Annotated in this window: 39 protein-coding genes and 1 pseudogene; 18 read left to right on the forward strand and 22 right to left on the reverse strand. The window is 61.1% G+C overall.

The window, feature by feature from the left end; translation table 11 throughout:
• Window positions 1–146: 146 nt before the first annotated feature.
• The 6 genes from L901_RS15780 (at window position 147) to L901_RS15805 (ending at window position 8,140) form a co-directional block, all read left to right on the forward strand.
• Window positions 147–962 (forward strand): MurR/RpiR family transcriptional regulator, encoded by an 816-nt coding sequence (locus L901_RS15780; RefSeq protein ID WP_003519830.1) that lies wholly within the window; start codon window positions 147–149, stop codon window positions 960–962.
• Between the two features lie 208 nt (window positions 963–1,170).
• Window positions 1,171–3,087, forward strand: coding sequence for a 5-dehydro-2-deoxygluconokinase (gene iolC, locus L901_RS15785; RefSeq protein ID WP_059758468.1), 1,917 nt, complete (start codon window positions 1,171–1,173; stop codon window positions 3,085–3,087).
• Complete coding sequence (gene iolD, locus L901_RS15790; RefSeq protein ID WP_059758471.1) at window positions 3,084–4,910, forward strand: 3D-(3,5/4)-trihydroxycyclohexane-1,2-dione acylhydrolase (decyclizing); 1,827 nt, start codon at window positions 3,084–3,086, stop codon at window positions 4,908–4,910. The genes iolC and iolD overlap by 4 nt, the downstream gene beginning before the upstream one ends.
• Window position 4,911: 1 nt before the next feature.
• Window positions 4,912–5,820: a myo-inosose-2 dehydratase gene (iolE, locus tag L901_RS15795; protein WP_059758474.1), complete on the forward strand. Its 909-nt coding sequence runs from the start codon at window positions 4,912–4,914 to the stop codon at window positions 5,818–5,820.
• Between the two features lie 190 nt (window positions 5,821–6,010).
• Window positions 6,011–6,823, forward strand: coding sequence for a 5-deoxy-glucuronate isomerase (iolB, locus tag L901_RS15800; protein WP_059758477.1), 813 nt, complete (start codon window positions 6,011–6,013; stop codon window positions 6,821–6,823).
• A gap of 189 nt (window positions 6,824–7,012) precedes the next feature.
• Complete coding sequence (locus tag L901_RS15805; protein ID WP_059758479.1) at window positions 7,013–8,140, forward strand: Gfo/Idh/MocA family protein; 1,128 nt, start codon at window positions 7,013–7,015, stop codon at window positions 8,138–8,140.
• 280 nt (window positions 8,141–8,420) lie between these two features.
• On the opposite strand, the gene L901_RS15810 is transcribed toward L901_RS15805, so the two are convergent.
• From L901_RS15810 to L901_RS15820, 3 genes are all read right to left on the reverse strand, one after another.
• Window positions 8,421–9,383, reverse strand: a complete 963-nt coding sequence (locus L901_RS15810; protein WP_059758482.1) for a 2-hydroxyacid dehydrogenase — start codon at window positions 9,381–9,383, stop codon at window positions 8,421–8,423.
• Window positions 9,384–9,883: 500 nt separating this feature from the next.
• Window positions 9,884–10,906, reverse strand: a complete 1,023-nt coding sequence (locus tag L901_RS15815) for a LacI family DNA-binding transcriptional regulator (protein WP_003505469.1) — start codon at window positions 10,904–10,906, stop codon at window positions 9,884–9,886.
• A 134-nt stretch (window positions 10,907–11,040) separates the two neighbouring features.
• Window positions 11,041–11,550, reverse strand: a complete 510-nt coding sequence (locus L901_RS15820; RefSeq protein WP_035263256.1) for a MarR family winged helix-turn-helix transcriptional regulator — start codon at window positions 11,548–11,550, stop codon at window positions 11,041–11,043.
• 79 nt (window positions 11,551–11,629) lie between these two features.
• Between L901_RS15820 and L901_RS15825 the strand changes: the two genes are divergently transcribed.
• The 3 genes from L901_RS15825 to L901_RS15835 all read left to right on the forward strand — a co-directional run bounded on the left by L901_RS15825 (window position 11,630) and on the right by L901_RS15835 (window position 14,934).
• On the forward strand, window positions 11,630–12,430 hold the full coding sequence (locus L901_RS15825) for a creatininase family protein (RefSeq protein WP_059758484.1): 801 nt from the start codon (window positions 11,630–11,632) through the stop codon (window positions 12,428–12,430).
• Window positions 12,431–12,543: 113 nt separating this feature from the next.
• A complete protein-coding gene (locus L901_RS15830; protein ID WP_059758487.1) occupies window positions 12,544–13,662 on the forward strand; it encodes a GTP-binding protein in 1,119 nt (372 codons plus the stop codon).
• Window positions 13,663–13,941: 279 nt separating this feature from the next.
• Complete coding sequence (locus L901_RS15835) at window positions 13,942–14,934, forward strand: WD40 repeat domain-containing protein (protein WP_004433450.1); 993 nt, start codon at window positions 13,942–13,944, stop codon at window positions 14,932–14,934.
• A 60-nt stretch (window positions 14,935–14,994) separates the two neighbouring features.
• On the opposite strand, the gene L901_RS15840 is transcribed toward L901_RS15835, so the two are convergent.
• Together L901_RS15840 and L901_RS15845 are read right to left on the reverse strand one after the other, a co-directional pair.
• Window positions 14,995–15,420 carry a hypothetical protein gene (locus L901_RS15840; protein ID WP_059758490.1) on the reverse strand — a complete coding sequence of 142 codons (426 nt, stop codon included), beginning with the start codon at window positions 15,418–15,420 and terminating at the stop codon, window positions 14,995–14,997.
• A gap of 149 nt (window positions 15,421–15,569) precedes the next feature.
• The gene (locus tag L901_RS15845) at window positions 15,570–16,751 is read right to left on the reverse strand and encodes an MFS transporter (protein ID WP_059758492.1); all 1,182 of its coding nucleotides are present in this window, start codon (window positions 16,749–16,751) and stop codon (window positions 15,570–15,572) included.
• Window positions 16,752–16,784: 33 nt separating this feature from the next.
• Between L901_RS15845 and L901_RS27115 the strand changes: the two genes are divergently transcribed.
• On the forward strand, window positions 16,785–16,952 hold the full coding sequence (locus L901_RS27115) for a hypothetical protein (protein WP_156430056.1): 168 nt from the start codon (window positions 16,785–16,787) through the stop codon (window positions 16,950–16,952).
• Between the two features lie 3 nt (window positions 16,953–16,955).
• Here L901_RS27115 and L901_RS15850 read toward each other — a convergent pair whose 3' ends face one another.
• Together L901_RS15850 and L901_RS15855 are read right to left on the reverse strand one after the other, a co-directional pair.
• Window positions 16,956–17,603 (reverse strand): outer membrane protein, encoded by a 648-nt coding sequence (locus L901_RS15850; protein WP_059758498.1) that lies wholly within the window; start codon window positions 17,601–17,603, stop codon window positions 16,956–16,958.
• Between the two features lie 545 nt (window positions 17,604–18,148).
• On the reverse strand, window positions 18,149–18,436 hold the full coding sequence (locus L901_RS15855) for a hypothetical protein (protein ID WP_004433441.1): 288 nt from the start codon (window positions 18,434–18,436) through the stop codon (window positions 18,149–18,151).
• Window positions 18,437–18,706: 270 nt separating this feature from the next.
• On the opposite strand from L901_RS15855, the gene L901_RS15860 reads away from it, so the two are divergent.
• The 3 genes from L901_RS15860 to L901_RS15870 all read left to right on the forward strand — a co-directional run bounded on the left by L901_RS15860 (window position 18,707) and on the right by L901_RS15870 (window position 21,677).
• Complete coding sequence (locus tag L901_RS15860) at window positions 18,707–19,885, forward strand: hypothetical protein (RefSeq protein ID WP_059758500.1); 1,179 nt, start codon at window positions 18,707–18,709, stop codon at window positions 19,883–19,885.
• A gap of 107 nt (window positions 19,886–19,992) precedes the next feature.
• Entirely contained in the window at window positions 19,993–20,634 is a 642-nt protein-coding gene (locus L901_RS15865) for a DUF1007 family protein (protein WP_059758503.1), read from the forward strand.
• Window positions 20,628–21,677 carry a nickel/cobalt transporter gene (locus tag L901_RS15870; protein WP_059758505.1) on the forward strand — a complete coding sequence of 350 codons (1,050 nt, stop codon included), beginning with the start codon at window positions 20,628–20,630 and terminating at the stop codon, window positions 21,675–21,677. Before L901_RS15865 ends, L901_RS15870 begins: the two co-directional genes overlap by 7 nt.
• Here the strand turns inward: L901_RS15870 and L901_RS15875 are convergent.
• From L901_RS15875 to L901_RS15890, 4 genes are all read right to left on the reverse strand, one after another.
• Window positions 21,674–21,934, reverse strand: coding sequence for a hypothetical protein (locus tag L901_RS15875; protein ID WP_020812153.1), 261 nt, complete (start codon window positions 21,932–21,934; stop codon window positions 21,674–21,676). The two genes, L901_RS15870 and L901_RS15875, sit on opposite strands and share 4 nt — an antisense overlap.
• Window positions 21,921–22,613 carry a GNAT family N-acetyltransferase gene (locus tag L901_RS15880; RefSeq protein ID WP_059758508.1) on the reverse strand — a complete coding sequence of 231 codons (693 nt, stop codon included), beginning with the start codon at window positions 22,611–22,613 and terminating at the stop codon, window positions 21,921–21,923. The genes L901_RS15875 and L901_RS15880 overlap by 14 nt, the downstream gene beginning before the upstream one ends.
• A gap of 266 nt (window positions 22,614–22,879) precedes the next feature.
• Complete coding sequence (locus L901_RS15885) at window positions 22,880–23,575, reverse strand: tellurite resistance TerB family protein (RefSeq protein ID WP_059758510.1); 696 nt, start codon at window positions 23,573–23,575, stop codon at window positions 22,880–22,882.
• A gap of 108 nt (window positions 23,576–23,683) precedes the next feature.
• Window positions 23,684–24,322 carry a 2-dehydro-3-deoxy-phosphogluconate aldolase gene (locus L901_RS15890; RefSeq protein WP_004433419.1) on the reverse strand — a complete coding sequence of 213 codons (639 nt, stop codon included), beginning with the start codon at window positions 24,320–24,322 and terminating at the stop codon, window positions 23,684–23,686.
• 171 nt (window positions 24,323–24,493) lie between these two features.
• On the opposite strand from L901_RS15890, the gene L901_RS15895 reads away from it, so the two are divergent.
• The 3 genes from L901_RS15895 to L901_RS15905 all read left to right on the forward strand — a co-directional run bounded on the left by L901_RS15895 (window position 24,494) and on the right by L901_RS15905 (window position 27,094).
• Entirely contained in the window at window positions 24,494–24,982 is a 489-nt protein-coding gene (locus tag L901_RS15895) for a CYTH domain-containing protein (protein WP_004433417.1), read from the forward strand.
• Complete coding sequence (locus L901_RS15900) at window positions 24,966–25,874, forward strand: CHAD domain-containing protein (protein WP_059758513.1); 909 nt, start codon at window positions 24,966–24,968, stop codon at window positions 25,872–25,874. Before L901_RS15895 ends, L901_RS15900 begins: the two co-directional genes overlap by 17 nt.
• Window positions 25,875–26,149: 275 nt before the next feature.
• Window positions 26,150–27,094 (forward strand): rhodanese-related sulfurtransferase, encoded by a 945-nt coding sequence (locus tag L901_RS15905; protein WP_059758515.1) that lies wholly within the window; start codon window positions 26,150–26,152, stop codon window positions 27,092–27,094.
• 228 nt (window positions 27,095–27,322) lie between these two features.
• On the opposite strand, the gene L901_RS15910 is transcribed toward L901_RS15905, so the two are convergent.
• From L901_RS15910 to L901_RS15960, 11 genes and pseudogenes are all read right to left on the reverse strand, one after another.
• Window positions 27,323–29,566 carry a bifunctional diguanylate cyclase/phosphodiesterase gene (locus L901_RS15910; RefSeq protein WP_059758517.1) on the reverse strand — a complete coding sequence of 748 codons (2,244 nt, stop codon included), beginning with the start codon at window positions 29,564–29,566 and terminating at the stop codon, window positions 27,323–27,325.
• A gap of 252 nt (window positions 29,567–29,818) precedes the next feature.
• Window positions 29,819–30,598 (reverse strand): MetQ/NlpA family ABC transporter substrate-binding protein, encoded by a 780-nt coding sequence (locus L901_RS15915; protein WP_004433407.1) that lies wholly within the window; start codon window positions 30,596–30,598, stop codon window positions 29,819–29,821.
• Window positions 30,599–30,631: 33 nt separating this feature from the next.
• Window positions 30,632–31,300, reverse strand: coding sequence for a methionine ABC transporter permease (locus tag L901_RS15920; protein WP_004433403.1), 669 nt, complete (start codon window positions 31,298–31,300; stop codon window positions 30,632–30,634).
• Window positions 31,290–32,330 carry a methionine ABC transporter ATP-binding protein gene (locus L901_RS15925; RefSeq protein WP_059758520.1) on the reverse strand — a complete coding sequence of 347 codons (1,041 nt, stop codon included), beginning with the start codon at window positions 32,328–32,330 and terminating at the stop codon, window positions 31,290–31,292. Before L901_RS15925 ends, L901_RS15920 begins: the two co-directional genes overlap by 11 nt.
• A gap of 367 nt (window positions 32,331–32,697) precedes the next feature.
• Window positions 32,698–33,326, reverse strand: a pseudogene (locus L901_RS15930) (NAD(P)H-dependent oxidoreductase).
• 367 nt (window positions 33,327–33,693) lie between these two features.
• Window positions 33,694–35,073 (reverse strand): GH1 family beta-glucosidase, encoded by a 1,380-nt coding sequence (locus L901_RS15935; protein ID WP_059758522.1) that lies wholly within the window; start codon window positions 35,071–35,073, stop codon window positions 33,694–33,696.
• Window positions 35,074–35,820: 747 nt separating this feature from the next.
• On the reverse strand, window positions 35,821–37,131 hold the full coding sequence (gene xylA, locus L901_RS15940) for a xylose isomerase (protein WP_059758525.1): 1,311 nt from the start codon (window positions 37,129–37,131) through the stop codon (window positions 35,821–35,823).
• Between the two features lie 241 nt (window positions 37,132–37,372).
• A complete protein-coding gene (xylB, locus tag L901_RS15945) occupies window positions 37,373–38,827 on the reverse strand; it encodes a xylulokinase (protein WP_059758528.1) in 1,455 nt (484 codons plus the stop codon).
• A 104-nt stretch (window positions 38,828–38,931) separates the two neighbouring features.
• Window positions 38,932–39,954 carry a LacI family DNA-binding transcriptional regulator gene (locus L901_RS15950; RefSeq protein ID WP_020812145.1) on the reverse strand — a complete coding sequence of 341 codons (1,023 nt, stop codon included), beginning with the start codon at window positions 39,952–39,954 and terminating at the stop codon, window positions 38,932–38,934.
• A 345-nt stretch (window positions 39,955–40,299) separates the two neighbouring features.
• Entirely contained in the window at window positions 40,300–41,883 is a 1,584-nt protein-coding gene (locus L901_RS15955; protein WP_059758530.1) for a DHA2 family efflux MFS transporter permease subunit, read from the reverse strand.
• 34 nt (window positions 41,884–41,917) lie between these two features.
• A complete protein-coding gene (locus tag L901_RS15960; RefSeq protein ID WP_059758533.1) occupies window positions 41,918–43,132 on the reverse strand; it encodes an HlyD family secretion protein in 1,215 nt (404 codons plus the stop codon).
• Between the two features lie 160 nt (window positions 43,133–43,292).
• Here L901_RS15960 and L901_RS15965 point away from each other — a divergent pair, with 160 nt between their 5' ends.
• Entirely contained in the window at window positions 43,293–43,979 is a 687-nt protein-coding gene (locus tag L901_RS15965) for a TetR/AcrR family transcriptional regulator (protein WP_059758536.1), read from the forward strand.
• Window positions 43,980–44,244: 265 nt separating this feature from the next.
• On the forward strand, window positions 44,245–45,006 hold the full coding sequence (locus L901_RS15970) for a TerC family protein (RefSeq protein WP_059758539.1): 762 nt from the start codon (window positions 44,245–44,247) through the stop codon (window positions 45,004–45,006).
• The last annotated feature ends 40 nt before the right edge of the window (window positions 45,007–45,046 follow it).

Below are 45,046 nucleotides of genomic sequence, written 5' to 3' on the forward strand. Positions count from 1 at the left end.
TTCCGGCTCAAGGCCGGAATGACGGAGGGTTACCGATCACACAAAGCCCCCGTCGTCTCATTTGCCCTTCCTTAAAAAACCCAATGGAATAAAAATTCCACTGCAGTTAAAGTGCACACGATTTCAGTCTGCACAAAGGAAAGACAATGACGGCAATCGAGGCGCCAGAATCCGTAAAGGCTTTTGAGGAGCGGCTGCTCCAGGTCGCGGAGGGTTTGCCGAAACGATTGCGGCAATGCGCCGATTATGTCGCTTCCAATCAGGATCGCATCGCCGTTTCGACCGTCGCCGAAATGGCGGAAGGGGCTGGCGTACAGCCCTCGGCCTTCATGCGTTTTTGCCAGATCATGGGCTTTTCCGGCTTTTCGGAAATGCAGCGGCTGTTCCGTGATTCCTATGTCGGCGGCTGGCCGGATTATGCCACACGACTCGACCATTTGCGGGAGAAGGGCGATGAAAGCGCATCCGGCCTGCTTGCCGAATTCGTGGAGGCCGGCCGTTCCTCGCTGGAAATGCTGCTCAAATCGGTCGATACCCGCCAGCTTGACGAGGCGGTTTCGGCACTGGCGAAGGCGCGCACCGTGCATATCATCGGTCTGCGGCGCTCTTTCCCCATTGCCAGCTATCTCGCTTACGCCTTCGAGAAGATGAAGGTGCCGGCGGTTCTGCACAGTGCGGTCGGCGGGCTCGGCAATATCAGCGCCATTTCCCGTGACGATGCGCTGATCGCGATCACCTTTTCTCCCTATTCCGCAGAAACGCTGGAGCTGGCGGAAAACGCCCGCGCCAACGGTATTCCGGTCGTGGCGCTCTCCGATTCCGCCGTCAATCCGCTGCGGAAATCCGGTGCGACGCTGCTGACCGTCACCGAGATCGATTTCGGCGCATTCCGCTCGCTTTCCGCCACGCTCTGTCTGGCCATTACGCTGGCCGTGGCTGTGGGAACGCGCAAAACAGCCTGAATATTTTTATTGAAAACGGAAAAAATAGAATTTATGATCCAAATCCATGAAACGGGCATTCCATAATCGTCCGTCTCGTGACGAACGAAAATGAGCGGAGGAGGCTCATCGGAGCGGGATGGCGAAAGATGCGGGCGATCGTCGCCTGAATGCTGCTCCAGACATGTGAGGCAGACCGTACCGAGGTGCGGTGCTAAGGAGGAACCTTTTGAAAAAACTTGATCTCATCACGATCGGGCGCTCGTCTGTCGATCTGTACGGTTCGCAGGTCGGCGGCCGTCTGGAGGACATGGCCTCCTTTGCCAAATATATCGGCGGCTCTCCCACCAATATCGCAGCCGGCGCTGCCCGCCTCGGGCTCAACAGCGCCGTCATCACCCGCGTTGGCGATGAGCATATGGGCCGCTTCATCCGCGAACAGCTGGTGCGCGAAGGCGTCGACGTGCGCGGCGTAAAGACCGATCCGGAGCGGTTGACCGCGCTGGTGCTGCTTGGCATTCGCGACCAAAACCAGTTCCCGCTGATCTTCTATCGCGAAAACTGCGCCGACATGGCGCTCAGCGAAGACGACATCGATCCCGCCTTCATTGCCGAGGCAGGCTGCGTCTGCGCCACCGGCACGCATCTGTCGCACCCGAAGACGGAAGCAGCCGTGCTGAAGGCGCTGAAACTCGCCCGCGAAAATGGCGCGAAGACCGCACTCGATATCGATTACCGCCCCAATCTCTGGGGTGTGGCCGGCCATGGCGATGGCGAAAGCCGTTTCGTCGAATCGCAGAAGGTCACCGCCAAGCTGCAATCCACCCTGCATCTCTTCGACCTGATCGTCGGCACGGAAGAGGAATTCCACATTGCCGGCGGCTCCACCGATACGCTGACCGCGCTGAACGCCGTACGCAAGGTCTCGAATGCGACGCTGGTGTGCAAACGCGGGCCGATGGGTGCTTCGGTTTTCGCCGGTGAAATTCCTTCCAGCCTCGATGATGGCGAAACTGGCGAGGGTTTCCCGATTGAGGTCTTCAACGTTCTGGGTGCGGGCGATGGCTTCATGGCCGGGCTGTTTCGCGGCTGGCTGCGCGGCGAAGACTGGCCGACGACGCTGAAATACGCCAATGCCTGCGGCGCCTTCGCCGTCTCCCGCCATGGCTGCACGCCGGCCTATCCAAGCTGGGAGGAGCTGCAATATTTCTTCAAGGCCGGCATTCGCAACAAGGCGCTGCGCAAGGACGAGGCGCTGGAGCAGGTGCACTGGTCGACCAACCGCAAGGGCGACTGGGACACGATGCGCGTCTTCGCCTTCGACCACCGCATGCAGCTGGAAGCCATCGCCGACGAGCTTGGCGTGAAGCACGAGCAGATCGGCGCTTTCAAGAAACTCTGCCTTCAGGCCGCACAGCATGTTGCCGGCGACAGGCCGGGTTACGGCATTCTCTGCGACGGCCGCCTTGGCCGTGACGCCCTGTTTGCCGCCAGCGGCTCGGGCCTCTGGATCGGCCGACCGGTGGAATGGCCGGGCTCGCGCCCGCTGACGCTGGAGCCCGATCTCGGCAAGGATTTTGGCGGTCTTTCCGAATGGCCGCTTGAAAATGTCGTCAAGGTTCTGTGTTTCTATCATCCCGACGATACGGATGAGATGCGCGCCACGCAGGAAGAGACGGTCATGCGCCTGTTCCAGGCGACACGCCGCAACCGGCTGGAAATGCTGCTGGAGGTCATTCCCTCCAAGGTCGGCCCGACTGACGATTTGACCGCCGCCCGCATCATCGAGCGCTTTTACGAAATCGGGGTCTATCCCGACTGGTGGAAGCTGGAGCCGATGAAGACCCGTGCTGCGTGGAAAAACGCCTGCGACGCCGTGCATCGCAACGATCCTTACGTGCGGGGCATCGTCGTGCTCGGTCTCGACGCGCCGCAAAGCGAGCTGGAAGAGAGCTTCCGCCTTGCCGCCGGTTTCGATCTGGTCAAAGGTTTCGCCGTTGGCCGCACGATTTTCGCGGATGCCGCCCGCAGCTGGCTCGGTGGCAAAATGACCGATGAGGAAGCGGTCAGGGATATGGCGCAGCGCTATACCAGCCTGTGCCGCATTTGGGATGAGGCGCGCGCCAAAAAGGGAGAGGCAGCGTGAAGACAATCAGATTGACGGCTGCGCAGGCCATGGTTCGTTACCTGGCAGCGCAGATGAATGAACACGGCGAAACCTATATCGCCGGCATGTGGGCCATTTTCGGCCATGGCAATGTCGCCGGCATCGGCGAAGCGCTTTATGGTATCCGCGACGAACTGCCGACCTATCGCGGCCAGAACGAGCAATCCATGGCCCATGCGGCCATCGCCTATGCCAAGCAGTTGCGCCGCCGCCGCGCCATGGCGGTCACCTCCTCCATCGGCCCCGGTGCCGCCAATATGGTAACGGCGGCCGCCCTTGCCCATGTCAACCGCCTGCCGGTGCTGTTGATCCCCGGCGACGTCTTCGCCAATCGCGGCCCCGATCCGGTCTTGCAGCAGCTCGAAGATTTCGGCGATGGCACGATGACGGTGAATGACTGCTTCCGCCCCGTCAGCCGTTATTTCGACCGCATCATGCGGCCGGAACAATTGCTCACCGCACTTCCCCGCGCCATGCGCACCATGACGGACCCGGCCGATTGCGGCCCCGTCACGCTCGCCTTCTGCCAGGATGTGCAGGCGGAAGCCTATGATTACCCCGAGAGCTTCTTCGAAAAGCGTGTCTGGCGCCAGCGCCGTCCGGAACCCGACGTGGTGGAATTCGAAGAGGCCGTCGCTGCGCTGAAGGCGGCGAAGAACCCGATCATCGTTGCCGGCGGCGGTGTGCATTTTGCCGGCGCAACCGAAACGCTGAAGCGCTTTGCCGAAACCCATTCCATTCCCGTCGTCGAAACGCAGGCCGGTAAATCGGCTCTGGCGTGGGATCACGATCTCAATTTCGGTCCTGTCGGCGTCACCGGTGCGGAAAGCGCCAACATCATCAGCGAGAAGGCCGATCTGGTCTTCGGCGTCGGCACCCGTTTTCAGGATTTCACCACCGGCTCCTGGGCACTGTTCAAGAACCCGAACCGCAAAATCCTGGCGCTCAACGTTCAGCCCTATGACAGCGCCAAGCACGATGCGATCAGCCTGACGGCGGATGCAAAGATCGGGCTTGAGAAACTCTCCGCAGCGCTTGGCAGCCACCGTTTTGCGGCGCCGGATGCCGGTCTCAAGGCTGCATGGTTTAAAAAGGCCGATGCCGATACGGCAGCGCCGGGCGAGGACAATGCCAACAGCCTGCCCACCGACATGCAGGTCATCGGCGCGGTGCAGCGCCAGTCGCGTGACAATACCGTCGTCATGTGCGCGGCAGGCACCATGCCGGGCGAGCTTCACCAGTTGTGGAAATCCAAGCTGCCGCTCTCCTATCACATGGAATACGGCTTCTCCTGCATGGGTTATGAAGTGGCGGGCGGCCTCGGCATCAAGATGGCGGAGCCGGACCGCGACGTGATCGTCATGGTCGGCGACGGCTCCTACATGATGATGAATTCCGAGCTTGCGACATCGGTTGCCATGGGCGTGAAGATCACGCTCGTCATCACCGACAACAGGGGTTACGGCTGCATCAACCGGCTGCAGATGGAAACCGGCGGCGCGGAGTTCAACAATCTCTACGCCCACACCAACGTCAACCCGATCGCCATCGATTTCGTGGCCCATGCGGGCTCGATGGGGGCGGATGCGCGCAAGGTTTCCACCATAAGCGAGCTGGAAGAGGCGCTTGCCGCAGCCCGCGCATCCAGCCGCACCACCGTCATCGTCATTGATACCGACCCATATCCGACCCCGCAGGCCGGCGGTCACTGGTGGGATGTCGCGGTGCCTGAAGTTTCCGACCGCGCCGAAATCGGCCCGGCCCGCGCCCGTTATGAAAACCATGTCAAGGAAAGACAGTAAGATGATCCGTTACGGAACCAACCCGATTGCCTGGTCCAACGACGACGACCGCACGCTGGGCGCGCATATCAGCCTCGAACAATGCCTCGATGAAACCGCCAAGATCGGTTTCGACGGCATCGAGAAGGGCCACAAGTTCCCGACTGAGCCGGAAGGCTTGAAGAGCGTGCTTTCGCCGCGCGGCCTCTCCTTCGTCTCCGGCTGGCATTCGCTGAACCTTCTGACCGACGACATCGAATCCGAAAAGAAGGCGATGCAGCCGGCGCTTGACCTGCTGAAAGCCATGGGCTCGAAGGTCATCATCGTCTGCGAGACCTCCAATGCCATCCACGGCGATGACAACAAGGCGCTGGTCGACCGTCCGCGCCTTGCGGCCGAGGACTGGGCCAAATTCGGCGCGGGCGTCGAGGCGCTGGCCGCCTTTGCCGCAGAACAGGGTATCACCCTCGTTTATCACCACCACATGGGAACGGTGGTCGAGAGCGAAGAGGAAATCGACCTTCTGATGAAGCATACCGGTCCGAAGACCCATCTGCTGCTCGATACCGGCCATTGCCTGTTCGGCGGCGGCGATCCCGTGCGCGTCGCGCAGAAATACATGGGTCGTGTCGGCCATATCCATGCCAAGAATGTGCGCCCTGCCATTGCCGATCAGGTTCGGGGTGAGCGGCTCTCCTTCCTCGAAGGCGTTCGCCGCGGCGTGTTCACCGTGCCGGGCGACAGCGAAGGCGGCGTGAACTTCCCGCCGGTGCTGAAGGTCGCGGCCGAGCATGGTTACAGCGGCTGGCTGGTGATCGAGGCCGAACAGGACCCGGATGTCCGCAACCCGTTCGAATATCAGAGCCTCGGGCTGAAATCGCTGAAGGCTTTTGCGCGCGAAGCAGGGCTGGACAAGGCTCAGGCTGCTTGAGCTGAACCGACAGCGGGCGGCACACCCCGCCCGTCATACCGGCCTTGAGCCGGTATCCAGCCAGCCCAAGTCCTTGGGCTGAAAAGAGTTGTCCCCGCCGCGCGGACGCGCGTCGGCTGGACCCCGGCTCAAGGCCGGGGTGACGAGACGGCAAGAACCGACGAACGACTGACCAAAAAGGAACACCACCATGACCTCACTTCTGCGCAAGCCGGTCGCGACCAGCGGCAAGGTGCACGACATCACGCCCCAAAGCGCGGATTGGGGTTATGTCGGTTTCGGCCTTTACCGCCTGAAGCCGGGCGAGACGGCGGCAGAAAACACCGGCGATACGGAAGTCATCCTCGTGCTGGTCGAAGGCAAGGCGACAATTTCCGCAGGCGGGAAGGATTTCGGTGAACTCGGCGACCGCATGAATGTGTTCGAGCGCAAGCCGCCGCATTGCGTCTACGTGCCCGCCGGCTCCGAATGGTCGCTGACCGCCACGACCGACTGCACCGTCGGCGTCTGCACCGCACCCGGCGAAAAAGGCAGCCGCGAGGCGCAGCAGATCGGCCCCAATGGCGTGCAGCTGACCGAACGCGGCAAGGGCGCCAATACGCGTTATATCTTCCCCATCGCCATGGAAGAGCGCGATGTGGCCGACAGCCTGCTGGTAACGGAAGTCTTCACGCCGTCGGGCAACTGGTCGTCCTATCCGCCGCACCGGCATGATGAGGATAACTACCCCAATATGACCTATCTGGAGGAGACCTATTATCATCGCCTCAACCCGGCGCAGGGTTTCGGTTTCCAGCGCGTCTTCACCGAGGACGGTTCGCTGGATGAGACCATGGCGGTGTCGGACGGCGATGTCGTGCTGGTGCCCAAGGGCCACCACCCCTGCGGCGCGCCCTATGGTTATGAGATGTATTATCTGAACGTGATGGCGGGGCCGATGCGCAAATGGCGCTTCAAGAACCACCCGGATCACGACTGGATTTTCAAGCGGGATAATCCTTAAGCCGCCAACGTACACAGCGCACGCCTCATCCCTGTGCTTGTCACAGGGATCCAGCCAGCCCAAGTCTTTGGGCTGAAAGGACTCTTCCCGCCACGCAGACGCGTGTCGGCTGGATTCCTGTGACAAGCACAGGAATGAGGAGAGGAAAACGCAAGCCATTTGAATCTAAACTCTCGGGAGGAGAATACCATGGCCGCTCTTGGCGTGGGCCTTATCGGCACCGGTTACATGGGCAAATGCCACGCGCTGGCGTGGAACAATGTCACCAGCGTCTTCGGCGATGTGGAACGCCCCCGCCTTGTGACGCTCGCGGAAGTCAATCCCGAGCTTGCCGCGAAGAAAGCCGCCGAATTCGGCTTTGCCCGCTCGACAGGCAACTGGCGCGACCTGCTTTCCGACCCCGAGATCGATGTGATCTCGGTCACCACGCCCAACGCCTTCCATCCAGAAATGGCGATTGCCGCCCTTGAGGCCGGCAAGCATGTCTGGTGCGAAAAGCCGATGGCGCCCGCCTTTGCTGACGCGGTGAAGATGCGCGATGCCGCCCGCCGATCCGGCAAGGCCGCGGCGATGGGCTACAACTACATCCAGAACCCCGTCATCCGCCACATCCGCCGCCTGATCGACGAAGGCGCGATTGGCAACGTCTATCACGTCCGCGCCGAAATGGACGAGGACTTCATGGCCGATGCCACCCAGCCCTTCTACTGGAAGAGCGAAGCCTCCTCCGGTTACGGCGCGCTGGATGATTTTGCCGTGCACCCGCTGTCGCTGCTCTTCGCCCTTTTCGGTCATGCCGAAAGCGCCATCACCGACATGGTGAAGCCTTACGAAACCCGCCCGCTTGCCAGCGGTGGCGACCGCGCCGTCGAGACGCATGACCTCGCCAGCGTGCTGCTGAAACTCGAAGGCGGCATTTCCGCCGTGCTCATCGCCAACCGCTCCGCCTGGGGCCGCAAGGGCCGCATCGCCATCCAGATTTATGGCTCCACCGGCTCGATCCTGTTCGATCAGGAACGGATGAACGAGTTCCAGCTTTACACCACGGATGGACGCCCGGAGGAGCAGGGTTTCAGAACCATCCTCACCGCGCCGCACCACAAGCCCTACGACCGCTTCATCCCCGCCCCCGGCCACGGCCTCGGCTTCAACGATCTGAAGGTGATCGAATGCCGGGAACTGATCGCGGCAATCGAGGGGAAAAAGGCCCATATCATCGATTTCGAGGAAGGGCTGAAGATCGAGCGCAGCATCCACGCCATGGCCCGGTCGTTTGCCGAAGGGCGCTGGGTGGGAAGCGCGGAGATTGCGGAATAAGTGAAAGCATTTGTGGTGTGGCGGCAAGGCCTCCCCACTCGATGTCATCTACCGAGGGGTTGGGGGTACTTTACCGCTCACTTGGGGCCATCTCCGGGACAACCCTGGAACTTTGCCGCCCCCGCGACGTCATCCTCGGGCTTGACCCGAGGATCCATGGTTGGGCTGGGTTGTGGATCCTCGGGTCAAGCCCGAGGATGACGAAAGAGAGGGTAGAGCCTTCGCCCTAGTCTACACGTCGAAGGCTGCTCTTCGCAGCCCTCGCCCCTTCCCCAAAGCCTCATCCCTTGACCGGCGTTTCCGGCACCGGCGTCAGCACCTTGCCGTCCTTGAACCAGCCGAGAATATTGTCAGCCACCAGATCGGCCATGGCGTTGCGCGTCGGAACCGAGGCGGAGGCGACATGCGGCAGCAGGGAGACATTCGGCAGCGACAGGAAGGCTTCCGGCACCTTCGGCTCGGCATAGAACACATCGAGGCCGGCAGCCCCCACAACACCGCTCTTGAGCGCCTGCAAAAGCGCATCCTCATCGACGCTGGAACCACGCCCGACATTGATGAACACGCCCTCAGGCCCAAGCGCCGTCAGGATTTCGGCGTTGATCGCCTTATGTGTTTCCGGCGTGCCGGGCACGATGCAGATCAATATATCGACGGCTTCCGCCATCTCCTTCAGCGAGCCGTAATAGGTGTAGGAGAGGCCATCCCGCTTGCTGCGGGTGTGGTATCCGATCTCCACCTTGAAAGGCTCCAGCCGCTTGGCGATTTCCTGCCCGATGCGGCCCATGCCAAAGAGACCCACCTTGCGGCCGCGCAGCGAAAACGGCGACAGCGCGAACGGACCTTCGCCAACCCATTTGCCGTCGCGCAACCAGGTCTCGGCCTGATAGAGCCGGCGCACCGTGTTGATCAAAAGCGCAATCGTCGTATCGGCCACTTCGTCGTTCAGCACGTCAGGCGTATTCGTCACCACGATGTTGCGCGTGGCGGCATGTCTGGCGTCGACGCCGTCATAACCCACGCCGAAATTGGCGATGATCTCGAGTTTCGGCAGCGCATCGATCCATTTGGCGTTGACGACGCCGGAAACAGCGATGGCATTGACGCGCTCGGCCGCTCCATCAGGCAGAACCGGCTCGGCGCCGGCAGGCACGGCCACGATCTCGACCTTGCCTTCGAGGCGTTCGAGAACGCGCGGGTTTATCTTGCCGGGAACGAGAACGACGGCCTTTTTGTCAGACATGAGCGGGTATTCCTCCTGATAACATTCCGATAGCCGGAGCGGGCTTCAAGCGAACCTTTCGCCATCCCGCTCCTCTGGGCGGCGATCTTTTCAAACAACGGCGGCCGTGAAAAGGGCAATAAGGGGATGCTATGGGGGCAGACGGAAGTTTCATGCCGATTTTTTGCGACACATGCACGTCCGTCATGCCGACCTGATCCGCGGGTATTCGGTATAAATCTCTAGAGAGGTTGCGCCTGAACGGAGGTCAAGCGCGAAGGATATGGTTTCTCGCGACGTCATCCTTGGGCTTGTCCCAAGGATCTAATCACGTCGACAAAATCAAGACGTTGCAGATCCTCGGGACAAGCCCGAGGATGACGTCGGCGCAGGTGGCGGGACCATCTTCCTAAAAAAGATTCCTTTCCCGCCGCGCGGACGCACCTCGGCTGGCTTTCGGGTCAAAGCGTGAATGACGGGGAGGTGCGACGCCAAGACCGCTTCTGCGCATCAGGTCAGGCTCACACCCGCGGCCGCACCGGCCCGGTCGATTGCCGGATGCGCATTTCCGGCTTGATGAGGTGAATGCCGTCAGGCTCGTGGCTGCCCGCCAGCCTGTCCAGCAGCGCGCGGGCCGCCAAGCGCCCGACCTCGGCCTGGCCGTTGGAAACGGTGGTCAGCGCCGGCGTGGCAATCGCCGCCTCTTCCAGATCGTCATAGCCGGTGACGGAAATATCGACGCCCGGCACGAGACCAGCACGGGAAATGCCGTTCATGAGACCGATGGCGACGAGATCGTTCCAGCAGACGGCCGCCGTCGGCTTCTGCGGCAGCGAGAGGAAATGCACTGCCGCCTCGAAACCGCCCTGCTTGGAGCGCGGGCCGGGAATGCGCAGGTTCGGATCGACCTCGATGCCGGCCTTGCGCAGCGCATTGACATAACCCTGGTAACGGTCACGGCCCGTCGAGGTCTGGTCGGTGCCGCCAACCATGGCGATGGTGCGGTGGCCGAGGCTGATCAGGTGGTTGGTGGCGAGCGAAATGCCATAGCTGTCGTCGCCGCGATAGGTCGGCATGTCGACGCCATCCATCGAACGGGCCACCAGAATGGCGGGCATGCCGTTTTCCTCGGCCAGCGTCATGTCCTCGATCGGCGTACCGATGGCCGGCGACATGATGATGCCGTCGGAACCGAGTTGCAGCAGCGTTTCGATGAAGGTGCGCTGTTTTTCTACCGAATCGTAATGGTTGGAAAGAATGAAGGTCTGGCGGCTGCGGTCCAGCTCACTTTCGATGGCTTTCAGAATTTCCCCGTAAAACGGGTTCATCACATCGTGGAATACCACGCCGACGATGCCGGAACGCGAGGTGCGCAGGCTGGCGGCGCGGCGGTTATAGATATAACCCAGTGCCCGCGCCTGTTCCTTGATCTTGTCCCGCGTATCGGCAGCGACCAGCGGGCTGTCGCGCAATGCAAGAGAAATGGTGGCGGTCGAAAGACCGAGGCTTTCGGCAATCGTGGACAGTTTGACCTTTTGGGCCACGGCATTCCTCCCCAAACGCGTGTTAGTGACGGATGGCTCCGTTTAAATTGCAATTAAACAATTTAAACAAAATCCGCAACCCGTTTAAGGAATACCCACAAAACAGATGGTTCTTTTAAAAATTTCAGCAAAAATTATTGAAGATTGGCGTCTATCGCCTTCAAGAGTTTAACGATGTTGCGCACATCCTTGGCCGAAAGCCCCTCGACGGCTCTTGCGCCGCAATTGGCGATGGAAACATTGATGTGTTCGACGCTTTTCAGACCCGCTTCCGTCAGCTTCACCAGCGTCACGCGGCCATCCTCGTCGTCGCCGCTGCGTTCCACGAAGCCCTGGGCTTCCATGCGGCCGATGGTGCGCGTCATGGTGGGCGCCTTGACGCCGAGTTTCTGGGCGATCTGCCCCGGCGTCAGGCTGCCTTCCTGCGCTAGCGCCAGAATAACGCCGTCTTGGCCCGCATAAAGCCCGCTTTCGGCAAGGCTGTGGCTCAGCGCCGTGCGCATGGAACGGGCCGCCTGGGTGATGGATTGCGCCAGTTCCTCGGGGTTGAAATTCTCATCCCGTTTTTTGGCGTCCTTTACCTTCTTGCCGCCCTTTTCCTTCTTGGCGCTTTTGTCCTTATGCCCGGTTTTGTCCTTGCTCATATGCGAGTGCCTTTTACCCTGTGGCGGAACCGATATATGTTGCTGGAAATCCTTAACGAATGCACGCGCGGACTGCCATATGCCAAACTCATACACGCATTATCACGACGAAAACGTAACAGACCCGCATCTTCGCGCAACAGCTGCAATTTCCGTGCTGCCGCTCGGCGCGCATGAACAGCATGGGCCGCACCTGCCGTTCGAGACCGATACGCTGATTGCCGAAGGCATCGCCGCCCGTCTCGCCGCCGCCCTGCCCTCTTACCTGCCCGTCTCCTTCCTGCCGGTGGAACCGGTCGGCTATTCCATCGAACACATGAATGTGCCGGGCACGAAAACGCTGCGTTACGATGAGGCCATCGAGCGCTGGCTCGGCATCGCCGAGGCGGAATATAAAAAGGGCGTGCGCAAATTCGTGATGCTGAACGCCCATGGCGGCAATTCACCGCTGATGACCATCGTCGCCACCGAGGCCCGCGCCCGTTTCGGCATGCTGGCGGTCGCCACAAGCTGGACCCGTTTCGGCGTACCGGCCGATATCGTGAAGCCGGAAGCCAAGGCGGTCGACATCCATGGCGGCGATATCGAAACATCGGTCATGCTGGCGCTTCATCCCGAGCGGGTGGCGATGCAGAAGGCCGCCGACTTCCCCTCCCGCCAGAGCGATTTCGCCAGCCGCTTCAAACACCTGCGCGCCTATGGCCCGCATGCCTTCGGCTGGCTGATGAGCGATCTGAACCCCGATGGCGTTGCCGGAAACGCCGCCGCCGCAACAGCGGAAAAGGGCGAAAGGCTGATTTCCCACGCCGTAAAAGGCCTTGTCGAACTGCTTGAAGATATCCACGCTTTTGACATAACGTTATTTCATAACAAAATTTGAGTGCCATGGCCGAATTCGGCCAAAATCTCTTTGAACTGCCAGGACGTCGCGCCTATATGGACGACGACACATCTTCCTGAGGCCTGACGGCCTCTCTCCACGCGGGGTTTTCCATGACCGAAACAGCTATAGCCAAGCCCATTCCAGTCACCGTCCTGACGGGATATCTCGGCGCCGGCAAAACGACGCTTCTCAACCGCATTCTCTCCGAGAACCACGGCAAGAAATACGCTGTCATCGTCAATGAATTCGGCGAGATCGGCATCGACAACGATCTGATCGTCGAGTCCGATGAAGAAATCTACGAAATGAACAATGGCTGCGTGTGCTGCACGGTGCGCGGCGACCTCATCCGCGTCGTGGAAGGCCTGATGCGCCGCCCCGGCCGTTTCGACGGCATCATCGTCGAGACAACCGGTCTTGCCGATCCGGTTCCCGTCGCCCAGACCTTCTTCATGGATGACGACGTGCGCGCCAAGACCGAGCTTGACGCCGTCGTCGCCCTGGTTGACGCCAAGCACCTGCCGCTGCGCCTGAAGGACAGCCGCGAAGCCGAAGACCAGATCGCCTTTGCCGATGTCGTCGTCGTCAACAAGACCGATCTCGTTTCGCCGGAAGAAGTCGCCCGCATCGAGGACATCGTGCGCGCCATCAATCCTTCCGCCCGCATCTACAAGACCACGCGGTCCGGCGTCGATCTCGCCCGGGTTCTCGATCAGGGCGCCTTCAATCTGGAGCGCGCGCTGGAAAACGATCCGCATTTCCTCGAGCACGGCCATGACGACCACGTCTGCGGCCCCGATTGCGACCATCACCACCACGATCATGACCACCATCATCACGACCATGATCACGATCACGGGCATCATCACCACGATCACGACCATGGCCACGATCACCACCACCATGGCGCGGTTTCGCCGATCCATGACGTGACGGTGCAGTCGGTCTCGCTGCGCGGCGGCGAGATGAACCCCGAGCGGTTCTTCCCGTGGATCCAGAAGGTCACCCAGACCGACGGCCCGAACATCCTGCGCCTCAAGGGCATCATCGCCTTCAAGGGCGATGCGGAACGTTACGTGGTGCAGGGCGTGCACATGATCATCGAGGGTGACCACCAGCGCCCGTGGAAGGAAGACGAAAAACGCGAAAGCCGCCTCGTCTTCATCGGCCGCGAACTGGATCGTGAGAAGCTGGAAAAGAGCTTCAACGCCTGCCTCGCGACGGCCTGATCGCTCTCCCTCTTTCACCCCGGCCCTGAGCCGGGGTGTCACGTTTCCTTCCCTCATCTCTGTGCTTGTCACAGAGATCCAGCCAGCCCAAGTCCTTGGGCTGAAGGAACTTTTCTCGCCGCGCAGACGCGCGTCGGCTGGATTCCTGTGACAAGCACAGGAATGAGGTTGAAGGGATGTAAAGCGGTTCCGCTTTTGCCGGAAATGCTCTAGAACCATGCCAGCCAGCGGGAATGACACCCCCGCCCATCCGACACAGATACGAAAGACCGATGCCCCATGCCGACTGTTGCCCCGCTTGATATCGAAGGCCACGTGGTCTCGACCCATTTTCTCGGCGACATTCCCCTGTTTGCCACCGCCGCCGGCACCATTCACCGGCTGGATGGCGGCGAGAAGGTGACTGAGGCGCATGACGGACTTCTGACCTGCGTGCGCGATCCCTATAGCGCCACGCTGCTTTCCGGCGGCGAAGACGGCCGTGTGCTGCGCATCGGCCATGACGGCAGCATCGGCGAAATCGCCAATGTGCCGCGCAAATGGGTGGGCGTCGTTGCCGGCGGGCCGCAGAAGGCTGTCGCTTATGGCGTCGGCAAGTCCAGCTTCGTGCGGCTGTCGGACGGCACGGTCAAGGAATTCAAGGAAGAGCGCACGGTGGAGGCCATCGCCTTCGCGCCCAAGGGCCTGCGCATTGCGGTGGCCCGTTATAACGGTGTGACGCTGCACTGGGTGGCGACCGCCGGCGATCCCGTCGATCTGGAATGGAAGGGTGCGCATACCGGCGTCACCTTCTCGCCCGACGGCAAGTTCCTCGTCACCACCATGCAGGAAAACGCCTTGCACGGCTGGAAGATGGAGGCCACCAAGGGCGGCATGGAAGCCCGCCACATGCGCATGACGGGTTATCCCGCCAAGGTCAAATCCGTCTCCTGGTCGGCAAAGGGCAAATGGCTCGCCTCTTCCGGCGCGCCGGCCGCCATCGTCTGGCCGTTTGCCGGCAAGGACGGCCCGATGGGCAAGGCCCCGGAAGAACTCGGCAGCCGCGCCAACATCATGGTCACCAATGTCGCCTTCCATCCGGTGGAAGATGTGCTCGCCATCGGCTTCATCGACGGCATGATCCTCGGCGTGCGCCTTGCCGATGGCAAGGAAGCCCTGCTGCGCCGCCCCGGCAAGGGCGCCATCACCGGCATGGACTGGAGCGCCACCGGCAAGCTGCTCGCCTTTGCTTCGGAAGCGGGGGATTGCGGGATCATCGATATTTCGGCTTGAGGGCTGCTCGGTCACGTGGCGAGCTAGGGCGCGGACTCATAATGACCTGATCCCAAGGCCTCAAATTATCAGCTTTCCTGTAGCCCAGAATTCATGGACCTTATTCCACCATCCGAGAGTTTCCGGCTGCAGCCATGGACGAAAATCGTCAGAGCGAGTTTTACGATGCAAATGTCCATTCTGTAAATCTTCGAGGAGACCTATTGTAGCCGCCTCTTTAACATATGGGTCGCCCTTGATGTGCCAGCGTTCGACAACATCAAAGACCGCGTCAAATCGATGCGTGTTACCCGTCTCCAAATCCCGAATTAGATGACGTGCAAGCTCTGACAGTGCCAAATAAAGTGGCAACTCGTCCTCAGATCGGTATTCCTCCTGGAATGCCTCCCACTTTTCACGAAAGGATGGGTCAGCCTGCAAAAGCGGCTCAAACATATTCGAGCGATCGAACTCGACCGAAAGTGCGTTGACATTGTTCTCGGACATAACGCTTTTCCTCTTCTGAGCCCCACGTTGCACCGTGGCCAATCTCACTTCCCTTATTCTTGTGCTTGTCACAGTAATGAGGGTTGTCCAAGATATCGCGGCCGGACAATCCTTTGCACAAGAGCGCCGGCGACCTCAGCCGGAACGCCCTACTCCCCCACCTGCCGCCGCGTCAGAAACAGGAGCAGCAAGGCCGCGCCCGCGCCAACCGAAGCGAGCCGGATCGAGACGCCGAAACTCGCATATTGCGATACGAACCCCATCAGCGGCACCGCAAAAAGCGCGGCGAGGAAAATGGAGTTCATGTAGAGCGCCGTCGCCCGGGCCGTGCGGCCGCGCGCAAAGCCCTGCACGAAGGTAAGGCAAGTGCCGGCGCAAAGGCCGTAATAGGCGCCCTCCAGCGCCGCACCCGCGATCATGGCCGGCAATGTGGTGACCGAGGCGATGACGTTGAAGGCGACGATGGCCATCACCGCCGAAACGCCCAGAAGCAGGCGGGCGCTGAAGCGGCGCATCATTCGCGGTGCAAGCAGGATGAACAGAACCTCCATGGCGCATTTGACGCTGAGCGACAGGCCCGGCACGTAATCCGGCAGGCCGACCTCCCGCACCAGAAACACCGGCAGGGCCGAGGCGCAGAGAGCATGGGCAAAAGACATGCAGAAGCTGGCGGCCGCCGCCAGAAGCAGCGGCAGGTTGCGCCCTGTATCGTCGTCACCCGCCTGTCGCCGCTCCATCGGGCTGGTCTGGTCGCGCGGCACGACCGCAAGGGCAAGCCCGCCCCAGATGACCGCCATCAGCATGGCATTCATGAACACGGCCTTCGCGCCGGCAAGATCGAAGATCAGATAGGCGGCGGCAGGCAGCAGCATCCACGCCAGCGACACCATCGTCCGCAGGAAGGCATTATAGGCGGCCGTATCGAGCGCCTTCACCCGGCCATGATACCGGCCGTAACTGAAAATGAGCGTGCTGGCGGCATTGGAAAGCCCCATGCCGGTCGCCGTTATCGCCACCAGCAGCGCCAGATGCCCGAAACTCGCCGCAGCCGCCGCGACAAAAGCGCCGCACACGGAAAGCATCAACAACGGCCTCACCCGCACCCCGGCATCGACACGCTCGCCATAAACACGGCTGGCGACAATCGAAGCCAGCGCCGCCGCCACGCTGTAAAAACCGACGGTCGCCGGCGGATGGCCGAGCACCTGGATGATGTAAAAACCGATAAACGGCACAACAGCCGCATTGGTGCTGCCGGCAATAAAAACCAGCAGAGCGATCAAATAGGCCTGACGATCGAAAGCGCCCGGCAAAGTGCTTTTCTGTAGCATGGGAATCGACTGAAGGCTGGGAGGCGAGACGGGATGACGGCGACCACCATCACACCAAAACGGCCTGCTGTTCAAGCCTGCCTGAAAAGCAATGCGCGTTTTCATCTTCGGCGGAACGTTCGCTGGATTGATGCCAGGATCGCCGCATCGAGCGCGTGGGGCGTCGCAACGTTGCGCCGCCCCCTGTCGAAAACGGAATAACCGTCAGAACTTCACGCCGAGGCCAACCTTGACGACGTGTTCGCTGACATCGCCGGTCGAGGTGATCGGACCGGTACGGTAGGTTGCCTTGCCGAAGTCGTTGTAACGATATTCGACGCGTCCAAACAGGTTGTTGGTGAAGGCATAATCGATACCCGCACCGACCGTCCAGCCGTGCAGGACCTTGCTGTCCTCGCCGAACGGCGCTTTGACTTCGCTGTCCGTCGCGGTGTAGCCGGCGGCGGTATAGATCAGCGCGCGGTCGACCGCGTAACCGGCGCGCAGGCGTGCAGAACCATTCAGGCCTGCAGAAACCTCGCTGGTGACAATGGTCTTGTCGCCCCAGGCGTAACCGAGATCGCCCTCGACGCCAAGAATGACGGAAGGGGCAACTTCGAAATTATAGCCCGCGAAACCGGAAAAACGGCCGCCGTCAAATTCATGCTTCGTGGTGACGCCAAAAGTCGTCGACTTAACCCGGTTCCAGCCGTAACCCGCAGACGCACCGACATAAACACCATCCCAGGAAAAGGCAGGCGCAACGTCGTTGACGACCGGCGCGGACGGAATGTCGCTGACGGCATCGGCGGCAGCGGCCACACCGGAGAAAACACCGAGCAGGCCGAGCGCGAGAAGTGATTGTTTCAACATGCGATAGCTCCTTGAAAATAACATCCCGTCACCTGCGGGCTGCGAGTATTTCGCGACCGGAAGCGCAGCGTCGTGACGGGGTTAACGCACCCGTAGATTGAAGAACATCGTGGTTAAAATCGCGTAAATAGCGCAGATAAAATAGCCGTCATGAAACGTATTTCGATTAATATCTGCAATATTTACCAAATATAAATTAGAATTAGCGCAGATATTCACAAGTCGGCCGTCGCGATGTAAAAACGGCTACCACCACATCACAAAAACCACCACGAGTAGTGGCCATCCCGCACTTCTGTGCGCGTCGTTCACATCGGCGACGCGGACAAAAAAAGAGGGCCGCGAGGCCCTCTTCCAGTCATGCGATGCGCCGTTTGTTCTTGCCGGAAACGCCATGCGTCAAACACACGCAACTCGAGGATCATTGCCGGCTTATGCGCTGCGCGCATCGTCTGCGTCGAAAATCCCTGAAGATTTTCGAGCTGTTGCGTTGGAGCGGGATGGAGAAAAGCCCGATGGTTTCGCCATCCCGTTCCACGTTTCGGTTAGTGCCGGCGCTTTTTGCCGCCGTCATTCTTGTTGTCGATGACATCGACGGACGTCTTGTTGCCGTTCAGCACACCGTTCAGGATGCCGGTCTTGTTGCCGTTCAGAATCCCGTTATTGGACAGGATGCCGCTGACACCGAGATCGATGCTGGGCGAGACGACGACAAGGGCGCCGCCCTTGTTGCTGTTGCCGGACAGGATGCCTCCCAGAAGACCGCCCGCATTGGCCTGACCAACGGAAGCGACAGTAAGAATAGCGGCTACACAAGCGAACTTTGCAATCATTTCTCTCTCCTCTTTTGTTTGATCACGCCATCTGGCGTAACCGAACTGTATATTTAGAGGATTCTAATTCAAGCAAAGGCTAATATTACAATAAACGATTAACACTAATACTTATGATTTTAATCAAATTTTACATATCGCACCTTCGCGTTTCCGCCCCTTGTTCAAACAATGCCTGCCGGCACCTGTGCCGCAACAGTAAAGCGGTGCGGGAAACTTTATTAACCATCCAAATATAAGATATTGCTTAATTAGAGACCGGAGATGCGAATGCGGGTGGGGGGATATATCGCGCTTGTTCTCGGGCTTGCCTGCGCCTGCGGCGCGTGGGCGGGGGAAAAGGCCGATGAGCACAATGTCACCTATAAATCCGGCATTGCTTATGACAGCAATTATTTCGCCGATACCAACCGGCTGAGCGCGATTTCGCTGCGCGCCGGCTTCGGGCTCAATGGCAAGATCGCGCTGGAGGGGGCGGAGCTGCGTTATTCGCTCGAGCAGGAAGAGGTTCGCCTGCCCCGTTATCGTTTCGCCAATGAACATAACACCATCGCGGCGCTGGGCTTGACCAAGCGATTTTCCGAAAAGCTGGAATGGGCCCTTGAGCTGCGCGGCACCCGCAGCGATGCCGGCGATATATTCCTGCACCTGCCGGAAGAAGACATTGGTTACCGGCAGCTGGATCACAAGCTGGAGGCCTCCTCCCAGCTCGGCATCCTCGCCCTTGGCGGCAAGAACACACTGACGGCAAGCCTGGCCAGCCTGATGAAAGGCAAGGCGCGGTTCCGCCCGGCTTATTTCCTGCCCACCCGACTGGAAGCGAACGAGGCGCTTTTATCGCTGAAGGCCGAACATGCACGATCACTCGGCGGCGGCGAGGCCGGGTTGACCCTTGCTTACGACCGTATCGCCGTGCCTGAGGGGCAGCAGGAAAAATATGAACGCTTCCCGGCCAACACGCTGCGAGGTTCTCTGGCCTATGGTTACAGGTTCTCCGACCGTTTCGCGGTTCTGGCCGAAGCGGGCTTCACATCCATTTCCGGCGATGAAATCAGCGACAAGGTAAAGCGCACCCGCCCCTATCTGCGGGCCGAGGCCGAGGTGAAGGCCACCGATCGCATCGCCTTCGGCGCGGGCTTTTCGCAGGACTATGCGCTTTTCGACCCGGATGACCCGATTGCCGAATTCCATCGCCGCTTTCAATTCGTCATCAAAAGCAGGCTCACCGAAAAGGTGGGGCTCGATCTTGCGCTGCACCGGGTCCACAAGGACTGGATCTATTATAATTACGATACCAGCGAGCGCCGGCTGGTCGCGACGCTCTCCTTCGATACCGGCAAGAACAGCAAGCTGGAGGTGGAGTTCAACCGCCTGCTGCATGGCGAGCGCGATACCGATCTTGCCTATAGCGGCTCCAGCATCACCTCGCGTTTCAGCGGCACCTTCTGAAATTTAGTATCGGCCCGCGCGAAGGATCGGACGCATCAGGTCGAAATTCGGTCCCAATTTCTGCTAGAGTCAGGCCTTCCAGATTCGAAGGCAGGACAGACCGGATAATGAACAGACGCTTTTTGCTCCTCGCGGCCGGCCTTGCCTGCGTTCCCGTCGCCGCGGCGGCGCATCCGCATATCTTTGCCGAAGCCCGCATGGAAATCGTCGAGGGGCCGAACGGCACCGTTCAGGAAGTGCGCAACATCTGGCGTTTCGACGAGATGTTCTCGGCAAGCGTGGTGATGGATTACGACAAGAACAGCGATCTGAAGCTCGACAAGGACGAGCTGGCGGAAATCGGCAATACCGTGCTGGAATCGCTCGCCGAATATTCCTACTACACCTTCATCACCGCCAATGGAAAACCGGTGGAGTTTTCGAAGCCCGAGGCCATTCACGTGGACTACAAGGATCAGCAGATCCTGATGTTCTTCTCCGTGAAACCGACCAAGCCTCTCGCCGTCAAGGGCAAGCTCAGCTTCGGCGCCTGGGATCCGACCATGTATACGGCGATCGATTTCGCCAAGGATGGCGATATCGCCACGCAGGGCAAGGATCTGAATGCCTGCAAGCATCATGTCGTCCGTCCCGATCCCGACGAGGTGATCTCGCAGAACCAGAGCACGCTCACCGACGCCTTCTTCAACGATCCGACCGGCACCGACATGACCAAGCTCTTCGCCACCCGGCTGGAGGTCTCATGCTGAGCCGCAGGGCCGGCCTCTTCGCCGTCGCCATCGGCCTCATTGCCGTGGCCGGTGCGGCCCATGCGCAGTCGCCGCTCGGCATCGGCTCGGCCGAACCTTCCTTTTCCGTCGGCGGCCCCTTCGCGCCACTGATGCAATGGATCAACGTGCACCAGCAGATGTTCTATCGTGCGCTGACCGGCGCGTTGAAGGCCATGCGCGAGGATGGCTGGGCGCTCAGCTCGCTGATCGGCCTCTCCTTTGCTTATGGCGTTTTCCACGCCGCCGGCCCCGGCCACGGCAAGGCGGTCATTTCGTCCTATATGATCGCCAATGAGACGCAGCTGAAACGCGGCATTCTCATTTCTTTCGTCTCGGCGCTCATTCAGGGTTTGATGGCCATCGGCCTCGTCGGCGCGGCCTGGCTCGTGCTGCGCGGCACTTCCATCACCATGACGAAGGCGACGCAGGCGATGGAGATCGCCAGCTTCGCCATGGTGGCGCTGTTCGGCGCCTGGCTGCTGGTGCGAAAACTCTGGTCGCTGCGCATCCGGCGCGAGCCGGTCGCGGTTTTCGCGCCGGCAGGTGAAACCGCGGCCGGCAGAACCACCGGCATGGGCACGGGCCTCCGGTTCCAGGGCAAGCCGGTTTTTGCCGATCACGACCATGACGGCACGGGCGATCTCTGCGCCGCCTGCGGTAAATCCCATGCGCCGGATCCGATGCTGCTCAAGGGCAAGAACTTCAGCCTGCAAGAGGCATGGTCCGCCATCATCGCGGTGGGGCTCAGGCCCTGCTCGGGCGCGATCATCGTCATGAGCTTCGCGCTTCTGAACGGGCTTTATCTCGGCGGTGTGCTCTCCGTCCTCGCCATGTCGCTCGGCACCGCCATAACGGTATCGCTGCTCGCCATCATGGCCGTCTCGGCAAAAGGCCTCGCCGTCCGTTTCGCTGGCCCCGGCAGCCGCAGGGCAGCCGGCATTAGCCATGCGATCGAGATCGCCGGTGCGCTGTTCGTGCTCATCATGGGACTGTTGCTGCTCGGCGCGTCGCTTAAGCTCTAACCGTCACGGCGACGCTGGTAACGCGCACGCAGCCAGAACAGCAGGAAGAAACACAGCACTGCCACCGTGCCGAAGGCAGCGGCGAGCCAGGGCGAATAATCGCCCAGCCACAGCATGATCTTCGGCATCACAAAGAAGACCAGCCCGAAACCGACGATGATGAGGGCGGCTGCGATGGCCGGAGACCAGTCCTTCTTGCCGGGGCTCGGCTTTTCAGGCGCCGGGTTTTCAGGCGCCGGATTTTCAGGCAATGGCATCGGCAAACTCCGCACGGATATCCTCAAGCTTGCGCTTCTGCGCGCCGTCGGCCGCAAAATTCTCCGGCGCAAGCCAGGCTTCGAAGGCCTTGCCGATCAGCGGCCATTCGCCGTCGATCATGGAAAACCACGCCGTATCGCGGTTCTGGCCCTTCGAGACCATATGCTGGCGGAAGACGCCCTCGAAGGTGAAGCCATAACGCTTCGCCGTGATCTTGGAGGGCTCGTTTTCATTGTGGCATTTCCACTCGTAACGGCGATACCCCAGATCCTCGAAAACATGTTTCGCCATCAGATAATGCGCCTCGGTGGAAAGAGGCGAGCGCTTCATCTTCGCGCCATGGGCGACGGAGCCGACCTCGACCACGCCATTGGCGGGATCGGGCCGCATATAGCTCGCCATGCCGACGATATCGCCGGTGGCGTTTTCAACGAAGACCAGCGTGACCCAGTTAAGCTTCTGCCCCGCGCCGACGAGCCAGTCGCCGAAAGCGTCGGCATCGGGAAAGGCGCTTTGCGGGAAATATTTGAGCAGCGCATTCACGCCCTCGCCGCCAAGTGCGGCCCAGAGCCTTGCGAGATGTTTTTCGCGATCGAACGGCTCCGCCGTCACGTAACGGCCCTTCAACACCACCGGCTGCGGCGGCGGACATCCCTTGAAATCACTCAGATCGCGCATTCTCTTCCCCATTTGCTGGGAGAAGGATTAGGGCAAGCGGGGCGGGATGACAACAGTGCATATGGGGTGGGATGCGGGTGCTGTTCACCCCCCTCTGCCCTGCCGGGCATCTCCCCCTCAAGGGGGGAGATCGGCAGGAGGCGCTACCACCACTTCATTCGCAAACGTTGAGAGAGGCGAGACATAACCACTTGTCGATCTCCCCCCTTGAGGGGGAGATGCCCGGCAGGGCAGAGGGGGGTAAACCGCGCCCGCCGAGGCTAACCTCAAACCTTCGCCGCCACCACCGTCGCCTCGATATGGTCCACCAGCGCATCCGGCAACCCAAGCCGCCCTGCCAGAAGATCGAGATACCCCCGCTCCGCCCGCGTATCGGCCTCGATGGCAAGCCGCGAGGCGGTGTAAAGCTCTACCTTCTGCTCTTCCGTGCGGGCAGCAGCGACCAGCGCGTCGATGTCGAGCGGATCGGCCAGTTCCTTTTCGAGGAACCGCTCGGCTTCGCTATCGAGACCGGAGACCTGCACCTTGTCCATGATGTTGGCGCGCTCCTTCTCATCGATATGGCCGTCCGCCTTGGCGGCGGCGATCATCGCCTGGATGAGCTTCAGCGCAAAATCATTGGAAAGGGCGGGCGATTGCGGATGGAAGGCGGAATCGGCGGGCGGGGCGAGAAGTTCCGGCTCGGGTTTCGGCGCGGCTTCAGGCGCCTGGCCGGACTTGTAATTCTTATAGGCGAGGTAACCGAGACCGGCGATGGCGGCCACGCCGCCGATGGTGGCGACATTACCGGCAAGCTTGCGGCCGGTCTTGGTGCCCAGAATGGCGGCGGCGAGCGCGCCGGCCTTTAGCGGATTGTTCCTGGCGATATCGGCGGCCTGCCCGGCTCTGTCACGGACGCTTCCCGAAAGGCCCGGCACCTGCGAGCCGAGGAATTGTTCAAGAAGCTTCTTGGCGTCGAACATCAAAATCTCCTGTAGAGGTCAAATCTACAGGGGAGATAGGAAGCCGAGGGCTGAAAACAAATGTCAAACCCGCTCACGCCTTCGTGAACGGGTTTGACAGGATGCAAATCAGGCGCGCAGTGCGGCGGCTTCGGCGGCAAGCTTGGTGATGCCCGCCCAGTCACCCGTGGCCACCAGTTCGCGCGGGGCGACCCAGGAGCCGCCGACGCAGACGACGTTCGGCAGGGAGAGATAGTCATTGGCGTTCTTGAGCGACACGCTGCCGGTCGGGCAGAAGACCGTGCCGGCGAGCGGCGAAGACAGCGCCTTGAGATAAGGCGCGCCGCCGGCCTGTTCGGCCGGGAAGAACTTCAGCACCTTGTAACCCTCGTCGCGCAGCGCCATGACTTCGCTGGCGGTGGCAGCGCCCGGAAGCAGCGGTACTTTGGAACCGCGCGCGGCTTCCAGCACGCTTTTATTGATGCCGGGGCTGACGATGAAGGTGGAGCCGGCTTCCGCCGCCGCTTCGAAATCCCTGGCATTGAGAATGGTGCCGGCGCCGACATTCGCGCCCTCCACTTCCGCCGCAACTGCGCGGATGGCATCGAGCGCCGCCGGTGTGCGCATGGTGATCTCGATCGCCTTCAGGCCGCCTGCGACCAAAGCGCGTGCGAGCGGCACGGCGGAAGCGGCGTCATCCACGATCAGCACCGGCACGACCGGCTGGAGCTTGAGGATGGAGAGCAGTTTTTCGGAGTCCTGGGCCAAGATGAGCCTCCCTTGCGCAATTGAAACGATTGAAATTCCGTCTACCGATTAGCCTGCCTCGGCTTTCATGTCGAGGCGCGCCAGCCGCATTTTTATCCAGATACTTCAATCAATTCGCTTCATCGCAATATCATATTGCGATAATCTGGCGCCCCAGTTCGCGGAGACAGCATGGCCAAGGAAATTGAACGGAAGTTTCTTGTTGCAGGCGGTGAATGGCGCAATGAGGTCACGCATAGCATGGCTTTCCGGCAGGCATATGTCGCCTCGATGGAAAACCGCTCGGTCCGGGTCAGGATCGTCGACCGGCGCGATGCGACCCTGACCATCAAGATCGGCGCAAGCGCGCTGGTCCGCGACGAATATGAATATTCCATACCCCTCAAGGACGCCGAAGAGCTGATGGCAAGCGCGCCGGGCGTGGTGATCGAAAAAACCCGCCACACTGTCGACCACGGCGGCTTCACCTGGGAAGTGGATGTTTTCGAAGGGAAATATCACGGGCTGGTGGTGGCGGAAGTGGAAATGAACGACGAGAATGCCGATCCCGATCTGCCGTCCTGGCTGGGCAGGGAAGTCACCGGAGACAAGCGCTTCTCCAACCAGTCGCTCGCCATGGACTGTCCGAACGGAGACTTGCCGGATGCCCTTCAGAATTGATCCGAAAAAGCCCTTCGACAATGAAATCCGCCGGGCCGGGCTGGAGCTGATCGACGACACGGTCACGATCCTTCGCGACCAGCCGTCCGGATCGCACGAGGCCGTGCACGACGCCCGCAAGCGGTTCAAGCGGCTGCGCGCCCTCTATCGCCTCATCCGCAAGGCGGCTCCGGATTTCGGCCGTGAGGAAAACGCCCGTATTCGCGATATCGCCCGCTCCCTCGCCTTTGCGCGCGATGCAACGGCGCTGGTGGAGACGGCGGAATATCTCGAAGCCTTCGCGCGTTCCGATGCGCAGGGTGAAGCGCTGCGCTCGATCACCGCGATGCTGCGCGCGCGCCGCGACGACGCCATAGAACATGAGGCCGGTCTCGACGAGGCCATTGCCGCCGCCATCGCCGGCTGCGGGGAAGCGCGCCAGAAGCTCGAGGACCTGTCGTTGCCGGATGAGTTGAAAGACACCGCCCGGCTGCTCAGGAGCGCCTGGGCGAAACAGAGGAAAACGGCGCGCAAGGCGCTCACCGATTGCCACGAACAGGCCGACGTTGAGCATTTCCATGAATTGCGCAAGTCCGGGCAGGCCTATTGGATGCATCTTGGCCTGATGCGCCGGCTCTGGCCTTCCGCCATGCGCGCCAAGCGGGCCGATACCAAGCGGCTGGTGGATATTCTTGGCCACGAGCACGATCTCTCGGTTCTCGCCGCCGTCGCCGACCGCGAACCGGAGCGTTTCGGCAATGGCGAGCGACTGGCCCTGCTGCTCGACGCCATTATCGAGAGGCAGCAGGCGCTGCGCACGGAAGGCCTTGCGCTGGCGAACGAGGTGTTTTCCGAATCCGCCCGCACCGAAAGCCGCATCGTCGGCCTGTTGTGGCGGCAGGCGGCGAAATAGGCTGGAGACGGCGTGAAAACGTCCCGCTGGGCTCGGCGTCATCCTCGGGCCTGTCCCGAGGATCTGCAACGTTTCGATTTTGCGCGACGTGATTAGATCCTTGGGACAGGCCCAAGGATGACGGAAGACAGGTCTTGCGCTTTCGCCAATGTCGGGTTTGAGGCACGAAGCGCCTCCCATTTGCCCCACTCCGGCAGATATTTGACGATTTTCAAAATACCCGGAACCGCTGATAAATATTGCTTTGCGGCCGCTGTCGCTGTATTTCAGCGCCCATGACCGACACGACCATTCTCCCCCGCCCGGAAGTCTCTGGTGATTTCCTTGTGGCCGCGCTTTATCATTTCGCCCGCCTGCCGCGGTTCGAGAGCCTGCGCGAGCCGTTGTTCGAGTTCTGCCAGAAGAACGGCGTCAAGGGCACGCTGCTGCTTGCCGCCGAAGGTATCAACGGCACCATTGCCGGGCCGGATGCGGGCATTCACGCCGTGCTCTCCTTCCTGCGCGCCCAGCCGGAATTCGCCACGCTGGAGCACAAGGAAAGCCGCGCCTCGCACATGCCTTTCGTGCGGCTGAAGGTGAAGCTCAAGAAAGAGATCGTCACCATGGGCGTGCCGGATATCGATCCGAACCGCATCGTCGGCACCTATGTCGACCCGCGCGACTGGAACGAGCTGATCTCCGATCCCGATACAATCGTCATCGACACCCGCAACGATTACGAGACCGCCATCGGCGTCTTCAAGGGCGCGGTCGATCCGCAGACGAAAACTTTCCGCGAATTTCCCGACTGGGTGAAGAACAATCCCGGCCTGCACAACAAGCCGAAGATCGCCATGTATTGCACCGGCGGCATTCGCTGCGAAAAGGCCACCGCCTTCATGAAGGAACAGGGTTTCGACGAGGTCTATCACCTCAAGGGCGGTATCCTGAAATATCTGGAAGAAGTGCCGGAAGAAGAAAGCCTGTGGGAAGGCGCCTGCTTCGTCTTCGACGAGCGCGTGTCGGTGGTGCACGGCCTTGCCGAAGGTGACCACCAGCTTTGCCACGCCTGCCGCAACCCGATTACGCCGGAAGTGCGCCTATCCCCCAAATTCGAGGAAGGCGTGTCCTGCCCGAGCTGCTACGATGACCGCAGCGAAGAGGATCGCCAGCGTTTCCGCGACCGGCAGCAGCAGATCGAACTGGCAAAGAAGCGCGGCGAGCGGCATCTGGGGCGGTAATCCCCGTCGGCTATCCGACTGCATAACGGTTGGGGTTTGTTTGAGCGGGCGCCGCGTGTTTCTTCTCCCCGTCGGGGAGAAGTCCGCGGCAGCGGGATGAGGGGGCAAGCTCTCCGAAATCCGGCGACGTCGCCCCCTCATCCGACCCTTCGGGCCACCTTCTCCCCGACGGGGAGAAGAAATGGGCCGCACCTTCAGGTGATCAAGAATGGGTGGAAGTAATCAGCCTCACGCCCCTGCCCGCAACGCAAAGAGCGGTGCGTCCTGCCCGTCCAGCATGGCGGTGATCTCTTCCGCCGCGACCGGTTTCGAGAACAGGTAACCCTGCAATTCATCGCAGCCGCACAGATGCAGGATGGCCGCCTGCTCTTCCGTTTCCACGCCTTCGGCCGTTACCGGAATATCGAGCGACTTTGCCAGCGCCACGGTGGCCTGCAGCATTTCCAGCGACCGGCCGCCCTTGTCGAGCGCCATGATCAGCGAACGGTCGATCTTCATGCGGTCGAAACCGAAGCGGCGCAGATAACCGACACTGGCGAAGCCGGCGCCGAAATCGTCGAGCGCTATATGCAGGCCAAGCTGTTTCAGCTTGTCGATGGCCGCACTCGCCCGTTCCGGATGCTGGATGAAATAACCTTCCGTCATTTCCAGCCGCAGCCTTTCGGGCGGCGTCTGCGTCGCGTCGAGAATATCGGCCACATGGCCGGAGAAGGCCGGATTGCGGAACTGCACGGGAGAGATATTCACCGAGAGCTTGATGGACGGCCATTGCTGCGCCGTCTCGCAGGCCTTGTGCAGAACGAGAAGGCCGAGCCGGTCGATAAGGCCGCTGGTTTCGGCAGCGGCGATGAAGATATCCGGCGGCACGAAGCCATATCCCGGCCGCTGCCAGCGGGCCAGCGCCTCCACCCCGGTAATACAGCGCGTGGCGGCGCTGACGACCGGCTGATAGACCACCTGTATCTCGTCGTTCAGGATGGCGGAGCGAAGATCGGCTTCGAGCTGCAGCTTTTCCTCGCGCAGCGCATCCATCTTCAGCTCATAGGAAACGTAACGCCCGCGCCCGTTCTCCTTGGCCTGATACATGGCCATATCGGCACGCCGCAGCAACTCCTCGCCATTGATATCGCCGGCGCGGGAAACCGAGGTGCCGATGCTGCAACCGATGCTCGCCACCCTTTCACCGATGCTGAAAGGCTCGGTAAAGAGTTCAAGAAGCGCCAGACACAGTTTGCGGCCTTCGGCCCAGACGTCGTTGCCCTGAATGGCGATGGCGAATTCGTCGCCGCCGAGCCGCGCCAGCACCGCGCCTTCCGGCACCAGCACCCTCAGCGCCGCCGCCACGCCCTTGATCAGCCGGTCGCCGGCGGCGTGGCCGTAGGAATCGTTGATTTCCTTGAAACCGTCGAGATCGAGATAGAGCAGCTTGATATCCGTCTTGTCATGGCGGCCCCTGTCGACCATGCGGTTCAGCCTGGCGAAGAGCCCGGCGCGGTTGCTGAGGCCGCTCAGCCGGTCGCGCAGCGCCTCCTCCCGCGCCGCCGCCTCATCCGCCTTCAGGCGGTCGAGCGTGGCCGAACCGATGATGAGCAGCACCAGAAAAAACGTGCCGGCAATGCCAAGCGCGGTAAAGACGACCGGACGCGCCTCATGAAAGCTGACATCTCCCGGCAGGTGCGAGCGCCAGACGAGCCGGGCCAGCACCTCCCCCAGCGGATTGACGATATCCACATGGTTGGCGGCGGGCCCGTCGCCATATTGCAGTTCCAGGCCGTCGATAACGTAATTGCGGGCAAGCTTGTCCACCGTCGCCTGCCTGAGATGACGGGCGAAAACCAGGTAACGCCGCTCCGTACCGACCGACGGCAGCGCCCCGGACTTCAGCCGCACGAGCGCGACGCCCGCGGCGGTGATACCGTCGCGGGTCTTGACGAAACCGGTCACCTGCGAGGTGATGCCCGGACGCATGGAACGCACGCGCTCGATCATTTCCCGGAGGCCGCCGGCAAAATAGGCGTCCGGCTTCCATGCCACCGGTTTGCCGTCCTGATAGGCCATGCGGACCTTGCCGTCCTCATCGATGACCACGGCCGTATCGAAGAGATCGTTATTGACCGTCATCTCGCCATAATTGCTTGCCACCCAGTCGAAACGATCAGGGGCATAGACATATTCGGCGGCGTCGTCCCAGGCGGCGTAGTCGTTCAGCGTCGCGCCGAGCTGCTCGCGAAAAGTGACGAGGGCGCCCGCCGTCGTCTCGCGCGAACGGGCATTGTCGAGCAGGTTCGCCTTTTCCCGAACCTGGCTCAAGGCGGATAAAACCAGCGCGGTGACGATGATAAGCACCAGCGCGAAGGTGGACAATACGACGCCCACGGCGGTTCTGCGCCCGACCGGCAAATAGTCCCCAATGTTGCGCGGCGCAATCCGCATAAAATCCCCTTCGAAAGCATCATCTTCCGAAGGAAACATTCAAAAGCGGTTAAGCCGCATTGTGGCCCCGCCCCAAAAAACTACGGGTATAAAACGACAGTCTGGCAGAGGCGCTGAAAAATCCTTCCCTGAAATGCCCTGGGTTTTTCATGGAAGGCGGATTTGCGTCCGTCCGGAAAAGAAAAAACCTCTCCCGCGCACGGGAGAGGTCGTGATTTTTTTAGACCGGGATGGCGAAAACTGTAAGCGGTTTTCGCCTTAAATCCCGGTCTGATCTAGTGCTGGAGCGGCTTACCAGGACGGGATGACCGTGCCGTTGTACTTTTCCAGAATGAAGGCCTTCACTTCCGGGCTCTGGTAGGATTCAACCAGCGTCTTCACCCACGGCTTGTCCTTGTCCTGCGCACGAACGGCGATGACGTTCGCGTAAGGGGACTTTTCGCTTTCGATGGCGATGGCGTCCTTCTTCGGGTTCAGGCCGGCAGCCGTCGCATAGTTGGTGTTGATGACCGAAGCGTCGGTATCGTCAAGCGAGCGCGGCAGCTGGGCGGCGTCGAGTTCGACGATCTGGATGTTCTTCGGGTTTTCGGTGATGTCGGCAGGCGTTACCTTGAGGCCGGCTTCTTCCTTGACCTTGAGCACGCCCTTGGAAGCGAGAACCAGCAGCGCGCGGCCGCCATTGGTCGGGTCGTTCGGAATGCCGACGGTTGCGCCGTCCTTCAGCTCGTCGAGGTTCTTCACCTTCTTCGAATAAACGCCCATCGGGGTGGTGATGGTGGTGCCGACGCTGACGAGATCGAACTTGCGGTCAGCGATCTGGTTGTCGAGGTAAGGCTGGTGCTGGAAGGAGTTGGCCTGCAGCTCGCCATCGGCCAGCGCCTGGTTCGGCACGACATAGTCGGAGAATTCGACGATATCGATATCGAGACCCTTGGCGGCAGCGATCTTCTTCACCTGCTCCATGATCTGCGCGTGCTCGGCGGGGGTTACGCCGATCTTGATGGTCTCGGCCAGCGCCTGACCGGCGGTGAAGAGAGCGGCGAGCGAGGCCGCGAGAATGAGTTTCTTCATGGGTGTCTCCTTGGGTTGTTATTATAAACACAGTTAATTCTTCCGGGTCCGCTTGTCGAAGCTGCGAGCCAGCCTGTCGCCGGCGCTCTGCACCAGCTGCACCAGCACGATCAGCACCAGAACCACGACCAGCATCACATCCGGCATGAAGCGCTGGTAACCGTAGCGGATGCCGAGATCGCCCAGCCCGCCGCCGCCGACCGCGCCGACCATGGCCGAATAACCGATGAGGCTGACCAGCGTGAGCGTCAGCGCCAGCGTGATGCCGGGCTTCGCCTCGGCCAGAAGCACCTTGGTGACGATCTGCAGCGGCGTGGCGCCCATGGCGCGGGCGGCCTCGATCAGGCCCTTGTCCACCTCGCGGATCGCCGCTTCCACCAGCCTTGCGATGAAGGGCACGGTTGCGACCGTCAGCGGCACGATGGCCGCGCTGGTGCCGATGGAGGTGCCGGCGACGAGGCGGGTGAAGGGAATGATCGCCACCACCAGAATGATGAAGGGCGTGGAGCGCGCGGCGTTCACGACGAGGCCGAGGATCCGGTTGGTCATCGGCGCCGGAAACAGCTCGCCCTTGCCGCTGGTGGCAAGGAAAACGCCCATGGGCACGCCGATCAGCGAGCCGACGATGCCGGCAACGGCGACCATGTGCAGCGTCTGCAACAGGCCCTTGGAGAGAAGGCTGAACAGCATATCAGGCGACATAACCGAGCACCTCCGTGTGAAGACCGGTCTCAGCATAAAAGCGATTGGCGCGGGCGGTGACATCCGCCGAGGCCGGATAGGAGACGACCAGCGAGCCGAAGGGCTGGCCGGAAATTTCCTCGATGGTGCCGGCAAGGATGTTCACATCAGGGCCGATTTCGGCGACAAGGCGCGCCGTCAGCGGCTGGAAGGCCGTCTCGCCGAAGAACACCAGACGCACCAGAACACGGTCGCCTTCCGCCGCCTGCGGTTTCAGGCCCGAAGTGACCCAATGCGGCAGCTTCACGCCGACCGAGGACGACAGCAGGCTGCGGGTCGTCTCGTGTTTCGGCGCGGTGAAGATATCGAAGGTCGTGCCTTGCTCGACGATCAGGCCCCTGTCGATGACAGCCACCTGCGAGGCGATGGTCTTCACCACCTCCATCTCGTGGGTGATGAGCAGCACGGTGAGCCCCAGCTCGGCATTGATGCGCTTCAGCAGTTCGAGAATGGATTGCGTCGTTTCCGGATCGAGCGCCGATGTCGCCTCGTCGGAAAGGAGCAGCTTCGGCTGGGTGGCGAGCGCACGGGCAATGCCGACACGCTGCTTCTGGCCGCCGGAGAGTTCCGCCGGATAACGCTTCGCCTTGTCGGAAAGGCCGACGAGATCGAGCAGCGGCGCAACGCGCGTTTCGATCTCCTTCTTGCCCATGCCGGCGATTTCGAGCGGCAGGGCCACATTGTCGAAAGCGGTGCGCGACGACAAAAGATTGAAGTGCTGGAAGATCATGCCGACGGAACGGCGCAGCGTGCGCAGGCTCTTTTCATCGAGCGCCGCGACATCGACGCCATCGACGACCACGCGGCCGGTCGAGGGCTTTTCAAGGCCGTTGGCGAGGCGGATGAGCGTGGACTTGCCGGCACCGGAGCGGCCGATGATGCCGGTGATGGAGCCTTTCGGCACGACGTAGTCGATACCGGCAAGGGCTGCGAAGCCCGGCTTGCCGCCGGCGCCGCCAAAGGTCTTGGTCACGCCTTCAAACGTGACCATAGGCTCCTTTGCCGACCCTTCAGGGACCGCCTGTTCTTGGCGCGCGGGGGATGCCGCGCTGGATGGAAAACTCATTGTAAACTCTGGGAATGCGTGACGGATCGGGTCTCAAAAAATCCTGTTGCGGTGCTGAACCGCTCTCTTCATGCAGCCTTCGGGCACATTCGATGACAGCTGATTTTCCGGGTCATTTCGTCAGGCTTTCACTCAGAAATGCCGGGGATCGGCAATTCGATGGCGCATACTTGCCCGCACACGCCACCTTTTAACAGGGATGTTTTTTCAATTATCTGAAAAGAGAGGAAAAATCTACCGCAAAGCCGCCTCGGCAGCCCTGCGGCAGTCAAGATTTTGCGAGTACCCTGAATCAGACGCGGCTGACGAATTCATCGGCCGGGCGGCGCACTTTCTTCAGGTTCACCAGCCAGTGCCTTCCGGCTGGCGATAACCGAGCGGCAGGATGGTAACGGAGCGCAGGCCCTTTTCACGCAGGCCGAGGATTTCATCGAGCTTCGCCGGGTCGAAGCCTTCCATCGGGGTGGAATCCACGCCCTCAAAGGCGGCCTGAGCCACGGCCATGCCGAAGCCGATATAGGCCTGACGGGCGGCGTGTTCGAAATTCACCTGCTGATCGCGCTGCGGATAGGTGGAAAGCAGCATCTGGCGATAGGCTTCCCAGCCTTCATTCTTGATACCGCGTTCTTCGTTGACCAGATCGAACATACGATTGATCCGCTCTTCGGTGTAATTGTCCCATGCCGCAAAGACCAGCAGATGCGAACCATCGGTGACCTGCGCCTGGTTCCAGGCGATCTCGCGGATCTTGGCGCGCACTTCAGGATCGGTGACGACAATCACCTCGAAGGGCTGAAGACCGCTGGAGGTGGGGGCAAGCCGCGCCGCCTCGACAATGCGCTCGACCCTGTCTTCCGATACGGCCTTGGAAGGATCCATTTTCTTGGTGGCGTAACGCCAGTTGAGTTTTTCGATAAGCATGTTCGTTTTCCCTGGGAGGACCAACCCGCCCTGCCCCTTGGACGCCAGAACGGGTGCTACGCCTTCGTAGCCCGTCTGACATAGGAGACGGGACGGCGGGCGCAAGCAGGCACCGCGGGGTAACCGATAAAAAAGTTTGGAAAACTGATAATAAGGGGAGAGAACTTTATTGCGGCGGGCGCTGACGCGTCGCCTGCTACCGGATGCGGCGCGTAAAGTTCATTCACGGCCGTCCCCCAACCCTCATTCCTGTGCTCGTCACAGGAATCCAGCCGACACGCGTCTGCGTGGCGGAAAGACTCTTTTCAGCCCAAGGACTTGGGCTGGCTGGATCCCTGTGACAAGCACAGGGATGAGGAGGAAAGCGCTACCCCTTCGCCAGACCATGATTGCCTTTGGGGAAACCCGCGGCCAGCGCACTATACCATTTGCCGCTGTTCTTCAGCGTGCGTAGCTGCGTGTCGTAATCCACATGCACGAGACCGAAGCGCATGCGATAGCCCTCGGCCCATTCGAAATTATCCATCAGGCTCCAGGCGAAATAACCGCGCATCGGATAACCGTCGCGGATGAGATCGGCGACGATGCCGAGATGTTCGGCGTAATAGTCGAGACGCGGCTGGTCATCCACCTTGCCGTTTTCCACGCCCATATTATAGCAGGCGCCGTTTTCGGTGATGTAGCAATCCGGCAGATCGTACCGTTTATAGAGCGTTTCCACCAGCGACTGAAGCGCCGGGGCATAGACCTCCCAGCCGATATCGGTCTTCACATCGCTGACGGCCGGGGCCGGTGTCGTGGCGGGGAATTCCGCACCCGGCGTCGCATCGTCGGCGACACGCATCGGCGTGTAATAATTCAGGCCCCACCAGTCGAGTTTCTGGCTGATGATGGAAAGGTCTTCCGCCTCCACCACCGGCATGCGGCTTCCCAGCGCCTCCATCATCTCGGCCGGATATTCACCCTTGAACACCGGATCGAAAAACGCGCCGTTGTGGAACTGGAAGGCTCGTTCGGCGGCCTTGAGATCGGCGTCGCTATCGGAAGCCGGGATGACGGAATGGGCGTTCAGCACCAGCCCCACCGGCACTTTCGGCGCGACATGGCGGGAGGCTTCCACGCCGAAACCATGGGCGAGATTGATGTGATGCATGGCGGCAAGGGCTGCCTCCATGTTGCGCTCGCCCGGCGCATGAATGCCATAGAGATGGCTGAGCCACACCGCGCACCAGGGTTCGTTGAAGGTCGCCACCGCATCCAGCCGGTCACCCAGACGGGCCATCACGGTCTTGGCGTATCGCTGGAAGGCATGCGCGGTGGAGCGCGAGGCCCAGCCGCCATCGCCCATCAGCGTCAGCGGCAGGTCCCAATGGTAAAGCGTCGCATAGGTCTTGATGCCGCGCGCCTTGCAGCCATCGACGAGGCGGTCGTAGAAATCCAGCCCCTTCTCGTTGATCGGCCCGAAACCATCCGGAATGATGCGCGGCCACGCGATGGAGAAACGATAGGCCTCGACACCCATGTCCTTGATGAGATCGAGATCCTGCTCCCAGCGATTGTAGTGATCGCAGGCAATATCGCCATTGTGACGCTCGAAGACATGGCCCGGCATGTTGCAGAAAGCGTCCCAGATGGAGGGCTTGCGGCCATCCGCCTTCGTGGAGCCTTCGATCTGGAAAGAGGCGGTCGCGACGCCGAACAGGAAATCGCCGGGGAAACGGGCGGCTAGCGTTTTGGGATCGGTCATTTACGAGGCCCTTCTCTGTCCATCGAGCGTGAAAAGATCAGCAGCGGTTTAGACCATGTCGGCCGGCAGGTACAGTCGTGGGCGGCAGGAATCTACAACGTTTCAGGATACGCAGTTAGCAAGTCCAAAGCGCTTTGCATGGGGGAGTGCCGCCGCAGCGGTTTGCCGGCGGCGCAAGGCATCGACCCGGCGAATGCGGGCGGGAGATGGGAGGTGGTGGAAGTCGTTGCATTCACCGGGTCGTATCATCAGGGCCGCCACGGCAGCCCATCGGTCACAGCCTTTTCACGGCACCTATCGGATCGGTCCTTCCCGCCTCTGGCCCGGCGGAATGCCTTTCCGAAACACGGTCTGCCAGAACCATGCTTGTCGATGCCGGCCTCCGGTTCGCGAAGGGCGCCGCGCGCATCGCCCTTCCGTTCCGGTTGCGAGAGGAATGATGCGGCTAAATCAGCTGATGGGGATGAGTGGGGACGTATTTTTTGGGAAGTGACTGAAAAGGAAGGAGTGGCGGTGTGGAATTGTCCTCGCCTTTGGGAAGAGATGGCGAGCGGGCCCCCTCATCCGGCCCTTCGGGCCACCTTCTCCCCGGCCGGGGAGAAGAAATGTGCAGTGACCGCAGCATATTCTCAGGAGAGGTCGCTTTGGGCAAAGAGCACCCCGCTTGTTCTTCTCCCCGCCGGGGAGAAGTGCCGGAGCGAAGCGAGGCGATGAGGGGGCCACGCTGCCATCGCCCCCTCCACCGCGTCAAACGTAACGATTGACCACGTTTTCGAGATATTCCTGACGGCCGGACTTCGGCTCGGGATTGATATCCTCGCGCTCCACCAGGGCGGCAATCTCTTCCAGCTTCAACTCGCCGCGCAGCATCTTCTGGGCTTCAGCCGAATCCCACCTGGCGTAACGCTCCGCAAGCGGCTTCGACAGCGCGCCGTCCTCGATCATCTTCGCCGCCGCCTTCAGGCCGCGGGCGCAGCAATCCATGCCGCCGATATGGCCGATCAGCAGGTCCTGCGGATCGAGCGACTGACGACGCAGCTTGGAATCGAAGTTGGTGCCGCCATTCTTGAAACCGCCACCGGCCAGAACATGGTAATAAGCGAGAGCCATTTCCGGCACGTTGTTGGGGAACTGGTCGGTATCCCAGCCGGACTGGTAGTCGTTACGGTTCATGTCGATGGAGCCGAAAATGCCGAAGGCATTGGCCATTGCGAGCTCATGCTCGAAGGAATGGCCGGCGAGGATGGCATGGCCCTGCTCGATATTGACCTTCACTTCCTTTTCCAGACCGTTCTTCTGCAGGAAGGCGTAAACGGTGGCGACGTCGTAGTCATACTGGTGCTTGGTCGGCTCCTGCGGCTTCGGCTCGATCAGGATCGTGCCTTCGAAGCCGATCTTGTATTTATATTCCACCACCAGATTGAGGAAGCGGCCGAGCTGGTCGAGTTCACGCGACAGATCGGTGTTGAGCAGGGTCTCGTAACCTTCGCGGCCGCCCCACAGAACATAATTCGCACCGCCGAGCTTCTTGGTGGCGTCCATGCAGGTCTTCACGGTTGCTGCGGAGAAAGCGAAAACATCCGGGTCCGGATTGGTGGCAGCACCCGACATGAAGCGACGGTTGGAGAAGAGGTTCGCCGTGCCCCACAGAAGCTTTACGCCGGTATCGGCCTGCTTTTGGGCAAAATAATCAACGATCTCGTTGAGGCTCTTCGTATTCTCCGCGAAGTTCCGGCCCTCTGGGCGCACATCGGCGTCGTGGAAGCAGTAGAACGGCGAACCGAGCAGCGAGAAGAATTCGAAAGCCACATCCGCCTTCAGTTTCGCCGCCTGCATCGTATCTTCGAACCATGGGCGCAGGAACGTCTGGCCGCCGAAGGGGTCGCCGCCCGGCCAGGTGAAGGTGTGCCAATAAGCCACCGCAAAACGCAGGTGGTCTTCCATGCGCTTGCCGGCGACGATCTCGTCGGGATTGTAATGACGGAAAGCCAGCGGGTTGGTGCTGTCGGGGCCTTCATATTTGATCTTGGCAATATCGCCGAAGAAACCTGTGCTCATGGTGATCCTCCTCTTGGGGTGGGTTTAGATGGTGTTCTGAAATTTCAGGGTCGGCGTTTGCTGCTCACCCCCCTCTGTCCTGCCGGACATCTCCCCCTCAAGGGGGGAGATCAGCAGGACGCTATCGATCGCTCCATACTCAGCCTCGCATGAGGACGAGATGTAGCCGCTTGTCGATCTCCCCCCTTGAGGGGGAGATGCCCGGCAGGGCAGAGGGGGGTGAAGCCGCACACGCTGTGTCTCAATGCGAAAGCGCCCGAATAGCCGGATAAAGCGCATGATAGCGCCGGTAAGCCTCCTCATAGGCGCCGGCCAGCGCCGCCACCGGCTCGATGGTCCGCGCCGTTTCCGGCTGCGCGCAAACCGCCACCGGATCGGCCCCGGTCGCGGCGATAAGGCCGAGGCGGGCCGCACCGAAGGCGGCGCCGAAATCGCCCTCGGCCGGAATATCGACGGGCACGCCGAGCGAGGTGGCGATGGAGGCCAGCCAATAGGCCGAGCGCGAGCCGCCGCCGATGGCGGTGACGCGGGAAATAGAGGTGCCGGCCGACTTCAGCGCTTCGAGATTGTCCCTGATGGCAAAGGTGACGCCTTCCAGGACGGCCTGGGTCAGCGCCTTGCGGTCGCTCTCATGCGAAAGGCCGATGAAGGAGCCGCGAATGGCGGCGTCGTTGTGCGGTGTGCGCTCGCCGGAGAGATAGGGCGCGAAGGTGACACCGGTCGGCGCAAGCAGCGTTTCGCCCAATTCGCCGGTCAGATCGGCGGCGGATTGGCCGGTGAGGCGCGAATACCAGTTCAGCGCATCGGTGGCGGAAAGGATGACGCCCATCTGGTGCCAGGTATTGGGCAGCGCATGGCAGAAGGCGTGCACGGCGCTTTCCGGCTTCGGCAGGTAAGATGCATTGGCGGCGAAAAGCACGCCGGATGTGCCGAGCGACACGAAGGCGTGGCCTTCCTTCACCGTGCCCATGCCGCAGGCGGAAGCGGCATTGTCGCCCGCGCCGCCGGCAACGACGGTGCGGCCGGAAATGCCCCATTCGGAGCCAAGTTCGGCGCGCAGCACGCCCGCCTCATCCGTCCCTTCCACCAGCGACGGCATGTGTTTTTCATCCAGACCGGTGGCGGCGAGAAGCTCGGAAGACCATTTGCGCGCGCCGGTATCGAGCCAGGAGGTGCCGGCGGAATCCGACATTTCGGAGATGTATTCGCCCGTCAGCCACAGACGCAGATAATCCTTCGGCAGCAGCACCTTGGCCACTTTCGCGAAGATTTCAGGTTCGTTCTTCGCCACCCAGGCAAGTTTCGGCGCGGTGAAGCCGGGGAAGACGATGTTGCCGGTGATCTTGCGGAAGCGCGGATCGGCATCCAGCGCGGCGGCCTCGGCATAAGAGCGCATGTCGTTCCACAGGATGCAGGGGCGCAGCACCTTGCCGGCCGCATCGATCAGCGTTGCGCCATGCATCTGGCCGGAAAGGCCGATGCCCTTGACGGCGGCAAGCTCCTTCGGAAACTTCTGCTTCAGGCCGGCAACGGCGGTTTTCGTCGCGGCAATCCAGTCGGCCGGATCCTGTTCCGACCAGCCGTGATGCGGGCGCGAAACGTCCAGCGAGCCGTTGGCCGAGCCGATGATTTTCTGATCGCCGTCCATCAGCAGGGCTTTGACGCCGGATGTGCCAAGATCGAGACCGAGATACATGTATTTCTCCATTCCGGCGCGCCATGCGCCGCTTTCAGCGTTTTTTAAAAGTCACCGCATTCCGGACGGGAAACCGGCGGCCACTTTTCCTGGAAATGCTCTCATCAGGGAAGATTGTCCCTGAGGAATATGTCGATACGGATACGTTCCTGCGCGGCGATGACGGGCAGACCGTCGGCCCGCGCCTTCAACACGCGGATGGCGCTGCGCACCTCATGGCCGGCATCCTGGTTGAGCACGGCGTCCAGCAGCCCTTCCCGCAGCGCATTGGCGGTGTTTTCCGTCAGTTCATGGGCGATGACCGAAAGCGCTCTTTCGCCCTCTGCCGCGCCAAGCGCCCGGATGAGGCCGCGATTGCCCGCGCCGAGGCTGTAGATGCCTGACAGTGCGGCATTGCCGAGCGCCTTGCGCACCAGCGTCTCGACGGTGAGCGGATCGTCCCTGCCCTCCAGCACCGGCAGCAGCCGCAATTGCGGAAATTCGGTCTCGATGACGGCGCGAAATCCTTCCAGACGTTCGCGGTGGTCGCGCACCAGCATGGAGCCGGCGACAACCGCGACATCGCCGCCGCGCCCGGAGAGAAAACGTCCCATCAGGCTCGCCGCCGTGCGCCCGGCCGCGACGTTGTCCACGCCGGCATAATGATCCCGCCGCGAACCGGAAAGATCGGACACCAGCGTCACCGTGGCGATGCCGTCTTCGGCCAGCCGGTCGGCGGCTTCCGCCACATCTTCGGAATCGGTGGCAACGAAGGCGACGCCCGAGGGCTTTTCCCGCCGCGCGACTTCGAGAGCCTCCGTCAGCGCCGTGGCATTGAACGGCGGCACCTCGATGACGCGGATCGCCGTGCGCTCCAGATGCGCCCGTGCCGCTGCGGCCCGCACTTCGGCGCGCAACGTCGCCATGAAGGAATTGTCATTGCCCGGCAGGATGAAGACCAGCGAATAATTGCGGCCCTTGGCCAGATTGGCGGCGGCGATATCGCGCACGTAACCAAGCTCGGCAATGGCGGCCTCCACCCGTGCCCGCGTTGCCGCATGCACGCCGGGGCGCATGTTCAGCACCCGGTCGATGGTGGCGAGACTGACGCCCGCCCGCTCGGCGATATCGTGAACTGTCGGCTTCATGGCTCCTCCCTCCCCTTGCATATCCAGCTTTGCAGTCGAGGTAAACTGAAAAATGATGTACGTACCTCATATTCTGCCCAAAGCCGCAGCGATCAATCGGCAGAGGTTCTTTCACGGCGTTGCCGCGTGTTTCTTCTCCCCGCCGGGGAGAAGGTGGCCCGGAGGGTCGGATGAGGGGGCCAGCTCTCTAAATATCTCTACCCTTGCCCCCTTATCCCGCTGCCGCGGACTTCTCCCCGGCAGGGAGAAGAAATATGCCGCCCTCGCTCGCTCCGTATTCAAAACAAAAAAGGGGCCGTCATTTCCGACGGCCCCAGCTCTGCGGTGGATGGGAGGGGATTCTTGTTAGTGCGCCGCGTCTGGCGGCGGCGCTGCCTTGGGTTTCTGGATCAGCACGGTCATGAAGATCAGGCTCGAGAACAACAGCGTCAGCGCGAAGAACACATCCGCGAAGGCCAATATCCATGCCTGCTGCGAGACCATGCCGACCAGTTTCTTGACGGCGACGGACGCGCCGTCCAGCCCGTAGGAATCGTAGTTGGCGCCGACACTGTTCAGCCATTCCAGCGCCTGCGGGTTGGAATAGCTCACATGTTCGGCCAGCCGCACATAATGGTCGTCCGTGCGCTGCGACAGCATGGTGTTGATGATGGCAAGACCGACCGCGCCGCCGAGGTTACGGGTGAGGTTGAACAGGCCGGACGCATTGCGGATGCGGGCCGGCGGCAGGGTGCCGAGCGCGATGTTGTTGATCGGCACCATGCACATCATCAGGCCGAAACCGCGCAGGATCTGCGGGATCAGCAGCTCGTAGAAATCCCAGTCGGTCGTCACATGCGTCATGATCCATGTGCCGCAGCCGAAGCTGATGAAGCCAATCGCCATCATCGCCCGCGGATCGAGCTTGGTGGAGACCTTGCCGGCAATCGGCGCGGTGAAGAACATGGCAAGACCGGAGACGAACATGTTCTCGCCGATCATCAGCGCATCGTAACCGCGCACCCGGCCGAGATAGAGCGGGTAAAGATAGGTCAGTCCGTATAGCCCGATGCCCATGACGAAGGAGAAAAGCGAGCCGATGGAGAAGTTGCGGTCGGCGAAGGCGCGGATATCGACGACAGGGAATTCCACCTTGAAGGCGCGCCAGAAGAATACGACCGCGCCGATGACCATGGCGACCGTTCCCATGACGATATGCTCGTCGTTGAACCAGTCCTTGTTGTTGCCCTCTTCAAGCACATATTCCAGCGAGCCCAGGAAGACGGCCATGGAGATCAGCCCCCACCAGTCGAACTTCTTCCAGAGCGACTTTTCCGGCTTGTCGAAATCGATCAGGCTCCAGGTGAGGATGGTGACGATGATGCCGGGGATGATGTTGACGAGGAACAGCCAGTGCCAGGAAAAGGCATTGGAGAGATAACCGCCGACCGTCGGGCCGATGGTGGGCGCAAGCGTGGCGACGAGACCGATGATCGGTGACACGACCGAACGCTTCGAGGGCGGGAAGATCGTGAAGGCGGCGGCGAAGACGGAGGGGATCATGCCGCCGCCGATAAAGCCCTGGATCGCGCGGTAGACGATCATCTGGTCGATATTGGTGGCTGTGGCGCAGAGCGCGCTCGATATGGTGAAGCCGGCCGCGCAGGTGGCGAAGAGAACGCGCGTGGAGAGAATGCGCGCCAGCGTGCCCGACAGCGGGATCATGATGACTTCGGCGATCAGATAGGAGGTCTGCACCCAGGCGATCTCATCGGAACCCGCGCCGAGACCCGCCTGGATTTCCGCCAGCGAGGCGGAGACGATCTGAATGTCGAGGATGGACATGAACATGCCGAAGACCATCGCGAAGAAGGCGATGAGCCTGCGCCTGTCCATCGGGGGATCGGCGGGGATGGACGCCCCGCCCGTACCGACAACCGTAGCCGCCATGATCTTGACCTCAACGGCGCATCAGCGATGCGCCTTACTTGGCTTCCGGGTTAACTTGCGCCGTTCTGGTGCCTTCCGGCGCCGTGCGGGTATCGACATCGACAACGACGCTGAGGCCGGCGCGCAGATTGTGCTTTGCAAGGTCTTCCCTGGAGAAAACGATACGAACCGGCACGCGCTGGATGACCTTGGTGAAGTTGCCGGTCGCATTTTCCGGCGGCAGCATGGAGAAGACCGAGCCCGAGCCGGGCGAAATCGACTGCACCGTGCCCTCGATCGTCGCGTCATCAAAGGCGTCGACATGCACGCGCACCTTCGAACCGGGCACGACGCGGGCAAGCTGCGTTTCCTTGAAATTGGCGTCGATATAAAGCTCGTTCATCGGCACCAGCGAAGCCAGACGCTTGCCGACCGAAACCAGATCGCCGTTCTGAACCGCCAGATTGCCGATGACGCCGTCATAGGGCGCCTTCAGAACCGTGAAGGAAAGATCGCGGGCGGCCTTGTCGCGGGAAAGCTGCAGCGAACGGATCGTGCTTTCCGCCTCTTCGCGCTGGGCGCGCAGAAGCTCGACATTTGCTTTCGCCGAAGAGATGGCGGCATCACCAGCCACGACATTCGCCCTGGCCTGATCGAGCGCGACCTGCGCATTGTCGGAAGCGGCAACCGTGCCGACATCCTTCGCCTGCAGCTCGCTGGCGCGCTTCTGGGTGATTTCGGCACCGCGAAGCGCGGCATCCAGCGCGCCCTTCTGGGCGACGGCCTGTTCCAGCGAAGCTTCGCCGCCGACGATCTGCGCATCGATGCGCTTCAGCGACAGTTCTTCGGTGCGGATCTGGGCTTCGGCCTGATCGAGCGCGATGCGGTAATCGCCGTCGTCCAGCGTCACCAGCGGATCGCCCGCCTTGACTTCCTGGTTCTCGACCACGTTGACCTTCGCGACATAGCCCGAAACCTTCGGTGCGATGACGGCGATATCGCCTTCTATATAGGCGTCGTCCGTCGACACCATGAAGCGACCGTCGACCCACCAGTTGTAACCGTACCAGCCTGCGCCGGCGAGAAGGGCAACGGCGATGACCGGCAGAAGCTTCGAACGCTTCTTCTGCTTCGGCGCCGCAATGGTCTGGGGCTGCTGCGGCGGCGCGGCCTCAGCCGGCTTTGCCGGAGAGGTCTCGGCCTTGGCGGAGATATCCGCCTCTTCCGCATCGTTGACGGCGCGAACCGCGCTATTCTTCTGGGCCGACATGGGAGCTTACCGTGATAAATTGAAGAAAGTTTTTCGAACTGAACCGTTCGGTTCGATTGACATAATCTCTTTCCTGACACATATCAAGTGTTATCGAACCGATTGGTTCGACGTTCGGTTAATTTTTTTTACGCCATTGCGATGCTAAGAGACGGTAGCGATGGCAGGTGAAGACAGGGATATGGAGACGGAAACGGAAACGGGCTGTCCGGGCAATGCCGCCGGGCGTTTTGCGGCGGGTGAAGACCCGGCCAAACGCGAGCAGATTCTGGCGGGCGCCTGGCGTGTGTTCAAGCGCAAGGGTTTCGATGCGGCCAGCATGAACGACATCACGCGCGAGGCGGGCGTTTCCAAGGGCACGATCTATGTCTATTTCTCCAACAAGGAGGATCTGTTCGCGGCGCTGGTCGATCACCACCGGCAGGAATTCGCCACCTCCATGCGCAATATTCTGGCCGGCACCGAAGAGGTGCGCGACGGGCTGAGACAATTCGGCAAGGCCTTCGCCAACAAGATGATCTGCTCGGAGATGATCCCGGCCATGCGCTCGGTCATCGGCGTCATCGACCGCATGCCGAAGCTGGCGCAGCGCTTCTTCATCGCCGCACCCAACAATGTCCGCACCGTGCTTCAGGATTTCATCGAGCACCATGTCGCGCTCGGCCATCTGAAGGTCGATGACGTGGAGCTGGCCGCCCGGCAATATATCGAGCTTTCCACCGGCACCTTCTTCAAGCTGCGCCTGTTCGGAGAGATCGAAGGCCCGGTTCCGGAAGAAGAACTGGACCGGGTGATCGCCAGCGCCATCAAGGTATTCATGGCTGCCTACGGAACCGACAAGGCCTGAGATCATTTAGAGTTTTTTCGCTTTTCTCCGAATCGCGAAAACACTCTAACTCTTTGTTCTGGCGCATTCCCGGACGGAAAACCGGGGGCCACTTTTCCTGGAAATGCACTCGCAACGGCGTGAACGCCAATACGCGGTCTGCGCGAAATTTCGATGAAATCTTGCGCCCCGGAGCCATCAACTCCTTGTTTCTCGCGTATTGCGCTATAAATTCCACCCACCGAATGTTTCGGCTGGCCTTGTTGCTGAAAGGAAAACCTACCTGATGGAGTCCATTCTCCCTCTTCTATCTGACCCCGCCGCCTGGGTGGCGCTCGTCACGCTGATCGTCATGGAGGTCGTGCTCGGCATCGACAACCTGATCTTCATCTCCATCCTCACCAACAAGCTGCCGCCCGAACAGCGCGAAAAAGCCCGCAAGATCGGTATAGGCCTTGCGCTCGTCATGCGTCTCGGCCTGCTCGGCACCGTCGCATGGATCGTGCAGCTCACCACGCCGGTCTTCGAACTCTTCGGCCACGCCTTCTCCTGGAAGGACATGATCCTGATCGCCGGCGGTCTCTTCCTGATGTGGAAGGCCACCAAGGAAATCCACCACAATGTCGACCCGGAAGACCACAAGGAAGACATGGTGGGTGGCCCCGTGGGCATGAATTTCGGCGCCGCCATCGGCCAGATCCTGCTGCTCGACCTCGTCTTCTCGGTGGACAGCATCATCACCGCCGTCGGCATGACGCCGCATCTGCCGATCATGATCGTCGCGGTCATCGTGGCCGTCACCGTCATGCTGCTGGCCGCAACGCCGCTCGCCAACTTCATCGAGCGCAACCCCACCATCGTCATGCTGGCGCTCGCCTTCCTGATGATGATCGGCACGACGCTGATCGCCGAAGGCATGGGCTTCCATGTTCCGAAGGGCTACGTCTATGCCGCCATGGCGTTCTCGGCGCTGGTGGAACTGCTCAACATGCTGGCCCGCAATGCGAGGCGTCGGAAGAAGGCGGAGGCCGCCGGCGATACGCACTAACGGCATCTCGCCACCGTCATTCCGGCCTTGAGCCGGAATC

Source organism: Agrobacterium sp. D14, assembly GCF_001526505.1.
Classification (GTDB): domain Bacteria; phylum Pseudomonadota; class Alphaproteobacteria; order Rhizobiales; family Rhizobiaceae; genus Agrobacterium; species Agrobacterium leguminum.

Bases quoted from the DNA above. Each gene is read 5' to 3' on its own strand.
- L901_RS15780 (WP_003519830.1), top strand. From the start codon at position 147: ATGACGGCAATCGAGGCGCCAGAATCCGTAAAGGCTTTTGAGGAGCGG.
- iolE (WP_059758474.1), top strand. From the start codon at position 4,912: ATGATCCGTTACGGAACCAACCCGATTGCCTGGTCCAACGACGACGAC.
- iolB (WP_059758477.1), top strand. From the start codon at position 6,011: ATGACCTCACTTCTGCGCAAGCCGGTCGCGACCAGCGGCAAGGTGCAC.
- L901_RS15805 (WP_059758479.1), top strand. From the start codon at position 7,013: ATGGCCGCTCTTGGCGTGGGCCTTATCGGCACCGGTTACATGGGCAAA.
- L901_RS15810 (WP_059758482.1), bottom strand. From the start codon at position 9,383: ATGTCTGACAAAAAGGCCGTCGTTCTCGTTCCCGGCAAGATAAACCCG.
- L901_RS15820 (WP_035263256.1), bottom strand. From the start codon at position 11,550: ATGAGCAAGGACAAAACCGGGCATAAGGACAAAAGCGCCAAGAAGGAA.
- L901_RS15825 (WP_059758484.1), top strand. From the start codon at position 11,630: ATGCCAAACTCATACACGCATTATCACGACGAAAACGTAACAGACCCG.
- L901_RS15830 (WP_059758487.1), top strand. From the start codon at position 12,544: ATGACCGAAACAGCTATAGCCAAGCCCATTCCAGTCACCGTCCTGACG.
- L901_RS15835 (WP_004433450.1), top strand. From the start codon at position 13,942: ATGCCGACTGTTGCCCCGCTTGATATCGAAGGCCACGTGGTCTCGACC.
- L901_RS15840 (WP_059758490.1), bottom strand. From the start codon at position 15,420: ATGTCCGAGAACAATGTCAACGCACTTTCGGTCGAGTTCGATCGCTCG.
- L901_RS15845 (WP_059758492.1), bottom strand. From the start codon at position 16,751: ATGCTACAGAAAAGCACTTTGCCGGGCGCTTTCGATCGTCAGGCCTAT.
- L901_RS27115 (WP_156430056.1), top strand. From the start codon at position 16,785: ATGACGGCGACCACCATCACACCAAAACGGCCTGCTGTTCAAGCCTGC.
- L901_RS15850 (WP_059758498.1), bottom strand. From the start codon at position 17,603: ATGTTGAAACAATCACTTCTCGCGCTCGGCCTGCTCGGTGTTTTCTCC.
- L901_RS15855 (WP_004433441.1), bottom strand. From the start codon at position 18,436: ATGATTGCAAAGTTCGCTTGTGTAGCCGCTATTCTTACTGTCGCTTCC.
- L901_RS15860 (WP_059758500.1), top strand. From the start codon at position 18,707: ATGCGGGTGGGGGGATATATCGCGCTTGTTCTCGGGCTTGCCTGCGCC.
- L901_RS15865 (WP_059758503.1), top strand. From the start codon at position 19,993: ATGAACAGACGCTTTTTGCTCCTCGCGGCCGGCCTTGCCTGCGTTCCC.
- L901_RS15870 (WP_059758505.1), top strand. From the start codon at position 20,628: ATGCTGAGCCGCAGGGCCGGCCTCTTCGCCGTCGCCATCGGCCTCATT.
- L901_RS15875 (WP_020812153.1), bottom strand. From the start codon at position 21,934: ATGCCATTGCCTGAAAATCCGGCGCCTGAAAACCCGGCGCCTGAAAAG.
- L901_RS15880 (WP_059758508.1), bottom strand. From the start codon at position 22,613: ATGCGCGATCTGAGTGATTTCAAGGGATGTCCGCCGCCGCAGCCGGTG.
- L901_RS15885 (WP_059758510.1), bottom strand. From the start codon at position 23,575: ATGTTCGACGCCAAGAAGCTTCTTGAACAATTCCTCGGCTCGCAGGTG.
- L901_RS15895 (WP_004433417.1), top strand. From the start codon at position 24,494: ATGGCCAAGGAAATTGAACGGAAGTTTCTTGTTGCAGGCGGTGAATGG.
- L901_RS15900 (WP_059758513.1), top strand. From the start codon at position 24,966: ATGCCCTTCAGAATTGATCCGAAAAAGCCCTTCGACAATGAAATCCGC.
- L901_RS15905 (WP_059758515.1), top strand. From the start codon at position 26,150: ATGACCGACACGACCATTCTCCCCCGCCCGGAAGTCTCTGGTGATTTC.
- L901_RS15910 (WP_059758517.1), bottom strand. From the start codon at position 29,566: ATGTTTCCTTCGGAAGATGATGCTTTCGAAGGGGATTTTATGCGGATT.
- L901_RS15915 (WP_004433407.1), bottom strand. From the start codon at position 30,598: ATGAAGAAACTCATTCTCGCGGCCTCGCTCGCCGCTCTCTTCACCGCC.
- L901_RS15920 (WP_004433403.1), bottom strand. From the start codon at position 31,300: ATGTCGCCTGATATGCTGTTCAGCCTTCTCTCCAAGGGCCTGTTGCAG.
- L901_RS15925 (WP_059758520.1), bottom strand. From the start codon at position 32,330: ATGGTCACGTTTGAAGGCGTGACCAAGACCTTTGGCGGCGCCGGCGGC.
- L901_RS15935 (WP_059758522.1), bottom strand. From the start codon at position 35,073: ATGACCGATCCCAAAACGCTAGCCGCCCGTTTCCCCGGCGATTTCCTG.
- xylA (WP_059758525.1), bottom strand. From the start codon at position 37,131: ATGAGCACAGGTTTCTTCGGCGATATTGCCAAGATCAAATATGAAGGC.
- xylB (WP_059758528.1), bottom strand. From the start codon at position 38,827: ATGTATCTCGGTCTCGATCTTGGCACATCCGGCGTCAAAGCCCTGCTG.
- L901_RS15950 (WP_020812145.1), bottom strand. From the start codon at position 39,954: ATGAAGCCGACAGTTCACGATATCGCCGAGCGGGCGGGCGTCAGTCTC.
- L901_RS15955 (WP_059758530.1), bottom strand. From the start codon at position 41,883: ATGGCGGCTACGGTTGTCGGTACGGGCGGGGCGTCCATCCCCGCCGAT.
- L901_RS15960 (WP_059758533.1), bottom strand. From the start codon at position 43,132: ATGTCGGCCCAGAAGAATAGCGCGGTTCGCGCCGTCAACGATGCGGAA.
- L901_RS15965 (WP_059758536.1), top strand. From the start codon at position 43,293: ATGGCAGGTGAAGACAGGGATATGGAGACGGAAACGGAAACGGGCTGT.
- L901_RS15970 (WP_059758539.1), top strand. From the start codon at position 44,245: ATGGAGTCCATTCTCCCTCTTCTATCTGACCCCGCCGCCTGGGTGGCG.